Source organism: Agromyces sp. GXQ0307 (assembly GCF_044769845.1).
In the GTDB taxonomy this organism is placed as follows: Bacteria; Actinomycetota; Actinomycetes; order Actinomycetales; family Microbacteriaceae; genus Agromyces.
In genome coordinates, this window is record NZ_JBIZVY010000005.1 from 1 (window position 1) to 57671 (window position 57671).

The 57671-nt window shown below is 70.5% G+C and carries 49 protein-coding genes, 1 tRNA gene and 1 rRNA gene (1 of these 51 running past the window's edge); 36 read left to right on the forward strand and 15 right to left on the reverse strand.

Features of this window, described 5'->3' with window-relative positions:
- Together rrf and pulA are read left to right on the forward strand one after the other, a co-directional pair.
- Positions 1–76, forward strand: a 5S ribosomal RNA gene (gene rrf, locus ACIQH8_RS16860); the annotation flags it as partial.
- A gap of 275 nt (positions 77–351) precedes the next feature.
- Entirely contained in the window at positions 352–6513 is a 6162-nt protein-coding gene (gene pulA / locus ACIQH8_RS16865) for a pullulanase-type alpha-1,6-glucosidase (RefSeq protein WP_401000794.1), read from the forward strand.
- A gap of 147 nt (positions 6514–6660) precedes the next feature.
- Here the strand turns inward: pulA and ACIQH8_RS16870 are convergent, their stop codons facing one another.
- Both ACIQH8_RS16870 and ACIQH8_RS16875 read right to left on the reverse strand, forming a co-directional pair.
- Positions 6661–7062, reverse strand: coding sequence for a hypothetical protein (locus tag ACIQH8_RS16870; protein WP_401000796.1), 402 nt, complete (start codon positions 7060–7062; stop codon positions 6661–6663).
- 188 nt (positions 7063–7250) lie between these two features.
- Positions 7251–8252: an o-succinylbenzoate synthase gene (locus ACIQH8_RS16875; RefSeq protein ID WP_401000799.1), complete on the reverse strand. Its 1002-nt coding sequence runs from the start codon at positions 8250–8252 to the stop codon at positions 7251–7253.
- A gap of 143 nt (positions 8253–8395) precedes the next feature.
- On the opposite strand from ACIQH8_RS16875, the gene ACIQH8_RS16880 reads away from it, so the two are divergent.
- The 3 genes from ACIQH8_RS16880 (at position 8396) to ACIQH8_RS16890 (ending at position 12044) form a co-directional block, all read left to right on the forward strand.
- Positions 8396–9328, forward strand: a complete 933-nt coding sequence (locus ACIQH8_RS16880) for a 1,4-dihydroxy-2-naphthoyl-CoA synthase (protein ID WP_401000802.1) — start codon at positions 8396–8398, stop codon at positions 9326–9328.
- Positions 9329–9386: 58 nt separating this feature from the next.
- On the forward strand, positions 9387–10568 hold the full coding sequence (locus tag ACIQH8_RS16885; RefSeq protein WP_401000805.1) for an AMP-binding protein: 1182 nt from the start codon (positions 9387–9389) through the stop codon (positions 10566–10568).
- A 447-nt stretch (positions 10569–11015) separates the two neighbouring features.
- Positions 11016–12044 carry a 1,4-dihydroxy-2-naphthoate polyprenyltransferase gene (locus ACIQH8_RS16890; protein WP_401000808.1) on the forward strand — a complete coding sequence of 343 codons (1029 nt, stop codon included), beginning with the start codon at positions 11016–11018 and terminating at the stop codon, positions 12042–12044.
- An 88-nt stretch (positions 12045–12132) separates the two neighbouring features.
- On the opposite strand, the gene ACIQH8_RS16895 is transcribed toward ACIQH8_RS16890, so the two are convergent.
- Positions 12133–12414 (reverse strand): DUF4229 domain-containing protein, encoded by a 282-nt coding sequence (locus ACIQH8_RS16895; RefSeq protein WP_401000811.1) that lies wholly within the window; start codon positions 12412–12414, stop codon positions 12133–12135.
- Between the two features lie 74 nt (positions 12415–12488).
- On the opposite strand from ACIQH8_RS16895, the gene ACIQH8_RS16900 reads away from it, so the two are divergent.
- The 3 genes from ACIQH8_RS16900 to ACIQH8_RS16910 all read left to right on the forward strand — a co-directional run bounded on the left by ACIQH8_RS16900 (position 12489) and on the right by ACIQH8_RS16910 (position 15869).
- Entirely contained in the window at positions 12489–12929 is a 441-nt protein-coding gene (locus ACIQH8_RS16900; RefSeq protein WP_401000814.1) for a PLDc N-terminal domain-containing protein, read from the forward strand.
- A complete protein-coding gene (gene menD, locus ACIQH8_RS16905) occupies positions 12922–14826 on the forward strand; it encodes a 2-succinyl-5-enolpyruvyl-6-hydroxy-3-cyclohexene-1-carboxylic-acid synthase (protein WP_401000817.1) in 1905 nt (634 codons plus the stop codon). The genes ACIQH8_RS16900 and menD overlap by 8 nt, the downstream gene beginning before the upstream one ends.
- A gap of 218 nt (positions 14827–15044) precedes the next feature.
- Positions 15045–15869, forward strand: coding sequence for a PPK2 family polyphosphate kinase (locus ACIQH8_RS16910; protein WP_401000972.1), 825 nt, complete (start codon positions 15045–15047; stop codon positions 15867–15869).
- A 61-nt stretch (positions 15870–15930) separates the two neighbouring features.
- On the opposite strand, the gene ACIQH8_RS16915 is transcribed toward ACIQH8_RS16910, so the two are convergent.
- Positions 15931–17235 carry an isochorismate synthase MenF gene (locus tag ACIQH8_RS16915; RefSeq protein ID WP_401000820.1) on the reverse strand — a complete coding sequence of 435 codons (1305 nt, stop codon included), beginning with the start codon at positions 17233–17235 and terminating at the stop codon, positions 15931–15933.
- 60 nt (positions 17236–17295) lie between these two features.
- Positions 17296–17580: a DUF427 domain-containing protein gene (locus tag ACIQH8_RS16920; protein WP_401000823.1), complete on the reverse strand. Its 285-nt coding sequence runs from the start codon at positions 17578–17580 to the stop codon at positions 17296–17298.
- A gap of 229 nt (positions 17581–17809) precedes the next feature.
- Between ACIQH8_RS16920 and ACIQH8_RS16925 the strand changes: the two genes are divergently transcribed.
- The 3 genes from ACIQH8_RS16925 to ACIQH8_RS16935 all read left to right on the forward strand — a co-directional run bounded on the left by ACIQH8_RS16925 (position 17810) and on the right by ACIQH8_RS16935 (position 21126).
- Entirely contained in the window at positions 17810–18529 is a 720-nt protein-coding gene (locus ACIQH8_RS16925) for a demethylmenaquinone methyltransferase (protein WP_401000826.1), read from the forward strand.
- Between the two features lie 61 nt (positions 18530–18590).
- On the forward strand, positions 18591–19709 hold the full coding sequence (locus ACIQH8_RS16930; protein ID WP_401000829.1) for a polyprenyl synthetase family protein: 1119 nt from the start codon (positions 18591–18593) through the stop codon (positions 19707–19709).
- 37 nt (positions 19710–19746) lie between these two features.
- Positions 19747–21126, forward strand: coding sequence for an FAD-dependent oxidoreductase (locus tag ACIQH8_RS16935; RefSeq protein ID WP_401000832.1), 1380 nt, complete (start codon positions 19747–19749; stop codon positions 21124–21126).
- A gap of 25 nt (positions 21127–21151) precedes the next feature.
- Here ACIQH8_RS16935 and ACIQH8_RS16940 read toward each other — a convergent pair whose 3' ends face one another.
- Positions 21152–21778: a hypothetical protein gene (locus tag ACIQH8_RS16940; RefSeq protein WP_401000835.1), complete on the reverse strand. Its 627-nt coding sequence runs from the start codon at positions 21776–21778 to the stop codon at positions 21152–21154.
- Positions 21779–21941: 163 nt separating this feature from the next.
- Here ACIQH8_RS16940 and ACIQH8_RS16945 point away from each other — a divergent pair, with 163 nt between their 5' ends.
- Positions 21942–22886: a DUF1214 domain-containing protein gene (locus ACIQH8_RS16945; protein WP_401000838.1), complete on the forward strand. Its 945-nt coding sequence runs from the start codon at positions 21942–21944 to the stop codon at positions 22884–22886.
- Between the two features lie 46 nt (positions 22887–22932).
- On the opposite strand, the gene ACIQH8_RS16950 is transcribed toward ACIQH8_RS16945, so the two are convergent.
- On the reverse strand, positions 22933–23253 hold the full coding sequence (locus tag ACIQH8_RS16950; RefSeq protein ID WP_401000841.1) for a hypothetical protein: 321 nt from the start codon (positions 23251–23253) through the stop codon (positions 22933–22935).
- 75 nt (positions 23254–23328) lie between these two features.
- Between ACIQH8_RS16950 and ACIQH8_RS16955 the strand changes: the two genes are divergently transcribed.
- From ACIQH8_RS16955 to ACIQH8_RS16995, 9 genes are all read left to right on the forward strand, one after another.
- Positions 23329–23988, forward strand: a complete 660-nt coding sequence (locus tag ACIQH8_RS16955) for a prepilin peptidase (protein ID WP_401000844.1) — start codon at positions 23329–23331, stop codon at positions 23986–23988.
- A gap of 255 nt (positions 23989–24243) precedes the next feature.
- Positions 24244–24444, forward strand: a complete 201-nt coding sequence (locus tag ACIQH8_RS16960) for a Flp family type IVb pilin (protein WP_401000847.1) — start codon at positions 24244–24246, stop codon at positions 24442–24444.
- Positions 24445–24525: 81 nt separating this feature from the next.
- Positions 24526–24921 carry a TadE/TadG family type IV pilus assembly protein gene (locus tag ACIQH8_RS16965; protein WP_401000850.1) on the forward strand — a complete coding sequence of 132 codons (396 nt, stop codon included), beginning with the start codon at positions 24526–24528 and terminating at the stop codon, positions 24919–24921.
- Positions 24918–25973 carry a pilus assembly protein TadG-related protein gene (locus ACIQH8_RS16970; RefSeq protein ID WP_401000853.1) on the forward strand — a complete coding sequence of 352 codons (1056 nt, stop codon included), beginning with the start codon at positions 24918–24920 and terminating at the stop codon, positions 25971–25973. Before ACIQH8_RS16965 ends, ACIQH8_RS16970 begins: the two co-directional genes overlap by 4 nt.
- Before the next feature lie 48 nt (positions 25974–26021).
- Complete coding sequence (locus tag ACIQH8_RS16975; RefSeq protein WP_401000856.1) at positions 26022–26780, forward strand: Flp pilus assembly protein CpaB; 759 nt, start codon at positions 26022–26024, stop codon at positions 26778–26780.
- Positions 26777–28102 (forward strand): CpaE family protein, encoded by a 1326-nt coding sequence (locus tag ACIQH8_RS16980; RefSeq protein ID WP_401000859.1) that lies wholly within the window; start codon positions 26777–26779, stop codon positions 28100–28102. Before ACIQH8_RS16975 ends, ACIQH8_RS16980 begins: the two co-directional genes overlap by 4 nt.
- Complete coding sequence (locus ACIQH8_RS16985) at positions 28089–29588, forward strand: CpaF family protein (RefSeq protein WP_401000862.1); 1500 nt, start codon at positions 28089–28091, stop codon at positions 29586–29588. The genes ACIQH8_RS16980 and ACIQH8_RS16985 overlap by 14 nt, the downstream gene beginning before the upstream one ends.
- 65 nt (positions 29589–29653) lie before the next feature.
- On the forward strand, positions 29654–30541 hold the full coding sequence (locus tag ACIQH8_RS16990; protein WP_401000865.1) for a type II secretion system F family protein: 888 nt from the start codon (positions 29654–29656) through the stop codon (positions 30539–30541).
- Complete coding sequence (locus ACIQH8_RS16995; RefSeq protein ID WP_401000868.1) at positions 30541–31422, forward strand: type II secretion system F family protein; 882 nt, start codon at positions 30541–30543, stop codon at positions 31420–31422. The genes ACIQH8_RS16990 and ACIQH8_RS16995 overlap by 1 nt, the downstream gene beginning before the upstream one ends.
- Before the next feature lie 2 nt (positions 31423–31424).
- On the opposite strand, the gene ACIQH8_RS17000 is transcribed toward ACIQH8_RS16995, so the two are convergent.
- The gene (locus ACIQH8_RS17000) at positions 31425–32246 is read right to left on the reverse strand and encodes an HTTM domain-containing protein (protein ID WP_401000871.1); all 822 of its coding nucleotides are present in this window, start codon (positions 32244–32246) and stop codon (positions 31425–31427) included.
- Complete coding sequence (locus ACIQH8_RS17005; RefSeq protein ID WP_401000874.1) at positions 32237–32518, reverse strand: hypothetical protein; 282 nt, start codon at positions 32516–32518, stop codon at positions 32237–32239. The genes ACIQH8_RS17000 and ACIQH8_RS17005 overlap by 10 nt, the downstream gene beginning before the upstream one ends.
- A gap of 216 nt (positions 32519–32734) precedes the next feature.
- Here ACIQH8_RS17005 and ACIQH8_RS17010 point away from each other — a divergent pair, with 216 nt between their 5' ends.
- Both ACIQH8_RS17010 and ACIQH8_RS17015 read left to right on the forward strand, forming a co-directional pair.
- The gene (locus tag ACIQH8_RS17010) at positions 32735–33820 is read left to right on the forward strand and encodes an alpha/beta hydrolase (protein WP_401000877.1); all 1086 of its coding nucleotides are present in this window, start codon (positions 32735–32737) and stop codon (positions 33818–33820) included.
- A gap of 143 nt (positions 33821–33963) precedes the next feature.
- Entirely contained in the window at positions 33964–34263 is a 300-nt protein-coding gene (locus ACIQH8_RS17015) for a HigA family addiction module antitoxin (protein WP_401000974.1), read from the forward strand.
- A 48-nt stretch (positions 34264–34311) separates the two neighbouring features.
- On the opposite strand, the gene ACIQH8_RS17020 is transcribed toward ACIQH8_RS17015, so the two are convergent.
- Positions 34312–34800, reverse strand: coding sequence for a YajQ family cyclic di-GMP-binding protein (locus ACIQH8_RS17020; RefSeq protein WP_401000880.1), 489 nt, complete (start codon positions 34798–34800; stop codon positions 34312–34314).
- A gap of 207 nt (positions 34801–35007) precedes the next feature.
- On the opposite strand from ACIQH8_RS17020, the gene ACIQH8_RS17025 reads away from it, so the two are divergent.
- Complete coding sequence (locus tag ACIQH8_RS17025; protein WP_401000883.1) at positions 35008–36342, forward strand: FAD-dependent oxidoreductase; 1335 nt, start codon at positions 35008–35010, stop codon at positions 36340–36342.
- A 57-nt stretch (positions 36343–36399) separates the two neighbouring features.
- On the opposite strand, the gene ACIQH8_RS17030 is transcribed toward ACIQH8_RS17025, so the two are convergent.
- Positions 36400–38523, reverse strand: a complete 2124-nt coding sequence (locus ACIQH8_RS17030) for an alpha-galactosidase (protein WP_401000886.1) — start codon at positions 38521–38523, stop codon at positions 36400–36402.
- Between the two features lie 117 nt (positions 38524–38640).
- On the opposite strand from ACIQH8_RS17030, the gene ACIQH8_RS17035 reads away from it, so the two are divergent.
- On the forward strand, positions 38641–39876 hold the full coding sequence (locus ACIQH8_RS17035; RefSeq protein WP_401000889.1) for an ROK family protein: 1236 nt from the start codon (positions 38641–38643) through the stop codon (positions 39874–39876).
- 377 nt (positions 39877–40253) lie between these two features.
- A complete protein-coding gene (locus tag ACIQH8_RS17040) occupies positions 40254–41237 on the forward strand; it encodes a hypothetical protein (RefSeq protein WP_401000892.1) in 984 nt (327 codons plus the stop codon).
- Positions 41238–41354: 117 nt separating this feature from the next.
- Here ACIQH8_RS17040 and ACIQH8_RS17045 read toward each other — a convergent pair whose 3' ends face one another.
- Positions 41355–42374, reverse strand: a complete 1020-nt coding sequence (locus ACIQH8_RS17045; RefSeq protein WP_401000895.1) for a LacI family DNA-binding transcriptional regulator — start codon at positions 42372–42374, stop codon at positions 41355–41357.
- Positions 42375–42548: 174 nt separating this feature from the next.
- On the opposite strand from ACIQH8_RS17045, the gene ACIQH8_RS17050 reads away from it, so the two are divergent.
- The 6 genes from ACIQH8_RS17050 (at position 42549) to ACIQH8_RS17075 (ending at position 48547) form a co-directional block, all read left to right on the forward strand.
- Complete coding sequence (locus ACIQH8_RS17050; protein WP_401000898.1) at positions 42549–42713, forward strand: hypothetical protein; 165 nt, start codon at positions 42549–42551, stop codon at positions 42711–42713.
- Positions 42714–42723: 10 nt separating this feature from the next.
- Positions 42724–43401: a PH domain-containing protein gene (locus tag ACIQH8_RS17055; protein WP_401000901.1), complete on the forward strand. Its 678-nt coding sequence runs from the start codon at positions 42724–42726 to the stop codon at positions 43399–43401.
- 120 nt (positions 43402–43521) lie between these two features.
- Positions 43522–43606: transfer RNA gene (locus tag ACIQH8_RS17060), tRNA-Tyr, on the forward strand.
- A 122-nt stretch (positions 43607–43728) separates the two neighbouring features.
- Positions 43729–44562, forward strand: coding sequence for an inositol monophosphatase family protein (locus ACIQH8_RS17065; RefSeq protein ID WP_401000904.1), 834 nt, complete (start codon positions 43729–43731; stop codon positions 44560–44562).
- Positions 44563–45685: 1123 nt separating this feature from the next.
- Positions 45686–47254, forward strand: a complete 1569-nt coding sequence (locus ACIQH8_RS17070; protein WP_401000907.1) for a peptidoglycan DD-metalloendopeptidase family protein — start codon at positions 45686–45688, stop codon at positions 47252–47254.
- A 339-nt stretch (positions 47255–47593) separates the two neighbouring features.
- A complete protein-coding gene (locus tag ACIQH8_RS17075; RefSeq protein ID WP_401000909.1) occupies positions 47594–48547 on the forward strand; it encodes an endonuclease domain-containing protein in 954 nt (317 codons plus the stop codon).
- A gap of 367 nt (positions 48548–48914) precedes the next feature.
- On the opposite strand, the gene ACIQH8_RS17080 is transcribed toward ACIQH8_RS17075, so the two are convergent.
- A complete protein-coding gene (locus ACIQH8_RS17080) occupies positions 48915–50600 on the reverse strand; it encodes a glycoside hydrolase family 13 protein (RefSeq protein WP_401000912.1) in 1686 nt (561 codons plus the stop codon).
- A gap of 250 nt (positions 50601–50850) precedes the next feature.
- Between ACIQH8_RS17080 and ACIQH8_RS17085 the strand changes: the two genes are divergently transcribed.
- The 3 genes from ACIQH8_RS17085 (at position 50851) to ACIQH8_RS17095 (ending at position 54822) form a co-directional block, all read left to right on the forward strand.
- Positions 50851–52092 (forward strand): extracellular solute-binding protein, encoded by a 1242-nt coding sequence (locus tag ACIQH8_RS17085; protein ID WP_401000915.1) that lies wholly within the window; start codon positions 50851–50853, stop codon positions 52090–52092.
- A 121-nt stretch (positions 52093–52213) separates the two neighbouring features.
- A complete protein-coding gene (locus tag ACIQH8_RS17090; protein ID WP_401000917.1) occupies positions 52214–53836 on the forward strand; it encodes an ABC transporter permease subunit in 1623 nt (540 codons plus the stop codon).
- Positions 53836–54822 carry a sugar ABC transporter permease gene (locus tag ACIQH8_RS17095; protein WP_401000919.1) on the forward strand — a complete coding sequence of 329 codons (987 nt, stop codon included), beginning with the start codon at positions 53836–53838 and terminating at the stop codon, positions 54820–54822. Before ACIQH8_RS17090 ends, ACIQH8_RS17095 begins: the two co-directional genes overlap by 1 nt.
- Before the next feature lie 7 nt (positions 54823–54829).
- Here the strand turns inward: ACIQH8_RS17095 and ACIQH8_RS17100 are convergent, their stop codons facing one another.
- Together ACIQH8_RS17100 and ACIQH8_RS17105 are read right to left on the reverse strand one after the other, a co-directional pair.
- On the reverse strand, positions 54830–56974 hold the full coding sequence (locus ACIQH8_RS17100) for a hypothetical protein (RefSeq protein ID WP_401000921.1): 2145 nt from the start codon (positions 56972–56974) through the stop codon (positions 54830–54832).
- Positions 56975–57053: 79 nt separating this feature from the next.
- Positions 57054–57371, reverse strand: coding sequence for a PAAR domain-containing protein (locus ACIQH8_RS17105; RefSeq protein WP_401000924.1), 318 nt, complete (start codon positions 57369–57371; stop codon positions 57054–57056).
- A gap of 166 nt (positions 57372–57537) precedes the next feature.
- Here ACIQH8_RS17105 and ACIQH8_RS17110 point away from each other — a divergent pair, with 166 nt between their 5' ends.
- Positions 57538–57671: the 5' end (the start) of a LuxR C-terminal-related transcriptional regulator gene (locus ACIQH8_RS17110; RefSeq protein WP_401000926.1), read on the forward strand. It continues 490 nt past the right edge of the window; the window shows 134 of its 624 coding nt (coding positions 1–134); its start codon is at positions 57538–57540; its stop codon lies beyond the right edge, outside the window.

The following is a 57671-nucleotide window of genomic DNA, read 5'->3' on the forward strand; positions in this document are numbered from 1 at the left end:
GAACCCGGAAGCTAAGACTCGCAGCGCCGATGGTACTGCAGGGGCGACCCTGTGGGAGAGTAGGACACCGCCGGACAACCATTCCAGAAGAGCCGCCCAACCGGGCGGCTCTTCTGCATTTAAGGGGACGACGCCGGGCCCGGGATGCAAGCGATTACGCCATTGCTCGAGGCAGCCGGCCCGGATTTGGCGGCCGAACCCCGGTCCCGCGGCCCTCTCTTGGTCACGGTGAGTGCAAGCGCTTGCATTAACCTCCGTCGCGCTGCTACGTTCGCTCCCAATGTCAGTGGCACGTCGTCGTGCCGGAATCGGGAGTCAAGGATGACGCATCGGGCGCGCGCTCGGACATGGGTGACATTCGGGATCACGGGCGCCGTCGCGGCATCCGCCCTCGCAGTTCTGCCGGTCGCACCGGCGGCGTCGGCCGACGGCGATACGTTCGCCCTCGTCGGCTCGCTGCAGTCGGAGCTCGGCTGCTCGGGCGACTGGCAGCCCGAGTGCCCGGCGACCGAGCTGGTCGCGACCGACACCCCCGACCTCTACGCGGCGGAGTTCACGCTCCCCGCCGGCCAGTACGAGTACAAGGTCGCCGCGAACGACACCTGGGACGCCTCCTGGGGGCTGAACGGCGGCGGCGACAACATCCCGCTGACCGTCGGCGGCGAGGTCGACGTGCGCGTCGTGTTCGACGACGCGCAGAAGCGCGTCGGGCTCGAGCTGCTCAGCATCGACGGCGCCTACGACGACGCGGCCGACGCCGACCTCGTCGCGGCTCCCGCGCGCCAGGCCGGTGGTGACGAGAACTTCTACTTCGTCATGACCGACCGCTTCGCCGACGGAGACCCGTCCAACGACACCGCGGGCATCGAGGGCGACCGCCTCGCGCACGGCTACGACCCGACCGACAAGAGCTTCTACCAGGGCGGCGACATCCAGGGCCTCCGCGACCAGCTGGACTACATCGAGGGGCTCGGCACGACCGCCATCTGGCTCACCCCGAGCTTCAAGAACAAGCCGGTGCAGGGCGAGGGCGCGAACGCGAGCGCCGGGTACCACGGCTACTGGATCACCGATTTCACCCAGATCGACCCGCACCTCGGGACGAACGCCGAGCTCGAGGCGCTCATCGCCGAGGCGCACGACCGCGGCATCAAGATCTACTTCGACATCATCACCAACCACACGGCCGACGTCATCGACTACGCCGAGGGGCAGTACTCCTACGTCGACAAGGCGACCAGCCCGTATCGCGACGCCGCGGGTGACGTCTTCGACCCGAGCGCGATCGCGGGCAGCGCGGACTTCCCGGACCTCGACGCCGCGACGAGCTTCCCGTACACGCCGGTCGTCGCGCCGGAGGAAGCGGACGTCAAGGTCCCGGCCTGGCTCAACGACCCGACGATCTACCACAACCGAGGCGACTCCACGTGGGCGGGCGAGTCGGTCACCTTCGGCGACTTCGTCGGCCTCGACGACCTCATGACCGAGGACCCGACCGTCGTGAACGGATTCGTCGACGTGTACCAGGACTGGATCGACCTCGGCATCGACGGCTTCCGCATCGACACCGCCAAGCACGTCAACTTCGAGTTCTGGGAGACGTGGTCGACCGAGGTGCTCGACTACGCGCACGCGTCGGGCAAGCCCGAGTTCTTCATGTTCGGCGAGGTCTACGACGCCGACCCGGTCAAGCTGTCGCCGTACGTGCGCGACACCGACATGAACTCGGTCCTCGACTTCACCTTCCAGTCCCAGGCCGTGAGCTTCGCCGCCGGCAACTCGGCGAAGAACCTGCAGTCGCTCTTCGCGGGCGACGACTGGTACACGACGCCCGACACCTCGGCCGCCGTGCTGCCCACGTTCCTCGGCAACCACGACATGGGACGCGTCGGCTACTTCCTCGCCTCGACCGGTGACGCCCTGGAGCGCGATGAGCTCGCGCACGAGCTCATGTACCTCACGCGCGGTCAGCCCGTGGTCTACTACGGCGACGAGCAGGGTTTCGCGGGCGCCGGCGGCGACAAGGACGCTCGGCAGACGCTCTTCGCGACCGAGGTCGGCGAGTACGCGAACCAGCCGCTCGTCACCGGCGAGCAGGCCGGCAGCGTCGACCGCTACGACACGGATGCGCCGCTCTACGAGCACATCGCGGCGCTCGCAGCGCTCCGCGACGCGCATCCCGCGCTCGACCAGGGTGCGCAGATCGAGCGCTACGTCGCCGACGGGGCCGGCGTGTACGCGTTCAGTCGCGTCGACCGCGACGAGAAGATCGAGTACCTCGTCGCCGTGAACAACGCGAACGAAGCGAAGACGGTCGACGTGCCGACGCTGACCGCCGACGGCGTGTTCACGCCCCTCTACGGCACCGACGCAGGCGTCACGGCGAGCGCCGAGGGCGTCGCCTCCGTCTCGGTGCCGGCGCTCGGTGCCGTCGTGCTGCGCGCCGACCGTGAGGTCACGGCGCCCGACGCGGCATCCGCCATCGCCGTCGACCTGCCCGCAGCGGGCGCCGGCGTGACCGGCACGACTCCCGTCTCGGCCGACGTGGCCGACGTCTGGCAGGAGACGAGCTTCGCGTGGCGTGTCGCCGGCTCCGACGAGTGGCACGGCCTCGGCACCGCCGAGGACACCACGCCGCGCGTCTTCCACGACACGGCGGGGCTCGCGAACGGCACGCTCGTCGAGTACCGCGCGATCTCGACGGATGCCGCGGGGCAGCGTGCCGCGGCATCCAGCTACGCCTCGGTCGGCAACGCGGTGAACCTCGTCGTCGAGGAGGAGCCGGAGACCGAGATCGACCTCGTGACGGTGCCGGGCAACCACAACTCCGAGATGGGTTGCGCGGGCGACTGGCAGCCCGGTTGCGAGGCGGCGAAGCTCACGAAGCGCGCCGACGGCGTGTACGCCGGCACGTTCGACATCCCGGCCGGAACGTGGGAGTACAAGGTCGCGATCAACGGCAGCTGGGACCTCAACTACGGCGCGAACGGCGTCGAGGGCGGCGCGAACGTCGAGTACACGACGGCCGGCGGCCCGGTCACCTTCTACTGGGATCCGCGCACCAAGGTCTTCTCGTCGACCGCCGAGGGGCCGATCGTGACGCTTCCCGGCAGCCTGCAGTCCGAGCTCGGATGCCCCGGTGACTGGGCTCCCGACTGCATGGTCACCTTCGCGCAGGACGGCGACGGCGACGGCGTCTACGAGTTCTCGACCGACCAGCTGCCGACCGGCAACTACGAGGTGAAGGTCGCGCACGGTCTGTCGTGGGATGAGAACTACGGCGCCGACGGCGTGCGCAACGGTGGCAACATCGCCTTCAGTGCGACCGAGGGCAAGACGGTGACCTTCCGGTACACGCTCGCCACGCATGTGCTCGAGGTCGTCGTGGCCGACCCGCCGCTGGCGGGCATCGGCACCCAGCGCGCCTACTGGCTCGACGCCGAGACGCTCGCCTGGCCGGTCTCGCTGCTCGGAGGCGCGAACGCGGCGGACCTGTCGTGGACGATCGAGCACTCGGCCGACGCGGGTCTCGCGGTCGCCGACGGCGCGGTGACGGGCGGCGGCGACCCGGTCGAGCTCGAATTCGACCCGGCGGGCCTCGGCGACGGGCTGATCGCCGCTTACCCGCACCTCGCGAGCTACGCGGCACTGCGCCCGGTCGGCCTCGACCGCGACGCGATCACGGGGCTGCTCACCGAGCAGCTCCAGGTCGCCCAGCGCGACGGCGACCGACTGACCGCCTTCACGGGCGTGCAGCTCCCGGGCGTGCTCGACGACGTGTACGGCGAGGGCGTGGCATCCGTCACGCTCGGAACCTCATGGGACGGCGACGAGCCGACCCAGTCGGTCTGGGCGCCCACCGCGCGGACGGTCTCGCTGCAGCGCTGGGACGCCGGCTCGACCGGCGACGCGGAGGTGCTGCCGGCGAGCTTCGACGCCGACTCCGGCGTGTGGTCGGTGACGGATGCCGCGCTCGGAGCGGGCGACGAGGTCCGCTGGCTCGTCGAGGTGTACGCCCCGTCGACCGGCGCGATCGAGCAGAACTCGGTCACCGACCCGTACTCGCAGGCGCTCACCGTGAACTCGGCGCGAACCGTGCTCGTGAACCTCGACGACGACGCCCTCGCGCCCGAGCTGTGGACCGACACCCCGGCGCCGGTCGTGGAGGAGCAGGTCGACCGAGCCATCACCGAGCTGCACGTGCGCGACTTCTCGATCACCGACGAGACGGTGCCCGAGGAGGAGCGCGGCACGTACCGTGCGTTCACGCGCAACAGCGCCGGCACCGCCCAGCTGCGCGAACTCGCCGCGGCCGGCATCAACACGGTGCACCTGCTGCCCACGTTCGACATCGCGACCATCGAGGAGCGCCGCGACCAGCAGGCGACCCCCGACTGCGACCTCGAGTCGTTCGGTCCGGCGTCGGAGGAGCAGCAGGCGTGCATCGAGGCGATCCGCGACCTCGACGGGTTCAACTGGGGGTACGACCCGTACCACTTCCAGGCGCCCGAGGGCTCGTACGCCGTCGACCCCGACGGCGGCGCCCGCGTCGCCGAGTTCCGCGAGATGGTCGGGGCGCTGCACGCCAGCGGCCTGCAGGTCGTGCTCGACGAGGTGTACAACCACACCGCGGCCTCCGGCCAGGGTGAGAAGTCGGTGCTCGACAAGGTCGTGCCCGGCTACTACCAGCGCCTGAACGCGACCGGCGGCGTCGAGACCTCGACGTGCTGCCAGAACGTCGCGACCGAGCACGCCGTCGCCGAGAAGCTCATGGTCGACTCGGTCGTGCTCTGGGCGAAGGAGTACAAGGTCGACGGGTTCCGCTTCGACCTGATGGGTCACCACTCGAAGGCGAACCTGCTCGCCGTGCGGGCCGCGCTCGACGAGCTCACGCTCGCCGAGGACGGCGTCGACGGTTCGGCGGTGTTCCTCTACGGCGAAGGCTGGAACTTCGGCGAGGTCGCGAACAACGCCAGGTTCGAGCAGGCCTCGCAGGGCCAGCTCGGCGGCACCGGGATCGCGACGTTCAACGACCGGCTGCGCGACGGCGTGCACGGCGGCAGCCCGGTCGCCGGCGACTCGAAGTACGAGCAGGGCTTCGGCACCGGCCTCGCGGGCGAGCCGAACGGCCGGCCCGTGCGCGACGGCATCCGGAACCTGGGCCAGCAGACCGACCTCGTGAAGATCGGCCTCGCCGGCAACCTCCGCGACTTCGAGTTCACCGGATACGACGGGGTCGTGAAGACGGGCGCCGAGGTCGACTACAACGGGTCGCCGGCCGGCTACGCCGACCAGCCCGACGAGGTCATCAACTACGTCGACGCGCACGACAACGAGACGTTGTTCGACCTCGGGGTGCTGAAGCTCCCGCAGGAGACGTCGATGGCCGACCGCATCCGCATGAACACGCTGTCGCTCGCGACCGTGTCGTTCTCGCAGAGCCCGTCGTTCTGGCACGCCGGCACCGAGCTGCTCCGCTCGAAGTCGCTCGATCGCAACAGCTACAACTCGGGCGACTGGTTCAACCGGATCGACTGGACCGGACAGGAGTCGACCTTCGGATCGGGCCTTCCCATGAAGGCCGACAACGAGGACCACTGGCCGATCATGGCGGAACTGCTCGCCGACCCGGCGCTGAAGCCGACCGCCGAGGACATCGCCGCGGCCGAGGCATCCGCCCTCGACCTGCTGCGCGTGCGCTCATCGGTCGACCTGCTCACCCTCGGCTCGGCCGACCTCATCGAGCAGAAGGTGACGTTCCCGAACAGTGGGGCGGATGCCACGGACGGCCTCATCGTGATGCTCATCGACGACCTGGTGGGCGAGGATGTCGACCCGACGCTCGAGGGCGCGCTGGTCGTGTTCAACGCCTCGGGCGAGCCGATCACCGAGGCGATCGACGGGCTCGCGGGCCGCGACTTCAAGCTCGCCAAGCCCCTGCGGACCGGCGTCGACGAGGTCGTCAAGGAGACGAAGTGGAAGGCGAAGACCGGGACGCTGACGATCCCGGCGCGCACGGCCGCGGTGCTCGTCTCCGAGCAGAAGGTCACGGGGCCGGGTGCAGGCAAGGGCAAGCCGGGTTCGGCCGCCGCGGCTGCGCCGACGTCGGGTGCGGCGGTCACGGATGGCACGGCGCCCGTCGTGCGCCTGGACACGGCATCCGTGCGGACCGGGTCGACCCTCGCGGTCGCGGGCTCGGGCTTCCAGTCGGGCGAACTCGTGCAGGTGTGGCTCGAATCGACCCCGCGCCTCCTCGAGGCGCAGTCCGCCGGGGCTGACGGTTCGGTGGCGTTCGAGATCACGATCCCCGAGGGGACCGAGCTCGACGGGCACCACGTGCGGCTGATCGGCGTGGCATCCGGGACCGAAGCGGTTGCGGGGCTCACGGTGGTCGGGCCGCTCGGGCTCACCACGACGCAGGGTGCGCTCGCGGCGCTGCTCGCGGCGGCGCTGCTCGCCGCGGCCACGATCGTGGCCGGGCCGCGCCTGCGGCGGTCGCGCGTCAGGGCCTGAGGTCGCCGGGCGACGCGGGTGTGCGCCGCGTCGCCCGGATAGCGCGCGTCGGCGCCCGGGATCCGTTCCCGGGCGCCGACGCGTGCGCGACACGATGCCCGGCGCACCCCCGGCGCCGGGCATCGTCGTCCGTCGAGGATCGGTTCGTCAGAGCGGGATGTCCACGCCGCAGCTGTCGAATGCGTAGACGAGGTCGGCGCCGTGCGCGGCGAAGATCTCGTCGATGCCCTTGCCGTCGCCGGCCTTCGCGTCGTGCGGGTTGTTGCCGGCGACCACGCCGCCCTGGCCGTTCGCGCCCTTCACGTGGATGGTGAACGACATCGGTGCGCCGGTGGACGCGTAGGCGTCGGTCACGCACTCCGCGTCGGCCTCGTCGAGCCCGACCGTCAGCTCCTCGAAGTACACCGTGAACCAGGCCTGTGAGTTGCCGGCGCCCGCGTTGCCCTTCTCCGAGCGGTTCGCGTTGTAGCACTCGTGCGCGTAGGCGGCCATGCCGCTGCCGAGCGTGATCGCGGCGGCCAGGCCGATGCCCGCGCCGATGTTGGTCATGGTCCTCGAGATCATCCGATGCTCCACTTCTGTCGGGTTGGAACGGTCCGCCGACCGGACCGCCGCAACCGACGATGCCCCCGATCGACGCTGATGGACTCAGGGTCCTCCCCGACATCGCGACCGCGACACCCCCAGAATCGGGGGCATTCCTCAGGTTCTCGGCCGCGGACGAGAACCGGCGTTGATCAGGACGTTCGAGCCCCGAGGGCCGCGTGGCAGCGCTCGAGGCGGGCGAGCCACCAGGCCGTCCGATCGCCGTCGGCGGCGTACCGGTCGAGCAGCGTGGGATCGGGCTCGACCCGGCGGAGCTCGATCGCGCCGCCGCTCGGGAGCAGCGGGTCCCCCGTGACATCCGCCGCCAGGAGCGAGGCCGTGCCGAGCCCGCAGTCGTACTCGAGCGTCGGCACGGCCGCCGCCAGGTGCGCGCCCATCGCGAGCCCGACGCTCGTGTCGAGCGCGCTCGAGACGACGATCGGGAGGCCGGCCCGCTCGACGACGTCGAGTGCGCGACGGATGCCGCCGAGCGGCGCCGCCTTCACGACGAGCAGGTCGGCCGCACCCGCCGCGGCGACCGCGAGCGGGTCGTCGGCGCGGCGGACGCTCTCGTCGGCCGCGATCGGGATGCCCATGTACTTCGTGCGCGAGCGGATCTCCGCGTGCTCGGCGACGCTCGGGCACGGCTGCTCGACGTACTCGAGATCGAACGGCGCGAGCGCGTGGATCGCGTGCTCGGCCTCGTCGATGTTCCACGCGCCGTTCGCATCGACGCGGATGCGCCCCTCCGGGCCCATCGCCTCGCGCACGGCGCGCACGCGCGCGACATCCTGTTCGAGCGTCTGGTCGGATGCCGCGACCTTCACCTTCGCGGTCCGGCAGCCGGGGAACCGCTCGAGCACGGCCGGCACGGCGTCGGCGTCGACGGCCGGCACGGTCGCGTTCACCGGAATGCGGTCGCGGTGCGCGGCCGGCGTGGGGTTCCAGCCGAAGTCGATCGCCGCGGCGAGCCAGGTCGCGGCCTCCTCGTCGTCGTACTCGGCGAACGGCGCGAACTCGGTCCACCCCTCCGGGCCCTCGACCAGCAGCGCCTCGCGAACGTCGATGCCGCGGAACCGCGTGACGAGCGGGAGCGCGACGACCCTGGCGGTCGCGAGCAGGTCGTGCAGGGGCGGCAGGGCGTCGGCGCTCATGCGACGAGTCTGCCACCCGGCCGCACCTGCTCTTCTTAGGACGACACGCCGATGGCGCGTGCCGCGCCCGGCGTGTCGTCCTGAGAAGCGTGCGGATCGGGCCGGAGGCTCCTGAGAAACGCATCCCGCATAGGCTTGAGGGCATGGTCGTCGAGGTGTCCGAGCTGTTCGATCCGAGCGAATGGGTGGATGCCGCGGCATCCGTCACCGGCGGAGCCGGTTTCACCGACATCACCTACCACCACTCGACCGACGGCCGGATCGCGCGCGTCGCGTTCGACCGGCCCGAGGTGCGCAACGCGTTCCGCCCGCACTCGGTCGACGAGCTGTACCGTGCGCTCGAGGACGCCCGCACGAACCCGCGCATCGGCGTCGTGCTGCTCACCGGCAACGGTCCGAGCCCGAAGGACGGCGGGTGGGCGTTCTGTTCGGGCGGCGACCAGCGCATCCGGGGGCGCGACGGGTACCAGTACTCGGCCGCCGAGGGCGAGGTCGTCCGAGACCCCGCCGCCGCCGCGGCGACGGGCCGACTCCACATCCTCGAGGTGCAGCGGCTCATCCGGTTCATGCCGAAGGTCGTCATCGCGGTCGTGCCCGGCTGGGCGGCGGGCGGCGGCCACTCGCTGCACGTCGTGTGCGACCTGACGATCGCGTCACGCGAGCACGGCCGGTTCAAGCAGACGGATGCCGACGTCGGCAGCTTCGACGCCGGATACGGGTCGGCGTACATGGCCAGGCAGGTCGGGCAGAAGTTCGCGCGCGAGGTGTTCTTCCTCGCCGAGGAGTACTCGGCCGACCGTGCGTACGAGATGGGCGGCGTGAACCGGGTGGTGCCGCACGCCGACCTCGAGCGCGAGGCGATCGCGATGGCGCGCACCATCCTCACGAAGTCGCCGACGGCGATCCGCATGCTGAAGTTCGCGTTCAACGCCGTCGACGACGGGCTCGTCGGCCAGCAGGTGTTCGCGGGCGAGGCGACCCGGCTCGCGTACGGCACCGACGAGGCAATGGAGGGGCGCGACTCGTTCCTCGAGAAGCGCGACGCCGACTGGGGCGCGTTCCCGTGGCACTACTGAGCCCGGTATCCGGCCGCTCGGTGCGGCGACACCGTTTCGTCCGGTTGCGCGTGGTGCGATGAAACCGCTCATCCGGGTTCCCGCCGGCGACGTGCCTCGGATGCTGGCGCAGCTCCGCGAGGCGGTGCTCCTCGACGGGCCGGCGGTGCTGCCGGTCCCGGGAGACGAGGACCCCGGCGGCCCCGGCGACCCCATCGAGCAGTTCGTCGACGACGCGGTCGCGGTGGTCGTCGAGACGAGCGGATCGACCGACCGACCCAAGCGCGTCGCACTCTCGGGTGCCGCGCTGCGAGCGAGCGCTGGCGCGACCTCGTCGTGGTTCGGCGGCGTGCACGGGCAGTGGCTGCTCGCGCTGCCCGCCACCTACATCGCGGGCGTCCAGGTGCTCGTCCGCTCGCTCGTCGCGGGCACCGAGCCGTCGGTCGTGCCCGCCGGCGGCTTCACGCCGGACGGGTTCGTCGCCGCGGCGCGCGAACTCGACCCCGATCGGCCCTGGTTCACCTCGCTCGTGCCGGTTCAGCTCTCGCGCCTGGTCGACGCCGCCTCCGACGAGCGTTCAGTGCGGGCCGCACTCGGATCGTTCGAGCGCATCCTGCTCGGCGGCCAGGCGGCGCCGGCCGGGCTGGTCGAGCGCGCCGCCGGCCTCGGTGCGCGAGTGCACCGCACCTACGGGTCGAGCGAGACGGCCGGCGGTTGCGTCTACGACGGCATGGCCCTGCCCGGCGTCGACGTGCGGATCGTCGACGGCGAGGTGCGGCTCGCGGGGCGCATGCTCGCCGAGGGCTACCTCGACGACCCCGACCGGACGGCGCGCGCCTTCGTGGTCGACGCCGACGGCACGCGCTGGTACCGCACCGGCGACCTCGGCTCGATCGGCGACGACGGGCGGCTGCGCATCTCGGGCCGCGCCGACGACGTCATGATCTCGGGCGGGGTCAAGGTCGTGCTCGGAGAAGTCGAACGAGCGGTGCACGGCGTCGCCGGGTTCGGCGCGGCCGTGGTCGTGGCCGTACCCGATGCCGAGTGGGGGGAGCGCGCGGCGGTCGTCGTCGGTGCGTCGGACGCCGCGCGAGAACCGGGCGCGCTCGAGGGTCTGCGTGCGGCGACGGATGCCGCGGGGCTACCGCCGGCCGGCCGGCCCGTGCGCATCGTGGTGGTCGACGAGCTGCCGCGGCTCGCGTCGGGCAAGCCCGACCGCGTCGCGGCATCCGCCCTCGCCCGGAGCGCCGCCGGCGACTGACCTGCGCCGCCGGCTCGCGTCGTCGCGCGCTCGGCGCTGCCCTGCCGGGCGCGATTCGCAGGATGGGAGCAGTCTTGGGGTCGCTGGCGGGGTCGTCGGGCCGCTGGTCCTGCGAATTGCGTGTGTTGGCGGGTGGGCGGATGGCGCGGTGGGCGGGCGGGTCGCGGCATCCGGGTCGAGTTCGCAGGATGGGAGCAGTCTTGGGGTCGCCGGCGGGGCTGTCGGGCGGCTGATCCTGCGAAGTGCGCGTTGGCGGGGTGGGTGGATGGCGCGGTGGGCGGGTGGGTCGCGGCATCCGGGTCGAGTTCGCAGGATGGGAGCAGTCTTGGCGTCGCTGGCGGGGTCGTCGGGCGGCTGATCCTGCGAACTCGGGCGGTGCCGGCGCGGGAGCGCAGTCCGCGCCGCAGGATGGAGCGCGCGCGGAGGCGTGCGGAATAGCATGTCGGGGTGGCACGCCCGAAGACCCCCCGCACCCAGTCAGGTTCGTCGGCCCGACCCCCCGAGCCGGCGAGGTCGTCGAAGCCCCGCACGAACGGGCGCTCCGGCAACCCGGCGAAGGTCGCCGCGGGTGCGCCGCGTGCGCAGCGCGGACCGGCGACATTCCGCGACTGGGTGGGCGGCGCGCGCCTGCGCACCCTGCCGCTCGCGATCGCGCCGGTCGCGTTGGGCACGGGCGCCGCGGTCGTCATGCTCGGCTACCTCGACGAGCCGTTCCATCCGTGGCGCGCCGTGCTCGCGCTCGTCGTCGCCCTCGCGCTGCAGGTCGGCGTGAACTACGCCAACGACTACTCCGACGGCGTGCGCGGAACCGACGAGCACCGCGTCGGCCCAGCCCGGCTCGTGGGCTCGGGCGCCGCGACACCGAAGCAGGTGCTCACGGTCGCGCTGGTGTTCTTCGGCCTGGCCGCCGCCGCAGGGCTCGCACTGGTGGTCATCACGCAGCAGTGGTGGCTGCTCGCGGTCGGCGCTGCTGCGATCGTCGCGGCCTGGTTCTACACGGGCGGGAAGCGCCCGTACGGCTACTACGGACTCGGCGAGCTGTTCGTGTTCGTCTTCTTCGGCCTCGTCGCAACGGCGGGCTCGACCTACGTGCAGGCGCTCGACGTGAACCTCGAGTCGTGGACGGGCGGCGTCGGCGTCGGGCTCATCGCGTGCGCCGTGCTGATGGCGAACAACCTCCGCGACGTCGACCAGGATCGCCTGTCGCGCAAGCGCACCCTCGCGGTGCTCGTCGGCCCGCTCGTCGGACGCATCCTGTTCGCCGTCTTCATGCTCGTGCCGTTCGGCATCACCGTGTTCTGGGCGCTGCTCTACCCGCCGGCGTGGCTCGTACTGTTCGCGCTGCTCGCCGCGATTCCGGCGTGCGTGATCGTCGGCTGGGCGCGCACGCCGCGCGAACTCGTCATCGGCCTGCAGCTGGCGAGCCTCACGGCGCTCGCCTACGGCGTCGGCATGGGGCTCGCCTTCGCGTTCTAGGCGAGGCGGATGCCGCGGGGCGGCGTGTGCGGTCGACGGATGCCTCGGGGCGGCGTGTGCGGTCGACGGCGGATGCCGCGGGCGAGGCCTACTCGGCCCGGCGCTGCTCGGCTTCGTCGACCGCCGAATCCTCGGCCTCGTCGTCGGCGGTGACGACGGGCTGCTCGCGGTGGCGGGCTTCGTAGAGGTCCTGCGCCATCGCCTCGCGCTGCTTGCGGAGGAAGATCAGCGACGCGCTGAATCCGAAGAGCGCGGCCACGAGCACGGAGATCCACGGAGTGACGCCCGCGACGAGCAGGACCACGAGCGGCGCGGCGAACAGGAGCACGCGCAGCAGCGTGTAGCGGAGCCAGACGGGGAGGGCGTTCACCCGATCAGTGTAGGCGGCGCAGTCTGGGTGCTCGCTCCCAGCCGAACGTGATGCGACGCGCCTAGAATCGGTGCATGGTCCGCCTCTGGTTGATCGCCGGTGTCGCCGCCGTGGTCTTCACGATCTACGCGGCGGTGGACTGCGCGCTCTTCGATCGCACCCGCATCCGCGGTCTTCCGCGCGGTTGGTGGATCGTGGTGATCCTGCTCGTCCCCGTCATCGGTGCGGCGCTGTGGTTCATCGTGGGTCGCGGCCGCGCCATCCGTGTCGGCCGTACCAACCCGCACAGCAACGCGCCCGACGACGACCCCGAGTTCCTGCGCCGCCTGCGTGCCGACGCCGAGCACGAGGAGCGCATCCGCCGCCTCGAGCAGGAGCTCGAGCAGCTCGACCAGGAGCTCGGCGACGCCCCGGGCGACCCGCGCCCCGACGATGCGCTCGGCACCGACCGCCGTCGCACGGACGGCCCCGACGGCCCCGGCGATTCCGGACCCTCGGGTCTGCCGAATGGCTGAGGCTCCCCGCACGGTCGCGAGTCCCGCCACCGCAGCCGCGCTCGCGCTGCTCTCCGAGTTCGTGCGTGCCGGCGTGACCGACGTCGTCGTGTCGCCCGGATCGCGCTCGCAGGCGCTCGCGCTCGCCGCCGCGGAACTCGAACGCGTCGGCGGCATCCGCCTGCACGTCCGCATCGATGAGCGGGGCGCGGGCTTCCTGGCCCTCGGCCTCGCCGTCGAGACGGGCCGGCCCGCCGTGGTCGTCACGACCTCCGGCACCGCGGTCGCGAACCTCCACCCGGCTGTGCTCGAGGCGCATCACGCGGGCGTGCCGATGATCGTGGCGACCGCCGACCGGCCGGCGGAGCTCCGCGGCATCCGCTCGAACCAGACCACCGTGCAGCCCGGCATCTTCGCGGGGGCGGTGCGTCTCGAGCACGACGTCGCGCCGCCCGAGGGTCGTGCCGGCGAGGCGGATGCCGCGGCGCGCCTCGCGCGCGAGAGCGTGCGGGCCGCATTCGGTGTCGACGCCGACGGCGTGCTCGTGCCGCACCCCGGGCCCGGCCCGGTGCACCTGAACCTGCAGTACCGCGAGCCGCTCTCGTCGGCCGAGTCGCTCGACGCGGCACCGGTCGTGCGAGCGGATGCCGCGGCATCCGTCGCGACGATCACCGGCGCTGCGCGAGACGACGGCGGGCCGGTCGGACGCGGTGTGCGGCTCCCGCACGGCCCGCGAACGGTCGTGATCGCGGGCGCGGGCGCGGGCACCGAGGCGGAGGAGCTCGCCCGGGCGGGTGGCTGGCCGCTCCTCGCGGAGGTCACGAGCGGCGCCCGGTTCGGCCCGAACCTCGTCGTCGCCTACCGCGAACTGCTGCGCGAGCCCGGATTCGGCGACGAGGTCGAGCGGGCCATCGTGTTCGGTCATCCGACCCTGTCGCGCGAGGTGCCCGCGCTCGTGCAGCGCGACGGCGTCGAGGTGATCGCCGTCGCGCCGTGGGGGATCGAGTGGTTCGACCCGGGGCATGCGGTCGACCGGTTCGAGCGGGCCGTTGCGGTCGAGCCGCACGAGCCGACGGCCGACGAGCGTGCGTGGACGGGGCGGTGGGTGCGGGCGAGCCGCATGCTGCTCGATCGGCGCGACGTCGTCGCGGCGGGAGCGGATGGCGCGGGCGACCCGGCGCCCGGCGGAGGCGGACTCCGCAGCGGCGTCGATGAGACCGGGCACGTGAGCGACTACGCCGCGCAGCGCGCATACCTCAAGGACCAGCTGGCGCGGATCCGGCAGCCGATCGATCGGCGAATGCTCGTCGAGGCGCTGTGGGCGGCGACCTGGCCGCACGACCGGCTCGTGTTCGGCGCGTCGCGCCTCATCCGGGACGCCGACCGAAACGTGCCGGGACGACGCATTCCCGTGCACGCGAACCGCGGGCTCGCGGGCATCGACGGCACTGTCGCGACGGCGATCGGCATCGCGATCGCGAGCCAGACGGCGGCGCGGCCGGGTGCGGGGGGTGGTGCGGGCGCCGGCGCGTCCGCCGGTGGCGATGCCGACGGCGGCGCGGCTCCCGAGGTCGACCGGTCCGCGACCGGCGTCACGCGCGTGCTCATCGGCGACCTGACCCTGCTGCACGACGTCGGCTCCCTCCTGCTCGGCGCCGGCGAGGCGCGCCCCCGCGTGCTCGTGATCGTCGGCAACGACGCCGGCGGCACGATCTTCGACGCGCTCGAGGTCGCGGCATCCGCCCCTGCCGACGCGTTCGACCGGGTGCAGTACACGCCGCAATCGGTCGACCTCGCGGCGCTCGCGAGCGCCTACGGCTGGGAGTTCCGTCGCGCCGCGACGCGCGGCGAGCTCGACGAGGCGCTCGGGACCGCCGTGACCGGTCCGACGCTCCTCGAGGTCCCGCTGCCGCGCTGACCGTCGTCCAGCTCGGCGGATATACGATCCGACTGCCCGAGCACGCGTCTGCGACACCGGCGCGCCCGATCGTATATCCGCCAGCAGGGACGGCGGGACGGGAAGGCCGACCCCTTGCCGTGGCATCCGTCGGCCCCCGATGATGGGGGAGCGCCGCGGCCGTCGCGGCCGTGAGGGGAGCGAACGTGGGGCTGGAGAAGTACTGGGCGAGCGATCCGATGGACGTGCTGCGCGTGCGGCAGGACTTCGTGCTCGCCGATGTCGACACGAGCTCGGCGCCGGGGTTCGAGGGGAAGAAGAAGCAGGCGAAGAAGTCGCTGAAGGTCGGCGCGGAGATCTTCGCCGACCTGCAGGAGCAGCTGTTCGCCGGCCATCAGATGGGTGACGACCCGCGTCGGATCCTGCTCGTGCTGCAGGCCATGGACACGGCCGGCAAGGGCGGCATCGTCAAGCACGTCATGAGCGCGGTCGACCCGCAGGGCGTGCAGCTCGCCACGTTCAAGAAGCCCACCGAGGAGGAGCTGGCGCACGACTTCCTCTGGCGCATCCGCAAGGAGGTGCCCGAGGCGGGCATGATCGGCGTGTTCGACCGGTCGCACTACGAGGACGTGCTCATCGCGCGCGTGCGCGAACTGGCGCCGCCCGAGGAGATCGAGCGCAGGTACGACGCGATCAACGAGTTCGAGGCCGAGCTCGCGGCATCCGGCACCGTCATCATCAAGGTCATGCTCCACATCTCCATGGACGAGCAGCGGGACCGCCTCCTCAAGCGGCTCGAGCGACGCGACAAGCACTGGAAGTTCAACCCCGGCGACATCGACGAACGGATGCTCGCGCCGAAGTACCGCGAGGCGTACCAGGTCGTGTTCGATCGCACGACGACGCCGCACGCGCCCTGGTACGTGGTCCCCGCCGACCACAAGTGGTACGCCCGTCTCGCCGTGCAGCACCTGCTGATCGACGCACTCGAGGGGATGAAGCTCGACTGGCCGCTCGCGGACTACGACATCGAGCAGCAGAAGGCGCGGCTCGCGGAGGGCTGAGCGAACGGCTCACGCGCGGCGCGGCGGGCTGGGCGCCCGGCCGCGCGCGCCGGCTGCCGCCCTACGGCACGGGAGGCGAGGGCGGCGGCGCCCCGAACGCCTCGACGATCGGCCGGAACTTCATGTCGGTCTCGGCGAGTTCGTCGGCGGGCACCGAGTCGTGGACGATGCCGCAACCGGCATACGCGCGCACCGTGCCATCCGGTGACACCTGCGCGCAGCGCAGCGCGATCGCCCATTCGCCGTCGCCCTCGGCGTCGACCCAGCCCACCGGGCCGGCGTAGCGACCGCGGTCGAAGCCCTCGAGCTCGGCGATCGCGTCGAGCGCGACGCGCCGCGGGGTGCCTGCGACCGCCGCCGTCGGGTGCACCGCGCGGACCAGGTCGAGCGAGCTCGAGCCGTCGCCGAGCGTGCCCTTGAGGTCGGTCGCGAGGTGCCAGAGGTTCGGCAGTTGCAGCGTGAACGGTTCGGGGCTCGCGTCGAGCCGCGCGGTGTGCGGGGCGAGCGTCGCCACCGCGCTCTCGACGGCGAGGGCGTGCTCGGCGAGATCCTTGTGCGACGCGGCGAGGCGCGCCGCCTGGCCGCGATCGGATGCCGCGTCGCGCCCGCGCGACGCGGTGCCGGCGAGTACGCGAGCCGAGACCGTGCCGTGGTCGACGCGCACGAGCGTCTCGGGGCTCGCGCCGATCAGGCCGTCGACGGCGAACACCCACGTGTCGGGGTAGTCGTCGGCGAGCTTCGCGAGCGCTGCACGTAGCCCCGCGCCCTCGTGCAGGGTGCCGACGATCTCGCGGGCGAGCACGACCTTCTCGAAGCGGCCGTCGTCGATGCGGCGCACGGCCTCGGCCACGGCGCCGGTGTATGCCTCCGGCGGCATGGCGCCGGGTTCGAAGCGCACGCGCGGGACGTCGCGCTTGGGTGCGGGCGCGGGCAGCTCGACCGGCTCGGGCGGGGCGGCGGATGCCTCATCGACGAGCTCGATGCGGGTGACCCATGCGCGCCCGTCGCGGCGGCCGAGCACGATCTCGGGGACGACGAGCACGCTCGTGGCCGCGGACTCGTCGGCGAACGCGATGGCGCCGAACGCGACGAGCCCGCTGCCGGGCAGCCCGACGCGGTCGTCGACGTCGGCGCTGCCGGCGACGCGCCGCCACTCGCGGGCGGCGTCGGCCACGCGATCGGCCCCGCGCGACTCGATGCGGAGCACCTCGCCGAGGCCGATCATGCCCTCGCCGCGGCGCATCCAGAGCAGCGGATGGCGGGGGTCGAGGCGCGGCACGAGCGGTGCGGTCTCGTCGACCGCGACGGTGCGGACGCGCAACCTCGTGTCGGCGGCGGGAGGGGCCGCGGCATCCGTTCGCGTCACCGGACCAGCCTACGCCGGAAGGTACGAGGCGGACTCACGGGGCGCAGTGTCGGCGCCGCCTCAGGCGGGGACGACCTCGACGCCGTGCCAGAACGCGACGTGCTCGCGGATCTCGGCGGCCGCGTCGGAGGGGGTGTTGTAGGTCCAGGCGGCGTTGGGGTTGCGCTGGCCGTCGACCTCGACGTGGAAGTAGTTCGCGGTGCCCTTCCAGTGGCACACGGTGCGGTTGTCGCTGGCGACGAAGAACTCGGGGCGGATCGCCTCACGCGGGAAGTAGTGGTTGCCCTCCACCACGACGGTGTCGTCGGACTCCGCGATGACCGTGCCGTTCCAGATCGCCTTCATGCCGTGCCGTTCCTTTCATCGAGCGGATGGCGCATCCGCGCCGTCCACCATGATCGAACGCCGTCGAGCTGAAGATCCATCCCGATGCATGGAAACTCTCAGGTTCGGCCGCGTCATCCGAGCGAATTCGCAGGATGAGCGGGCCGACGGGTGCCGTACAACGGGGATGACGCGTGTGGTCCTGCGAACTCTGCCGCCGGGTGCAGGAGGCGACCGTAGACTCGCAGGCATGACGCGCGCAGACCTCGGCAAGGACCCCCGTGACGTCTCGGCGATGTTCGACCGGGTCGCGGCGCGCTACGACCGCACCAACGCGGTGCTCTCCGTCGGCAACGCCGCACTGTGGCGGGTCGCCACGACGAAGGCCGTCGCGCCGAAGCCGGGCGAGCGCATCCTGGATGTCGCGGCGGGCACGGGCACCTCGAGCGCGAGCCTCGCGAAGTCGGGTGCGAGCGTCGTCGCCGCCGACTTCTCGCCGGGCATGATCGAGGTCGGCCGCCGCCGCCAGGCGCACGTGCCGAACCTCGTGTTCGTCGAGGCCGACGCGATGAAGCTGCCGTTCGGCGATGCCGAGTTCGACGCGGTCACGATCTCCTTCGGCCTGCGCAACGTGAAGGAGCCGAAGGTCGCGCTCGCCGAGTTCCTGCGGGTGACGAAGCCGGGCGGACGCCTCGTGGTGTGCGAGTTCTCGCACCCGCCGGTGGGCGTGGTGCGCGCGGGGTACGACTTCTACCAGAAGGTCGTCATGCCCCCGCTCGTCAAGCTGTCGAGCTCGAACGACGATGCCTACGAGTACCTGAACGAGTCGATCAACGCCTGGCCCGACCAGCCGACGCTCGCCGGGTGGATCCGCGAGGCCGGGTGGGCGGATGTCGCGTGGCGCAACCTGACGGCCGGCATCGTCGCGTTGCACCGCGCGCGGAAGCCGCTCGACGTGGTGGACACCTGAGCCCGACGCGTTCGACAAGCTCGCAGCATCCGCTCGGCTCGCTCTCGGTAGGCTGGCTCTCGTGAATCCGAGCCACACGGTCCGTCGCGCCTCCTCGCTCGCGGCCAATCTCGGCCTCAGCGAGCGGGTGTTCGCCTCCGCGGCCGATCGAGCCATGGCCCGGGCCATCGACGACGGGCTCGAGCGCGTCGAGGTGGGGCTCGCCGAGCAGGTCCGCTTCGCGGACACGGTGGCGGATGTCACGAGCCGCTACCTGCTCGAGGCGGGCGGCAAGCGCGTGCGCCCCATGCTGACGCTCCTCACCGCGCAGCTCGGCGACGGCGCCGTCGACGATGTCGTGACGGCGGCGATGGCGATCGAGATCACGCACCTCGGTTCGCTGTACCACGACGACGTCATGGACGAGTCCGAGCGTCGACGCGGCGTGCCGAGCGCGCAGACGGTGTGGGGCAATTCGGTCGCGATCCTCACCGGCGACCTGCTGTTCGCGCGGGCGAGCCAGCTCATGGCGAAGCTCGGGGAGCGCGCCATCCGCATGCAGGCCGACACGTTCGAGCGCCTCGTGCTGGGGCAGCTCAACGAGACCGTCGGGCCCGACCCCGACGAGGACCCGATCGAGCACTACATCCAGGTGCTCGCCGACAAGACGGGCTCCCTCATCGCGGCGGCCGCGCAGTCGGGCATCATCTTCGGCAACGCCGACCCGGCGCTCGAGGCGCCCATCATCGAGTTCGGCGAGAAGATCGGCGTCGCGTTCCAGCTCATCGACGACGTCATCGACCTGTCGCCGCAGCCCGAGGAGACGGGCAAGGTCCCCGGCACCGACCTGCGCGCGGGCGTCGTGACGCTGCCGTTGCTGCGGCTCGAAGACCTGGCGAAGACGGATGCCGCGTCGGCCGACCTGCTCGACCGGATCCGTCGCGACGTGCTTCCGACACCCGCCGAGGAGGCGGGCGATCCGTTCGACACGAACACGCTCGCGGCTCGCATCGTGCCGTCTCGGGCGACGGTCGACGCGCTCGTCGACGAACTGCGCGAGCACGAGGCGACGCAGTCGACGCTCGCCGAGGCGCACCGCTGGGCGCGCGAGGCCGTCGCCGCGCTCGGGCCGGTGCCCGAGGGCAGCGTGAAGAAGGCGCTGACGCGCTTCGCCGACACCATCGTGGAGCGTTCGAGTTGAGCTCGGCTCCTTCATCGACGACAGGAGGTCACCGCCGGTGACGAGGAACAAGTTGCGACTGGCCATCGTCGGCGCCGGCCCCGCCGGCATCTACGCCGCCGACATCCTGCTGAAGTCGGAGCGGAACTTCGACGTCTCGATCGACCTGTTCGATCACCTGCCCGCGCCGTACGGGCTCGTGCGCTACGGCGTCGCGCCCGACCACCCGCGCATCAAGGGCATCATCACGGCGCTCCGCGAGGTGCTCGACCGCGGCGACATCCGGATCTTCGGCAACGTGCGGTTCGGTGAGGACATCACGCTCGCCGACCTGAAGAAGCACTACAACGCGGTGATCTTCGCGACGGGTGCGGTGAAGGACGCCGACCTCAACATTCCCGGCATCGACCTCGAGGGGTCGTACGGCGCGGCCGACTTCGTGAGCTGGTACGACGGGCACCCCGACTACCCGCGCGAGTGGCCGCTCGAGGCGAAGTCGGTGGGCGTCATCGGCAACGGCAACGTGGCGCTCGACGCCGCGCGCATGCTCGCGAAGCACGCGGAGGACCTGCTGCCGACGGAGATCCCGGCGAACGTGTACGAGGGGTTGAAGTCGTCGCCCGTCACCGACGTGCACGTGTTCGGCCGCCGCGGCCCGACGTCGGTGAAGTTCACGCCGCTCGAGCTGCGCGAGCTCGGCGAGCTGCGCGACGTCGACATGATCGTCTACGACGAGGACTTCGACTACGACGACGCCGCGCGCGCGGCCGTCGCCGGCAACAAGCAGGTGTTCGTGATCGACAAGGTGCTGCAGCAGTGGCGGCAGCGCGAAACCGGACAGGCGTCACGCCGCCTGCACCTGCACTTCTTCGCCAAGCCGCTCGAGGTCGTCTCCGACGATGCGGGGCGGGTGGCCGCGCTGCGGTACGAGCGCACCGCGCCCGACGGCGAGGGCGGGGTCGTCGGCACCGGTGAGATCCGCGAGATCCCGATCCAGGCCCTCTACCGCGCGGTCGGCTACTTCGGTTCGCCGCTGCCCGGCATCCCGTTCGACAAGAAGTTCGGTGTCATCCCGAACCACGAGGGCCAGGTGCTGATCCGCGACAAGGAGACCGGACAGTCGCGCCAGATGTACGGCGTCTACGCGACCGGTTGGATCAAGCGCGGGCCGGTCGGCCTCATCGGCCACACGAAGTCCGACGCCATGGAGACGATCAAGCACCTCATCAACGACCTCGGCAACTGGTGGCGGCCCGAGTCGCCCTCCGAGGAGTCGGTGATCGAGCTGCTCGAGTCCCGCGGCATCGAGTGGACCGATCTCGACGGATGGCACCGCCTCGACGAGCACGAGCAGGCGCTCGGCGCCGCCGAGGAGCGCCGCCGCATCAAGGTCGTGCCGCGCGACGAGATGGTCGGGATCTCGCGCGGGGAGGTCTAGCCGCCCGTTCCCTGCCCGCGATGCGTCAGACCATGCGGCAGTACCAGCCGGCGCTGCTCACCGGGGAACCTGAGGCGTACGAGAGATCGAAGTTGTTGCTCGGGCAGTAGGGCCGCAGTGCGTTGAGGCCGAAGAGGAGCAGTTCGGAGGTGTCGGTGATCGTCCCCGTGTACGGCTCCGCGATGCAGGTCCAATACGAGCCCTCATCGAAGGCGGGCTCCGTGAGGGTCCCGGTGAAGGACGCGCACACCTCCTCGAGCGTCGGCGCTGCGTCGATCGTGAATCCCGCCGCAGCGGTCGCACTGCTGCCGTCGGTGAGCGTGAACGTCACGGTGAACCTGTGGTCGCCGTCGGTGAGGTCGCCGAGGTCGACCGAGTAGGTCGACGCCTTCTTGGTCGTCGTGTCCGCTGCGGCGTCGCACGCGACGGGCGTGCCGTCGACATCGCACGCCTGGTCCGCGACGGCCTGGGCGCCCCGGTTGATCGCGTAGTCGATGGTGACGGCGTCGTCGTCGGGGGTTCCGGCGGTGGCGGATGCCACGGGAGCGTTGCTCTTCGCGGGAGGGGCGGCGTGTGCCGGAGCGGCGAGCCCGAGGCCGGCGATGACCGCGACCGCGGCGACGAGGACGGTGGTGCGGGTCAGGTTGCGCATCGTTGCTCTCCTTCCCGGCGCGAGGTACGTCGGTGAGTCGCACGATAGGGACGGCGGTCGGCGCCCGTCAGCCCCATACGGGTGATGCTCTCCCCTTCGGGCCTCGATTCGTAGACACCTCTCCGTTCTACGATGAGAGCATCGCCGACGAGGGGGAGAACCGATGGCAGTGACCGTGACGCCCGAGACCTACATCCGCGCGGAGGTGGACGGCCGCTTCGCGGTCTTCCAGCAGCGCGCCGGCGGGAAGGTGAACGAGTTCTACCTCATCTCGCGTCCGGTGCCGACCGACGAGCAGCCCGTGGTGCGGATGAACCGCGACACGCTCTATGGCGGCGGAGTGATCGACACTGCGAAGGGCGCCCGGGTCTACGTGCCCGAGGTCGCCGACGGGCGGTACGTCTCGCTGATGGTCATCGACAACGACCACTACACGGTCGACGTGTTCCACGAGCCGGGGTGGCACGAGATCGACTCGCCGACCCGCTACTGCGTCGCCGTGCCGCGCGTCGAACTGCACGACATGCGCGATGAGGACGAGATCGCGAAGGTCGTCGAGGTGCTGCACCGGTTCGAGATCGAGGCCGACAGCGCTGAGGACTTCGCGCCCGCCGATTGGGACTACGACTCGATGTTCGCGCTCCGCGCGCAGTACGAGCAGGAGTTCCGCACGTATACCCAGTACCCGGCCGAATGGATGGGCCGTCGCGGCGAGGTCGACGAGGAGACCCGTCACCTCGCGGTCGCGGGTGCGTGGGGCCTGTTCCCCGAGAAGGAGGCGGTGTACATCAACTACACCGGCCCGGCGGGTGCCTCGAAGGCCTACACCGCCACGTACACGGTGCCGCCGTGCGACGCGTTCTGGTCGATCGCCGTGTACGGCGACGACGCGTTCTTCCACTCCGACAACGCCACGCTCAGCCCGGCGACGACGCACTACAACGACGACGGCACGTTCACCGTGTACTTCGGCTCGGAGGAGATCGTCGGCGACAAGCCGAACCGTCTCGACATCAGCGAGGGCTGGAACTTCCTCTTCCGCGTCTACAAGCCCGGCGACATCGTGCTCGCGCGCGAGTACACGCTGCCCGACGTGCTCGAGGTCTAGCCGCCTCGGAGGCCAGCGCGACCGCTGACGCAGCCGACGGCGGTCCCTACGACTGACGCCCGACCGGTGGCTCGCCGACGAACTCGTGCGCCTCGCGGGCGAGCTCCGACCAGAGTTGGAGGTCGGCGACGCGCACCCAGGTGCGGCTGTCGCCGCCACGCGTCGAGTGGAACGGCACGACGATGCCACGCTCCTGCAGGTCGGTCGACCGCGCCTCGGGCAGGTCGACCACGAGCTCGCCGCCGTCGAGGAACGCGAACAGCCTGCCCTTCACGAGCAACCCGTCGGGCGTGGCATCCACGTCGTGGTCGGCATCTCGGAGCAGTTCGTCGGCCACGGCGTCGTAGGTCGCCTGCGCGTCATCCATGTCTTCCCCCTGTCGGTGCCTTCGCGGTGGAGCCTACGCCGCGCGGGCGTCGCGCGCCGCGCTACGCTGCACACCATGCCCCTCGCCCCCGTCGCCCTCGCCGTCGGGGCCGCGATCGTCGGTGCCGTGCTCGGCTGGTGGCCGCTCGCCGCCTGGACCGACCGCAACATCCGTCGCGATCGAACCGAGCGGATGCCGCTGCGCGCCCTCCGCGCCTGGTCGGCGGGCACGACCGCCCTCCTGTTCGGACTCGTCGCCTGGCGCTACGGCCTCGACCCCGTGCTGCCGGCCCTGCTCGCGCTCGCCGCCGCCGGCGTCGCTCTCTCGATCGTCGACCTCACCGAGAAGCGCCTCCCGAACGCCATGGTCTTCCCGACCCTGCTCGCGGTGGCGGTGCTCCTCATGCTCGCCTCCGCCCTCACGGGCGAGTGGCTCGCGCTCGCGTGGGCGGCCGCCGGCTCCGCCGGCATGTTCCTCTTCTACTTCGTGCTCGCGCTGATCTCGCCGAAGGCGATGGGCATGGGCGACGTGAAGTTCGCGCTGCCGCTGGGGTTGGCGCTCGGATGGTTCGGATGGGTGATGTGGGTCGCGGGGCTGTTCGGGGCGTTCCTCGTCGGAGGAATCGTGGCGATCGTGGCGCTCGCGCTGCGGCGCGTGACGCTGAAGGGATCGGTGCCGTTCGGGCCGTCGATGCTGGCGGGGGCGGTGCTGGCGTTGGTGCTTCTGGGGGCCTGACTGGTCGATCGCGACTGGCGTACTCTTGGCTGTCCCCTGACCTCGAGCCTCGTGTCCCCCGAAAAGCGGACCATAGCACTCGGATGACAATCGCTCGGTTACGGGCAGGTCACGTTTGTACCCCTGCCTGTACCCAGTCAGGGGGTGCCCCGAAGTGGGGCATAGCGTCTGATTCGTTCGCATCGATACGGTTCACTGGCCGCTTGCACGTGTGGGCGGCACCCCAGATTCTGTTCGACCCGAAGGGTGTCACTCATGTCCAAGCTTGTTGCCAAGGCCCAGGCCCGTCTCGCCACGCTCCGCAGCCAGGAGGAAGGCGCGACTGCCACCGAGTACGCGCTCGTCCTCGGTCTCGTCGCCATCGCGCTGGTCGTTGCCGCGACCGCGCTCACCGGAATCCTCGACACCTTCGTCGCCGAGATCGGCACGTGGATGTCCGGCCAGGGCGTCAGCTGACCTGACTGCGCAAAGCCTGTCAGCGGGGTTCGGGGGGCGATCGTGCTCCCCGGACCCCCTTCGCAGTAGGGTTGGGTTCCGATGAGGAAACGTCAGGATGAGCGCGGAGCCGCTGCGGTCGAATTCGCTCTCGTCTTCCCGCTGGTGATCATGCTGCTCATCACGGTGCTCGAATTCTCCCGGCTCTGGAACATTCAGGCGACGATCGCGGACGGTGCCAGGATTTCCGCCCGCTACGCTGCGATCCATCCCGAGGATGCCGACGTCGTTCAGGAGGCAACCGACCGGGCAACGGCGATCCCGGGCTTCGTCGACTGGTCCTCCGCCACGATCGACATCGACATCGATTGCGAGGGCGCGGAGATCGCGTCATCGGTGATCGAGGTTTCACCCGGTTCGATCACCACCTGGTTTGCCGACGCACTCGGCAGTCCGATCACACTCAGCGCGACAGGAACGATGCCATGCGGTGGTTGACGCAGCACAGCCAGACGGTGTTCCGAGAGGAGCGCGGCGCCAACGCGGTGCTCATCGCATTGCTGATGATCCCGCTCATGGGTATCGGAGCGCTCGCGCTCGATGTATCAGCGCAACACGCCGAACGCACGCAACTTCAGCACGGAGCGGACGCCGCCGCGCTGGCTGTCGCGAAGATGTGCGCGAAGGACGAAGCACTTTGTAGCACCTCGACAGCTGCGTCCACGGGCAATACGTTCATCGGGGACAACAGCGGAACCCCTGTCGATGGAGCGGCGGAGATCGAACTCCTCGACCTCGCGAACAACACCGTCCGTCTGGCAGCTGCGGCAGAGTTCCCGCACTTCTTCGCATCCTTGGTCGACGGCGATTCCGACCCGAACAATACGACCGTCCGAGCGCGTGCCACCGCCGAGTGGGGCTCACCCGAGAAGGGGTCGACGATCCCCTTGGCGATCGCCGAGTGCGAGCTCTCCAAACACTTCGACCCCGGCACGGAGACGACCGGCGACCCGTTTATCCTTCTGCTCATCGGCCCGGGCAAAGGCTCGAAGAACCCGGCCGACTGCGCGCCCGGATACCCAGGCGGCTTCGGCTGGCTCGAGGGCGATGACATCGACGGAGACGGCAGCCCTGACTGCGAGGTCATCGTGGAGGTAGGTGTTCCGGAGGATGGGGTCCCAGGTAGCTCCGACACCAAGGCAGGCGGTTGCCCCGACGACTACATCGCAGGGCTGCTCGGCAAGACCGTCCTGATCCCGCTCTACGATTCCTACACGGCAGGAAGCGGTGGAAGCGGTGGGAGCTACAACATCAGTCGCTTCGCAGCCTTCAAGGTGACGGGCTTCCATGTCGCAAGCGGGAAGTGCGACGCACCCGGCGTCAAGGTCGGAGGAAACTGCTACCTCCCCGGCGAACAGAACTCACCCGGATTCAAGGGCGGAGAGTTCGGGCTGCAGGGATACTTCGAACGCTACGTCGCGATCGGTGAGGACTTCGAGCTCGGCGACTCTCCCGACGGTGGACTCTCGATCGCGCGCCTCATCGGGTGAACCCGACCGCCCCAAGCCCTATACGCCCCCAAACTCGCAAGGACCCGAATGAAGACCCGCATCATCGGCGCGATCGTCGCCCTCATCCTGGCCGTGGTCGGCGCCTTCGTGCTGGTCAGCTATGTTCGGGGGGCCGACCTCCGGGCGGCTGAGGGCGCGGAACTGGTGGACGCATACGTTGTCCAGCAGTCGATCCCCGAAGGTACCGCGGGTGAGAACGTCGCGGAGTTCGTGAGAGTCGACACCGTCCTCCAGCGCAACCTGGCTGAGGGCGCGGTCACCGACCTCGACGATTTGGCTGGGCTGGTCGCCGATGCCGACCTCCTCCCCGGGGAACAGCTGCTTGTCACGCGGTTCGTTGACCCGGACGAGCTCGCGGCGCGAGGAGATGTGCCGGTCCCGGAGGGAATGCAGCTGCTCTCGTTCACGCTCCCGGCTGACCGAGTCGTCGGTGGGCAGGTCCGCGCCGGTGACCGGATCGGGCTCGTGGGGACGGTCGATCCCGATGAAGTAGGCGACGCCGAAGACGTCGTCAATCCGATCTCGCAGTTCGCCTTCCACGGGGTTCTGGTCACGAAGGTGCAAGGCGTTGTGGCCGTCGACCCGGAGACCGGCGAGGCACAGGACCAGGGATCCGGCGACAACATCATGTTGACGATCGCGCTTTCTGCCCCCGATGTCGTGCGTTGGGTCTGGTTCACGGAGGGGGAGGCCGCTCAATATGCGCAGATGTGGCTCACGCTCGAGAACGAGTTGACCGACAACAGCGGTGCCGGCGCCGTCGACGGAAGCAATGCCTGGCAGTGAAGCCCTTCTTGCTGATCAGTCGCTCTGCCGAGTACGAGACCCGCCTGAGGTCGCTACTCGGCAGTCGGCTTGCCGTCGTACCCGGTGAATTCCTCATGCTCGGCCCTCAAACCGTTGTCGAACGTGTGCATCACCAACCTCGAATTGCGCTCCTCGGGCCTGTCCTCAACTTCGAAGAGACTCGCGGACTGGTCGGTGAACTCACCCAGCGGTACCCGGAAATTGGGTTGATCGTCGTGCGAGAGCAGCGCACGGACCTCGAGGACTGGGTGGATGACCTGCCCCTGCACGCTGTGCTGAGTCCGCACGCCGCAGACTCCACGACGACCGAGCTTCTCGACCGTCTCTCCGGTTGGCTTGTCTCGAACGGCCGCGCCGTGCCTGAGGACTTCGAAGAGCCGCCGGCGAGCGAAGTGGGCGAGGTGATCGCTGCTCTCGTGCATGGTAGCCCGGACGCTGAGCCGCTCAACGAAGCCGACCAGGTTGAAGCAGGTTCGGAGTCGCAGCCTTTCGAGTGGGAATTTCCGCCGCTTGAGAGCGGCGTACCATCCGAGGCGATCGGAGTCGTCGCGCCCAAGGGCGGTCAGGGGAAGACGACGATCGCCGTGAATCTGGCAACGGGACTTGCGGAGGTCGCGCCGAACTCCGTGGTGCTCGTCGATGCCGACCTCCAGTTCGGGGACATCACGGCGGCGCTGAACCTCACACCCGAGCGAACTATCGTGGATGCCGTCGCCGACAGCGCTCAGGACGAACTCGTCCTGAAGACAGCACTCACTCACCATTCTGATGGCTTCTTCGTCGTCGCCAGCGCACCTTCTCCTGAACTGGGCGATGCTGTGGCGAGCGATGCTCTCGGGCATCTGATCGAGCGGCTGCGCGAAACCTTCCGGTATGTCGTGGTGGACACGACACCGGGCCTCGGCGACCACACGCTCGCGGTAGTCGAGCACGTGACCGATGCCGTGTTCGTCAGCAACATGAGCGTTGCCAGCCTCCGGGCGATGCGCACCGAATTCCAGCTACTCACGACGTTGGGGCTCATGCCGAGCAATCGGCACTTCGTGTTGAATCAAGTCGACAAGATGAGCGGACTGACCGTCAAGGATTCGGAGGCGCTGGTCGGCGCACCGGTCGATGTCGCCGTCCCCAAGTCGTCAGCCGTGCTCCTGGCGAGCAACCGCGGAATCCCCCTCATCCATGACGATGTACGTGACCCCGCGGCGCGGGCCGTTCGCTCGGTCGTCATGAGAATCGCTCCCGAGGCGTACCCGAAGCGCACCAAGATCCAGAGAAGGTGGCGATCAAATGGGACTGAATGATCGGCTGAATGCCCTCCGCAACACGCAGATGCCGTCGGCGTCGGCGCCCGCTCAGACGAACGTCGTTGTCGATCCGGAGCCCGTCCACGTCGACTCGACGTCAGAGCAGCAGGACACCCCGAGCATCGAGCCTCGGGTTTCCATTCCTCCACTTGCCGCAACGACGAGCCAGCTCCGGCCGCCGCCCACCGTGGATCCGTTGGCCTCCGTCAAGGAGAAGGCTGCTCAGGAGCTCTTCGTCCGGATCGGATCGCGGTTGAACGACGCGAGCCTGACAGAAGAACAGCTCCATGCCCTCGCTCGCGCGGAACTCGCCGAGATCGTCGCGGGCGAGCAGCTTGCGCTGACGACTGCGGAGCGCAACCGACTGATCGACGACATCGGCGCCGACGTTCTCGGCTATGGCCCTCTCGAGCCACTTCTCGAGGATCCGACCGTGACTGAGATCATGGTAAATCGGCACGACCAGCTGTACGTGGAACGAAACGGTCGTTTGATGGAGACAGCGCACCGGTTTACTGGCGAGCCCCAGTTGCGTCGGGTAATCGAACGCATCGTCTCCCGAGTCGGTCGCCGAATCGATGAGTCGTCCCCCCTTGTCGACGCGCGGCTCGAAGATGGATCCCGAGTGAACGCCATCATCCCCCCGTTGGCGGTGAACGGCTCCTCACTCACAATCCGCAAGTTCGCCGGCACACCGTACACGGTTGAAGATCTCGTTCGGTTCGGCACCCTCACGCGCGAAGTCGCCACGGTGCTGGACGCCGCAGTCCGCGCCAAGCTGAACATTCTTGTCTCCGGAGGTACTGGTACCGGAAAGACGACAATGCTCAACGTGCTCTCAGCCTTCATCCCGGTAGACGAGCGCATCATCACTATCGAGGACGCAGTCGAACTCCAGCTCCAGCAGGATCACGTCGTACGCCTCGAGTCGAGGCCGCCGAACATCGAAGGTCGTGGAGAGATCACGATCCGCGACCTGGTCCGGAACTCCCTCCGCATGCGCCCTGACCGGATCGTCGTCGGCGAGGTCCGCGGTGCGGAGAGCTTGGACATGCTCCAGGCGATGAACACCGGTCATGAGGGCTCCATCTCGACACTGCACGCGAACTCTCCTCGCGACGCGATAAGCCGAATGGAAACGCTCGTCCTCATGGCAGGAATGGATCTGCCACTGCGTGCGATCCGCGAGCAGATATCATCCGCGATCGACCTCATCGTCCAGATCACGCGCCACAAGGATGGCGTTCGTCGCGTGACGCACGTGACTGAAGTCCATGGGATGGAGGGGGACATCATCACCCTCCAGGACGCCTTCACCTTCGACTACTCGGCGGGATTCGACGAGGATGGGGGGCTCCGCGGACGGATCGAACCTACGGGAGTACGGCCCCGGTTCGCGGAACGCATTGCGGATCACGGTATTCCGCTCCCGATCTCCGTCTTCCAGCCAGATCTGCGTGGCATGCTCGGGGAGATCCGGTGAACCCGGGAGCCTTGGTCGCAGGAATCAGCGTATGCCTCCTTGCGGCACTCGCTCTCGTTCTCTTCGTGATCGCACCGCCGGCACCGCGAGTTGCGGCCGAGCGACGTCGCGCCCCTGGAGTGGAGTACGTTTCTGCGCTATCCCGCATCACGCAACGCACCACCGAGGTGATCGATAGCGCCACATCCCGGCGCACGCGCCGATTTTTCGGCCCTGAAGAGCTCGAACTGGCAGGAGTCAAGTCGGAGCCGAGTGCGTTCCTCATCATGGTTGCGTCGTCGGCGAGCGTGCTCGCATTGGTCGGAGTGCTCCTCGGCTTCGCCAGCGGGACTTCTCTGCTCTGGGGGCTCGTGTTCGCGCTCTTCGCGCCCATCGGAGCGAAGCTCGTGCTTATCAACCGGACGGCTCGCCGGCGCGCGCGGTTCTCCGATCAGGTCGACGACACCGTGCAGCTGATGGCTGGTGGCTTGCGCGCGGGTCATGGGTTATCGCGCACGGTGGCGGCGGTTGCGAACGATGCCGAGGCACCGACCAGCGAGGAACTCGCTCGCGTCGTGAATGAGACTCGTCTTGGTCGGAACCTTGCGGAGTCCATGGCCGTGACAGCACAGCGAATGCAAAGCCCCGACTTCGAATGGGTGGCGCAAGCGATCGCGATCAACCAAGAGACCGGTGGCAACCTCGCCGAAGTACTCGACCAAGTTGGCAAGACGATTCGACAGCGCAACGAGATCCGTCGCCAAGTTCGAGCGCTGAGCGCTGAGGGTCGACTGTCCGCTGTCGTGCTCGTGACCCTGCCGATCGCCGTATTCCTGTTTCTCGCCTTGGTGCAGCCGAATTACGTCACAGTCTTCTTCACCAATCCGATCGGCATCATCGCGCTCATCGTCGCGATCTTGCTCCTGATACTTGGCGCGATCTGGGTTTCGTTCGCCGTGAAGGTGAAGTTCTGATGGCGCCCGCGGCAGTTGCCTATATCGCGATCGCGGTCACCGCTGTATCGCTCGGTCTCCTTGTGTTCTTCCTCTTCCCGTCGCGCAAGTCGGCCGCCGAGCCGTCGTCGGAGTCGACTTCGGCGATCGGGCCGGTTCAACAGTCGAGCTTCAGCGCCACGATCATCGCCGCAGCTCCACGTGGCTATGTGGGCTGGATCGAGAAGCAGGTCGTGTTCGCCGGGCGGCCGATCGGATGGACAGTACAGAGAATCGTCACGTGGAAGATCATTCTGGCGCTGTTCGGCGTGGTCTTCGGGACAATGTTCATCTTCAGTGGCGGGCCGAACGCGCTCAAGGTCCTGCTCGTCATCGCAGGAACCGTTCTTCTGTTCTTCCTCCCCGATGTGATGATCAACAGCCGTGCTCACGATCGTCAGCAGGCGATCAAGTACTCGCTGCCCGACACCTTGGACCAGATGACCATCGCCGTGGAGGCCGGCCTCGGATTCGATGCGGCGATGGCGAAGGCAGCGCGAAACAGCAAGGGTCCGCTGGCCGAGGAACTGATCCGTGTACTTCAGGACATGAGTATCGGTCGCAGCAGACGGGACGCGTTCACCGAACTCGAGGGCAGAACGAGCCAAGAGGATTTGCGGCGATTCATCCGAGCAGTGATCCAGGCGGACGCCTACGGGGTTGCGATCGGAGATGTCCTTCGTGTGCAGGCCGGCGAAATGCGATTGAAGCGTCGTCAGCGGGCGGAGGAACAGGCGATGAAGGTGACTGTGAAGATCATCTTCCCTTTGGTCTTCTGCCTGCTGCCCGTTCTCTTCATCGTGCTGCTGACACCCGCCGCGCTTGGCATGATCGAGACGTTCACCGGCATCGATACGCTCTGAAACTACGCGCGGTGACGCTCCTCGTTCGAGCCAGTCCTCCGGGAAACTCCGGCTCGCCGGTGCCGTGCGGTGAGCGTCGGTCGCGTAAGGTATAGCGGATAGAGCGACAGACACGCGACGGCGAAAGCAACGAGTGCGAGCGTCTCGTGGTCCATGAGAATCACGATCGACAGGTGAAGCCCGACACCCAGCAGCGCGGCCACACGACGGGTGGCCGAGAACCAGAGCCCGATTGCGATGACGATCTCGACGAGGATCGTCATGATCGCCGCGATCGTGTAGGCCTGCCACGGTAGTGTGATCCACACCCAGGTGGCGAGCGGTCTTCCCGAGGCGAAGGTCGGGTTTATCTTGCTGATCGCCGAGAAGAGATAGACGGCGGACAGCTGCGTCATCATCAGTAGCTGGGGCCAGAACGGCACGAATCGCGCCTCCGGTGCTGGACGTATTGACCAGGCGATGCCTGCCTTGGCGAAGAGGAGATACGTGAGCAGCAGCGTCACGAGCAGCCGGTGATTGCTGTAAGTCTGCTGGTCGGCCAGGAACGTGACGAAGCTCAGCAGCACGGACAAACCGGCGGCCATCTCAGTCCTCCAGCCAAGCGCCACGGCGCTACCGGCTGAGATCTGAAGGACCGTGAGGATGATGAGAGGCGCTAGTCCGATCGCCGGTGCCTCAGAGAACACTGGGGCCGCAAGCCGCCCGGAGGAGATGCGTTCGAGGATCTCGAATGCCTCAAGGGACATGAGCACGGTGGCGACGCCGATTCCCATCCGCGCGATCGCGACTGGGCGAGGATCGACTTGGAGCTCGATCAAGCGCATTCGACGATCCTTACCATCTCGAACTGCGTGATCTTGACGGCGGCGAGTCCCTCTTCGCTGGCGCAGACTTGCTCGGGAAGTGTCCGGCTCCAATCGATCTCGGGTCGAAGCTGGCCCACGAGAGGTTCCGCATCGAACGGACGCTCCCCCCCTTGATCGTCGATCACGGTTACCTCGATGCCACCTCGAGCCGAGTACATCTGGAAGCTGAACCGCTGGGGAGGCGCCGGAATGAATGCGATCGTTGGAACGATGATCTGCAGCGCGATCACGACGGCTATCGCGACAACCAGCCTTCGGGGATGTCGTACCGTCTGGCGCGCTGTCGCGGCTAGGGGGCGAGCGTGCACATGCCCACCTTAGGTGGCGTGCTCCTGGACGCAAACGCACCGGGCCCGATCCTGGCCGGCATCGGGAGTCCGGAGCGAACGTATGGGCGACGAATCCGTCGAATGCGGCCGATCATCCGACGTGCCTAGGCTGTCGACATGGCGGGCGACGGGGGCGTGGAGCGATCGCTGTTTGGAACACAAACATGGCGGCCCGACGTGCTCGGGCCCGGGTTCGAGCAGCTGACGCTTGCGCTCGAGGCTGACGACGAGGGCGAGGTCGTCGCGACGCTCGTTCGACATGTCACCGACGACGAGGGCGAGCCCGCGACATCCGCTCGCCGCCGGTGGCGCTGGCCGTGGGAACGCGAGCCGGAACCGCAGCCGACCCCCGCGGCATCCGGATGCGACGTGCTGTACGTGCACGGGTGGAGCGACTACTTCTTCAACCCCGAACTCGCGCGGTTCTGGAGCAACGCCGGCGCACGGTTCTACGCGCTCGACCTGCGGAAGTACGGGCGGAGCCTGCGGGAGTGGCAGACTCCCGGATACGTCACCGATCTCGCCACCTACGACGATGACCTCGAGGCCGCGCTCGAGGTCATCGCGCGCGAGGGTGGGTCGGAGGCATCCGCTCGGCCGTTGATTCTGGTCGGGCACTCGACCGGTGGGCTCACGCTCAGCCTCTGGGCGGCGCGCAACCCGGGGCGCGCGAGCGCGATCGTGCTGAACAGTCCGTGGCTGGAGTTCCAGCTGAGCGGGATCGGGCGGCAGGCGATCCAGCCGATGATCGGGTTCCGGGCGCGGCTCGCGCCCATGGGGCCGCTGCCGAACGTCGACCTCGGGTACTACGCGCGGTCGGTCGCGAAGGAGCTCGACGGCGAGTGGGAGTACGACCACGCGTGGCGGCCCGACCGCGGGTTCCGCACGCATCCGGCCTGGCTGACCGCGATCCTCGCGGGGCACGCGACCGTCGCCGCCGGCATCGACGTGGGGGCGCCCGTGCTGACGCTCGTCTCCGGGCGGTCGGTGCTGCAGGCGACGTGGGATGACGCGATGCTCACGTCGGACATCGTGCTCGTCGTCGACGAGATCGCGCGCCAGTCGCTGAAGCTCGGGCCGAACGTCACGGTTGCGCGCATCGACGGGGCGCTGCACGACGTGTTCCTGTCGCGGGAGCCGGCGCGGGCGGCGGCGTATGCGGCGGTCACGCGGTGGTTGCAGGGGTACAGGCCGCGCGGGTGAGACCCTCAGTGGTCAACTTGAAGACGCGGCAGTCGTCAAATTGGTGACATTCCGGTCGTCAGATTCGACGACGTGACGTCCGTATCGGTGAGGTCCTTGTCTCGCTGGAATCGAGATCCTCGACGCGGGAGGAGGTACACGTGATGACGACCGCACACGACCCCATCCACCCAGGAGAGATCCTGCTCGAGGAGTTCCTCGGGCCCCTCGGGATCAGCCAATACCGTCTCGCGCTCACCGTCGGAGTTCCGCCCCGGCGGATCAACGAGATCGTCCACGGCAAGCGGGCCATCACGCCCGATACAGCGCTGAGGCTCTCTCGCGCGCTCGGGACGAGCGAACGGTTCTGGCTCAACCTCCAGAATCGGTACGACCTCGACGTCGAGCGAACTGCGCATCAAAGCGAACTGGACGCGATCACGCCACTCGTCGCCAGCGCGTGAAGACGCCGCGGCGCGGCATCCGCTCGCCCTGGAACCGGGAGGCGGGCGTCAGCGGAAGTTGACGAACTGGAGGTCGACGTCGAGGTCGGCGGCCTTCAGCAGGCGGATGGTCTCCTGCAGGTCGTCGCGGCTCTTCGACGAGACGCGCAGCTCGTCGCCCTGGATCTGCGACTTCACCGACTTCGGCGCCTCGTCGCGGATGAGCTTGCCGATCTTCTTCGCGTGCTCCTGGTCGATGCCGTTCTTCAGGGCGATCTCGATGCGGAACTCCTTGCCCGACGGGTAGGGCTCGCCCGAATCGAGCGACTTCAGCGAGATGCCGCGCTTGATGAACTTCGACTGCACGACATCGAGCACCGCCTTCACGCGCTCGTCGGTCGAGGCCTTCAGCAGGATCTTCTCGCCCGACCACTCGACCGACGCGCCCACGCCCTTGAAGTCGTAGCGCTGCTCGACCTCCTTGCGGGCCTGGTTGACGGCGTTCTCCGCCTCCATCTTGTCGACCTTGCTCACGATGTCGAACGTCGAATCAGCCATGCGCGCCAGTCTAGCGAGGGGCCGAGCGGATGCCACGGGGTGGCGGTCCGCGCGAACCGAGTGCGGTTTCTGCGGTGGAGTCCCCGTTCACCGCGCACTCGATCGCAGAAACGGCACTCGTGCGGCGGGCATGGAGCGCGGCGGGCACGGAGCGGGCGTGCGGCGGGCACGCGAGGCATCATGGAACCGACCCGCGAGGAGGCCCCGATGCCACGTGATCCCGACGCCGACGTGATCGTCGTGGGTGCGGGGCTCGCCGGGCTCCGCTGCGCGACGCGGCTCGCCGGGTCGGGCCATCACGTCGTGGTGCTCGAGGCCGACGACCGGGTCGGCGGGCGCCAGCGCACCGACGAGGTGGACGGCTTCCTGCTCGATCGCGGCTTCCAGGTGCTGAATCCCGCATACCCGGCGGTGAAGCGGTGGGCGGATGTCGCGGCGCTCGGGTTGCAGCGATTCCCGGCGGGCGTGCGGGTGCGTCGCGAGGAGCGCACGGTCGAACTCGCCGATCCGCGACGGCATCCGACCCGGATCCCCGCGACGCTCGCGAGCGGACTCGTTCGGCCGGGCGATCTGCTCGGGCTGGCCCGGTGGGCGCTCCCCGCCCTGCTGCGACCGCGGCGGATCATCGGCGGACCCGACCGTGCGCTGCGCGACGGCTGGGATCGCGCCGGACTGCGCGGACCGCTCCGCACCGAGGTGCTCGAGCCGTTCCTCGCCGGTGTGCTCGCGTGCGACGACGGCAGCACCTCCGACAGCTTCGTGCGACTGCTCGTGCGGATGTTCGCGCTCGGCTCGCCCGGCGTACCCGAACGCGGTATCGCGGCGCTCCCGGCGCAGCTCGCCGACGCGGCGCGTGCGGCGGGCGCCGAAATCCGGCTCGAGGCGAGGGTGCAGCGGCTGCGCGCGGGCGCCGGCCCGTCGGGTGCCGCCGCCCCGGCGGCCGCCGGCCCGTCGACGACGGGTGCGAGGCGCGTCGAGGTCGACGTCGTCGGCGCCGGCTCGCTTCGCGCCGCAGCGGTCGTGGTCGCGGTGGGGCCGGATGCCGTCGCCGACCTCGCCGGCGTGCCGCGTCCCGTCACGAGGGGCCTGCAGACCTGGTGGTTCGCACCGGATGTCGCGCCGACGACCTCCGCGACGATCGCCGTCGACGGGCGTCGCCGCGGGCCCGTCGTGAACACCGTCGTGATCTCGAACGCGGCGCCCTCGTACGCGCCATCCGGTCGGCATCTCGTCGAGGCGACCTGCCTGCTGCCGGCAGCCGCTCGGAGCGACGCGGCCGCCGCTCCGACGGAGCAGGACGTGCGCCGGCATCTCTCCGAGATCTGGGGCACCGAGGCATCCGCCTGGCCGTTGCTGCGACGCGACGACCTGCCCGACGCACTGCCGGCGCAGCCGCCGCCGTTGCGGACGACCACGCCGGCGCGCCTCCGCGACGGCGTCTACGTGGCGGGAGACCACCGCAACACGGCGTCGATCCAGGGCGCGCTCGTGTCGGGCGACCGCGTCGCCCGGGCGGTGCTCGCCGACCTCCGCGGCGCCTGAGCACGCATCCCGCGCCGGCTCCGCTCAGCGTGCGATCTCGGGATGGACGTGCGGCGGTCAGGCGGAGGTGAGTTCGAGCAGCACGAGCTGCGCGGGGAAGAGCACCGGGGCCTGGAGGCCCACGGTGCCGAGTTGGCGGCCGGTCATGGTGACGGCCTGCTCGGCCCAGGGCAGCGGCGACTGCCCGGGCCCGTCGGCCGGGCTGCCGGCCGCGATGCGCACGGTGTACCGGCGGTCGGGGTCGAGACCGGGAAGCGTGAACCGGCCGGGCGGAAGCGTCACGCCGGTGGTCACCTGCGCGAACGTGAAGAGAGCGGATGTCGCGTCGCGGGCGACCACGCCGCGGACGTCGGTCGCGGCATCCGTCGTGTCGGCATGGACGAGGACGCCCGAGTGGATCAGGTCGCGGTGGCGCTTGTGGCGCGCGACCCAGTGGGCGACGGACGCGAGGCCCGCGTCGTCGAGGTCGGTGAGGTTCCACTCGATGCCGAAGTGGCCGAGCATCGCGACGCCGGCGCTGAGGTCGAGGCTCACCGAGCGACCGGTGGAGTGGACCTCCGGGCTCGTGAGGTGCGCGCCCATGAGCTCGGTCGGCACGAGGAGCCCGGTGTACTTCTGGATCTGGAGGCGCTCGATCGGGTCGAGGGTGTCGGAGGTCCAGATGCGGTCGGTGTGCTCGAGGATGCCGAGGTCGACGCGCGAGCCGCCCGACGCGCACGACTCGATCTCGAGGCCCGGGTGGCGGCGCTTCAGGGCAGCGAGAAGTCGGTAGAGGGCGAGCACGTTCTCGTGCCCGCGGGGCCGGCCGGTGTCGGCGGCGCCGGCCTCGAGCAGGTCGCGGTTGTGGTCCCACTTCAGGTACGCGATGTCGTACTCGGCGAGCAGCGCGTCGAGTCGGTCGAGCAGGTACTGCCAGGCATCCTCGTTGGCGAGGTCGAGCACGTGCTGCTGCCGGGCCGGCACGGGCAGGTCGTCGCGGCCGCGGAGGATCCAGTCGGGGTGCTCGCGCGAGAGGTCGCTGTCGAGGTTGACCATCTCGGGCTCGACCCAGAGGCCGAACTCCATGCCGAGCCCGCGGACGCGGTCGATCAGCGGGCCGAGCCCGTGGGGCCAGACGCCCTCGTCGACGAACCAGTCGCCGAGCCCGGCGGTGTCGTCGCGGCGGCCGCGGAACCAGCCGTCGTCGAGCACGAACCGCTCGACGCCGACGCGCGCGGCGCGCTCGGCCAGCTCGCTCAGCGTGTCGAGGTCGTGCTCGAAGTACACCGCCTCCCAGGTGTTGAGGGTGACCGGGCGGGGGCGGCGCGGATGCTGCGGCCGGGCGCGGAGCTCGTCGTGGAACCGCCTCGACAGCTCGTTGAGGCCGTCGCCCCACGAGCCGATCGCCCAGGGCGTCGTGTACGACTCGCCCTCGGCGAGTTCGATCTCGCCGGGTGCGAGCAGCTCGCCCGCGGTGAGGAACGCCTCGCCGGTCGGGGTGCGCTCGGCGAGCAGGCGGTGATTGCCGCTCCACGCGGTGTGCACGGCATGCACGAGACCGCGTTCGAAGCCGAAGCCCGTGCGGCCGGCGGCGAGGAGGAGGCTGGCGTCGGAACCCGGCCGGCCGCGCCGGCTCTCGCGGAGGTGCGTGCCGATCGTGAACGAATGGCGCTGCGGGCTGCGCTCGCGGAGATGGCGACCCGTCGTGTCGAGCAGTTCGTCGGCGGTCTGCGGGACCGGGAAGGTCGGCGCGAGCGCCACGACGGCGTACGGCTCTGGTGCGAGGTTCTCGAGCGTGATGCGCTGGCGGAAGAGGCCGGAGTCGGTCACGCGCAACTCGATCGTCGCGGCGAGGCCGGCCGCGGCATCCGTCGCCCTGATCACGGCCGATGCGCCGTCGACGTCGACGGTCTCGGTCGCGAGCCTCGTCGAGAAGGCGCGGCCGCCGCGGTGCCCCGCGAGACCGGGGGTGCCAAGCCAGCCCTCCGACTCCTGGGGGATGAGCGTGAGGGCTGCCGGACGGTCGAGGTTGCCGGAGACGCGCTGGGGGAGCGCGGCGACCGCCATCGCCTCGAGGTCGTCGGGGGTGAGCGCGCCGAGGTCGGGGCCCCAATGGACGATCGTCGGGAGGGCGGCGCGGGCGGCGTCGATCACGACGCCGGTGCCGCCGTTGCGGAGATGGATCGGCGCTGATCGGGGCATGACTAATTTCTAGGCTGGAAATAAGCCGATGTCAAACACTGCGGAGGCTTGCGATCCAGGGGGCAGAGGCGTTGCGGTTCGTGTCATGATGGAAGGAATCGTGATGAGGGGGCGCCGATGACGCAGGTCGGACTCGGCGACTCCGCACGCGACGTCGCCCGCGAGGTGCTCATCCACGGCCCCATCTCACGTGCCGAGCTCGGGCGGCGCCTCGGCCTCTCGCCGGCGAGCCTCACGCGGCTGTCGAAGCCGTTCCTCGACCGCGGACTCTTCGTCGAGACCGCCGAGGCCGTGCAGGGCGCCACCGGCCGGCCGGCGCGACCGCTCGACGTGCGCGTCGACGCGCAGCGGTTCGTCGGCATCAAGCTCACCGGCGACGCGGCGTACGGCGCGCTCACCGACCTGCGGGCGACCGCGCTCGCGCACGCGACGCGGCGGTTCGACGGGCACGACGTGCACGGAGTCGTCGACGTGATCGTCGCCGTGGTGGAGGAACTCGTGGCCGCCGTCGGCGCCGGCCTCGCCGACGCTGCTGCCGTGGCGGACGGGCGCGCCGCGCCATCCGATCTCGCCGATCTCGCGGGTGCCGCCGGTGTCGCCGGTCTCGCCGGTCTCGCCGGCATCGGGCTCAGCATCGGCGGCAACGTCAGCGACCAGCGGGTCGTCGCCCGCGCCCCGTTCCTCGGCTGGCGCGACGTGCCGCTCGCGGACCTGGTCGAGGCGCGGCTCGGCGTGCCGGTCGACCTCGAGAACGACGTGACCGCCCTCACGACCGCCGAGCAGTGGTTCGGCCCGGCTCGCGCGCACGACGCGTTCGCCGTCGTGACGGTCGGCGCCGGCGTCGGCTACGGGCTCGTCATGCACGACCGCGTCGTCACGACCCCCGACACGGGCCTCGGCCTCGGCGGCCACCTGCCGCTCGACCCCAGCGGCCCGCCCTGCCTCGACGGCCACCGCGGATGCTCGACCGCGATGCTCGCGATCCCGAGCATCTGCGCGCAGGTCGGCATCGCGCTCGGACACGAGGTCGGCTACGACGAGGTGCTCGCGCTCGCGGCGGCGGGCCATCCGGCCGCCCGATCGGTGACGGATGCCGCGGGCCGCGCGCTCGGCCGCATGATGGGGTACATCGCGAACCTCACGATGGTCGAGGCGATCGTGCTCTCGGGCGACGGCATCGGGCTGTGGGAGGTCGCCGGTGACACGGCACGCGCCGCGCTCGCCGCGGACCGCGACCCCGAGGCCACCCCGGTCGAGGTGCACGTCGACGCGGCGGGCTTCGGCTCGTGGGCTCGCGGCGCGGCCGCCGTCGCGATCCAGGCGTCGCTCGCGCGCCTCCGCCTGCCCGCCTGACGCGCGCGCTCCGCGCTCGCGCCCTCGCGCTCGCGCCCGCGTGCTCGCGCCCACGCGCTCGCGCACCTCGCATTCGAGTGCGACCTCTGCGATGGAGTGCGGCCTGCACGCGATCTCCACCGCAGAAACGGCACTCGGTCGGACGCGGGGCGGTCGGACGCGGGCTCCTGACCCGCCACGCACCCGCATTCGAGTGCGATTTCTGCGGTGGAGACCCATTCGAAGGCGCACTCCACCGCAGAAACGGCACTCGGTCGGACGGGGGGCGGTCGGTCGGGGGCTCCTGACCCGCCCTGCACAGGACGCTCGGCGGTGGGCGTCGCCTCGACGTGGACGCCGGCACGAGACATCCGTGACCGCGACGGCACGATCGACGCGTGACCGAATCATTTCCCATTGCTGCACACGGGTTCGTGCTGGCACGCGACATGCGCGCGGCGGGGCGTGAGAGCGAGTTGTACGCCGCTGCACGTGCGGGCCGCCTCGAGCGGATCCGGACCGGGGCGTATCGCAGGCCCTCAGGCGCTGAGGCCGAGGCGTCCGGGCCCGAACGCGACGCCGCACGATACCGCGACCTCGTTCGGGCGGTCTCGATCTCGCTGCGCACGCCCGTCTTCACCTCGTACGCGGCGATCGCGCTCGCGCGGCTTCCGATCGTCGGGGCCTGGCCGAAGCATGTCCACGTCATGTCCCGTGACCCGTACGGGAGCCGTCGCGGCGATGTCGTACGGGTCGCACGTGTCACTGACGACCTCCCCGTCATCACCACCGGGGGGCTCGCGACGACGTCGATGGAGTTCAGCCTCATCCAGCTCTGCCGCCATGCACCGCTCGCGGCCGCACTCGTCGCGCTGGATGCCGCGTTCCATGTCTCGCGCGCGCGGAACGCACCTGATCCGTACAGCACGATCGAGGCCGTTCGGGCGGAACACGACCGCCTCCTGCCGTACCACGGAAGTCGCCGCGTCGAGGCCGCCCTGTCGCGGGCGACGACCGATTCGGACAGTCCGCTCGAGACGATGAGCCGGCTCGTCATCGAGGAGTTCGGCTTCCCGGAGCCCGTGCTCCAGCATCGGATGCGGCTGCCGGAGCTTCACCGCGATGCACTGCTGGACTTCTGGTGGCCCGAACACCGCATCGTCGGCGAGGCGGACGGGAGGGGGAAGTACATGAGCGGTGGGAGCGCCGCCGATGCGGTCCTCGACGAGAAGGCCCGCGAGGACGCCATCCGATCGCAGGTCGCCGGCTTCGTTCGGTGGGACTGGAGCGACCTGTGGCGCCGAGAGCCGATCCGGGATCGGCTGCTCGCCGTCGGCCTTCCCGTGGTACGGAGGCCGCTGCACCTGATCGTTCACCGTTGATCTTCGATCCATCGGAGTGCGGTTTCTGCGGTGGAGATCGCGTGCAGGCCGCACTCCATCGCAGAAGTCGCACTCGAATGAAGGGTGCGGGGTGTGGGGTGAGGGGTGCGGGGCGCGTCAGCGCTCCGGGGGCACCGCAGTGGAGGACCGCACGCGCAGCTCGAACGGCAGCGGAGTCGCGGCGGGAGGCGCGGCATCCGGACCGGGCTCGAGCTGCTCCATGAGGATCTCGACCGCCTTCTCGCCCTGGCCGCGCGGGAACTGCGCCACCGTCGAGAGCCCGAAGAACTCGGAGAGGTCGTAGTCGTCGATGCCGATGATCGAGACGTCGCGCGGCACGACCATGCCCAGGTCGCGCGCGGCGAGGATCGACCCGATCGCCATCTCGTCGGACGCGGCGAAGATCGCGGTCGGCCGGTCGTGCGGCACGCCGAGCAGCTGCTTGGCCGCGTGGTACCCGCCCTGGACCGTGAAGTCGGCCGGCGCGAAGATGCTCGGGTCGGGCTCGACGCCGGCATCGCGCAGCGCGGCCTCGTACCCGAGCCGACGGTTCGTCGGCAGGTGGAAGTCGAGGTCGAACTCGAGGTCGCCGCCGATGTGGGCGATGCGGCGATGCCCGAGGGCGATGAGGTGCTCCGTCGCGAGTCTCGCGACCGCCGCATCGTCGATCGTGAGCGTGCGGACGCCCAGGATCGGCCCGCCGACGCCGACGAGCGGCTTGCGCAGCTCGTGCAGGCGCTGCACCTCGTGCTCGGTGAGCTCGAGCGAGACCGCGACGACCGCGTCGACCCGCTGCCGCAGCAGGAAGTGCTCGAACACGCTCGACCGCTCGCGCCCGTCGCCCGACAGGTTGTACAACGTCACGTCGTAGCCGTGCCGGAGCAGCGCCTGCTGCGCGCCCTCGAGCACCGACGAGAAGAACCACCGGTTGAGGAACGGGATCACCACGCCGACATTGCGCGTGCGACCCGATGCGAGGCTCGACGCGTTCGACGACACGACGTAGCCGAGCTGCGCCGCGGCATCCACCACCTTCGCCTTCGACGCCGGGGAGACGTGGCCGCGGCCGCTCAGGGCGCGCGAGACCGTCGCGGTGGAGACCCCCGCGAGCTTGGCCACCTCTTCGATGCCGACCATGGATCCCTCGCTGACGCCCGCCGCCTGGGCGCGGAACGGGACAGCCGATCCTACCGTCGCGCGGAGTGGCGCGTGCGCGGACCGCCGGGCGTGCGGTAGAAAAGAGCGGGTCCGGGGCGGGCCTTCGGGGGGCCTGGCTTGCCCAACCCACCTCTACTCGAAGGGAACACCGCCGTGAAGTGGGTCAAGCGCATCGCCATCGGACTCGTCGTCGGGTTCGCCCTGTTCTACACGATCACCCGGCCCGAAGACGCCGCGAACGCCGTCCAGGGTGCGTTCGCCGCCGTCTGGGGCGCCGCCGAATCCGTCGGCCGGTTCTTCACGTCGCTCGCCTCCTGACGGAGACCCCGTGAGCTCCGACGCCCGCAGCATCTTCGACCCGCACGTCGAGCGGTTCCTCATCGCCGACGAGGGCGAGGTCGTCGTCGACGAGGTCGCGAAGCACTGGGCGGCGATCGTGACGCCGGTGCTCGGGCTCGTGGCATCCGTACCGCTGCTGCTGCTCGCATTCGTCGTGCCGCCGCAGGCGTGGTGGCTGCCCGCGGTGCTCGCGATCGGGCTCGCGTGCTACTGCCTGTGGCGCATCCTGCAGGCCCAGATGGACCGATTCGTCATCACGAACATGCGCGTGTTCCGCGTGCACGGCATCCTCAGCCAGAACATCGCGACCATGCCGCTCTCGCGGATCCTCGACATCTCGGTGCACCGGCCGGTCGTCGGCCGCATCTTCGGCTTCGGCCACATCATCTTCGAGTCGGCGGCGCAGCGGCAGGGGCTCAACGAGATCCGGTTCGTGGGATCGCCGAACGAGCGCGACCTCACGATCCAGCGGGTCATCGCGCGGGCCGGCCTCCGCGGGCCGGTGAACCGTGCGACCGGTGCGCCGCTGGGGCCGGGCGGTGCCGCCGCGGCGGCCGGTGCGCAGTCCGCGTCGGCGACGGGCGCGGTCCCGCGCGACGGCTCCGCGACCGCGGAGCGGCCCGACGGTCTCGGGCCGAACGACACGGTCCCGATCCAGAGGCTCTGAGGTCCCGCAGCCGCGCCGCCGGCGCCGCTCAGGCCGCCGCTCGCCTCGATTTCACGCATCGGCCCACCGCGGGTATCCTTGTGTGGCCCCCGGTCATGTGAAGAACGTGGTCGGGCGTTCGGCGAGTTACCCAAGCGGCCAAAGGGATCTGACTGTAAATCAGCTGTCTACGACTTCGGGGGTTCGAATCCCTCACTCGCCACCATGTGGAAGCCCCGGTTCGCCGGGGCTTCTTCCGTAGAGGCGAGCGGATGCGGCGGGGCGGATGCCGCGACCTCGCGCGTCACCTCCGCACGGCGGGCGCAGGGGCGGGCGTAGCGTGGTGGCATGACCCAGAACGCCGCGGACGCGGCATCCGTCGACCTGCTCGCCATCGCCCGCCGGATCTCGACGACCGTCGCCCAGACCGCGCTCGAGGAACGCCGCCGCGGCATCTCGGTGGCCGCGACGAAGTCGACGCCGACCGACGTCGTCACGGCCGTCGACCGCGACACCGAGGAGCGCATCCGCGCGATGATCCTCGACGCGCGCCCCGACGACGGCATCTTCGGCGAGGAGGACGACACGCACGTCGGCTCGAGCGGTCTCAACTGGGTCGTCGACCCGATCGACGGCACGGTGAACCTGCTGTACGACATCCCGTCGTGGTCGGTGAGCATCGCGGTCGTCGACGGCCCGCCCGACCCGGGCCACTGGCACGCGCTCGCCGGGGTGGTCGTGAACCCGGTCACGGGGGAGGTCTTCGAGGCGAGCGTCGGAGGCGGGGCTCGGCTCGTCGACGGCCTGGGCGAGCGCGAGCTGCGCGTGAACGAGGACGTGCACCTCTCGCGCGCGCTCGTCGCGACCGGGTTCGGGTACGCCGCCGATCGCCGTGCCGAGCAGGCGAAGGTACTCGTCGACGTGCTGCCGCGCATCCGCGACATCCGTCGCATCGGGTCGGCTGCGCTAGACCTCGGGGCCGTCGCCGCGGGCCGGCTCGACGCGTTCTACGAGTTCGGGCTGAATCCGTGGGACCACGCCGCCGGTGCGCTCATCGTGCGCGAGGCGGGCGGGCGGGTCGGGGGCCTCGGCGGAGCGGCCGAGAGCGACCGGATGCTCGTCGCCGCGCCGTCGCCGCTCTTCGACGAGCTCGCCGCCCTGCTGCAGGAGGCGGGCGCCTGAGGCCGGTTCGAGCCGCGTCGGCGAGTTCGCGCGGCGCCCCCGGGCGAGGTGCGTGCGAGGCTCGGGCGCGCCATCCGGATGACCTCCTCCGTATACCGCGTCGGCATGGCGATCCTCCCCTCGACCGGTTACGCTTTACCGATCCGTGATCTCGGCCCTTCTCGAGAACGCGAGCCCCCGTCAGCCCCCCGAACGAGCGAAAGTCCCCCACGTGCCCGAGAACCCCCTCGTGCCCGACCATTCAGCGCCAGGCACCAGAGACCGCGTGCGGTCCGAACGCACGCCGTCGCGCCGCGAACTGCGGGACCGCTCCCACACCTCCTCACCGGCCGAGCCGGCCGACCGACGGGTCGGCGACTCGGCCGTCGGTGTGTCCGGGGGCGTCTCGTTCGAGTCGTACCTGCCGTCGCGGCCGGGTTCGGCGGGCGCCGCCGGCGCGGCGGGCCCAACGGCCGACGAGCCGAGACGCCGAGCGGATGCCACGGGGCCGCTGCGTCCTCGCGATCGCCGCGAGGCGGCGGTCGATGCCGGTCGGGCCCAGGTCCCGGCGTCCGGTGCGGTCCGCCCGGCGACCCCGCCCGTTCCGCCGACGGAGTCGCGCCGCCTGCGGCGCGACCCGCTCCCCGCACCGGAGCCGGCTTCCACGCGCCGATCCGCACCCGGCTCGACCGACGGCACCGGTCTGCCCGTCGACGCGGGCTCGGCCGGCATCGCCCCGACGCCGCCGAATCCCGCTCCCCGGACGGGCCGCCGCGCGGCCGCCGGACCGGTCGATGTCCCGGGCGCAGGGCTTCGCCCCGACCGGCTGGAAATGGCGCCTCGATCCGCGACCTCTCCGAGTTCCGCGGTTCGCCCGGACGCCGCGAGCCACCCGGCGGCGCCGGGCCCGCAGTCGGTGCCCGGCCAGCCGTCGGCGCCCGGGCGAGCCGCGGCCGAGGGGCGACCGGCGCCCGCGAGCCACTCGTCGGCCCCCGCCAGCCACTCGTCGGCTCCCGCCAGCCACTCGTCGGCTCCCGCCGCCGCTGCATGGCCGAGCCGGCCGGCGCCGGGAGCGCCGTCGCCCGAGTGGACGCCGCAGCGCAGGCCGGCATCGCAGCCCGCGCCCGCCACGCGTGTTGACGGCGTGCACGAACGACCGCAGCCCGGAGCAGCGCCCGCCGGAGCCCGCTCCGCCGAGCCGAGCGTCGCACCCGGCGTGCAGCACGACCCGCGCCGAGGCCGACCCATCCAGAGCGACGCATCGCACTCCGGTCGCGGATCGGCCGGGACGCCCGGCGCCGCCCAGCGGGAGGGCGGGCCGCAGGCCGGCGGAACCGGCGCCGCCCAGCGGCAGGGCGGGCCGCAGGCCGGCGGAACCGGCGCCGCCCAGCGGCAGGGCGCACCGCAGGCCGGCGGGCCCGGCGCCGCCCAGCGAGGTCCGGTCCCGGCGAATGAGCCGGGATCGCAGCGGCAGGGCCGGCCGCAACCCGGCGCGCAGCGCCATCCGCAGCCCACCGCTCCGAGCGACGCCCGCGCGCCGCGGACGCAGCCCACGCCCGCACGTCCCGGCGCGCCGACGGACCACGCAGGCGCCCCGACCGGTGCTCGCGACCCGCGTCGCCCCGCCCCGACGACCACGGAACCCACCCGTGAGCTGCGGCCCACGCGTCCCGCCGGCGAGCCCGAGAGCCGTCGCCGCACCGAGCGCGCACCTCAGCGGCTCGACGGACTGCCGGCGGAATCCCGTCGAGCCGCGGCATCCGACCCCGCGGTCATCACCGCGAACGACGTGAGCGACCTGTTCGGGCAGGGCCGACGCGAGGACCGCGACCTCGACGGGAGCCTCGACGCCGCCCGCGCCGACGGGCACGGCGAGGCCGCGGCATCCGCTCACCGCACCCCGGTCGGTCGCCGCACCGCGGCCGACCGTCAGGCACCGCAACGACCCGAGGGGCGCGCCGACAGCGGCTCCCCCTCCCCGAAGCCGGCGCCGCGATCGCGGAAGCGCACACTGACCACGCGCTTCGCGAGCGTCGTCGCCATGGGATTCGTCGCGATGCTCGCCGTCGCGACATCCGTGCCGTCGCTCTCCCTCCTCACCCCCGAGGAGGTGCAGGCGATGGCGATGTCGCAGACCACGGGGACGACCCTCGACGGGCAGCGCGTCGACATCTCCGGCGGCACGCTCGCCGCCGGGATCGGACGCGAGGACTACCAGGCGCAGACCATCGAGGAGTACGCGCAGGCCGCCGGCATCCGTGCCGAGGCGACCTTCACGAACAACCCGCTCGGCACGGTGCAGTGGCCCTTCGCCGTCGGCGTGCACATCGGCGACCGCTTCGGGTACCGCAACTGCTACGGGTGCTCGTCCGACCACCACGGGCAGGACTTCAACCCCGGCCTCGGCGCGCAGATCCAGGCGATCGCCGACGGCGTGGTGTCCGAGTCGACCGACTCCGGCGGCTCGCTCGGCGTCGTGATGATGATCGACCACGTCATCGACGGACAGGTCGTCACGAGCGTCTACGCGCACATGGAATACGGCTCGCGCCGCTTCGAGGTCGGCGACACCGTCGAGGTCGGCGACGTCGTCGGGACCACCGGCAACACGGGCATGTCGACCGGTCCGCACCTGCACTTCGAGATCCGCATCGGCGGCATCGACGGGTACTGGGTCGACCCGCTCGAGTGGCTCTACGCGAACACGAACTGACGCGGCATCCGCTGTGGCGGCACGGCCGGGGCCGGCTGCGCGCAGGGACCCACATCGTCGGCGTGCCCGGCGGCGGCGTATGCAGGATGAGCTGCAGCTCGGGCGTCTGACGGCCGGTCTCGCCGCGCTCATCCTGCGAACTCGAGCGGTCATCGCCCGGCCGGCGCCGGGCGGCCTCATCCCGCGATCGGGATATGCAGGATGACGCGGCCGAAGTTCCTCGTGGAGGATGCCTGAGCCGGCTGGTCCTGCGAACTCGACGCCAGGGACTCGCGCCCGCCACGGGATCCTGTGCACAGGCGCGACGCACTCGCCTGACGGTCCGCCAGACTGCGGGGCATGCCCGACTCCGCCGCCGCCGCTCCCGCCGATATCGTCCGAGCGAACGGCGGAGCGCTGCCCTACCGTGCACTCGACGAACTCGGCGTGTCGCGTCGGGCTGTCGCGGCGGCGGTGCGCGGCGGGAGGCTCGTCCAGGTGCGGGAGCGGTGGTTCGCGGTCCCCGATGCGCCGCACGACGTCGTCCGCGCCGTCCGCGTCGGCGGCACGCTCACCGCGGCATCCGTCGCTCGGCTCGAAGGTCTCTGGATTCGCGACGACCGGATGCTGCATGTCCGAGTCCCGAGCACCGCCGGCCGGTTGTGGTCGCCCGATTCCTCGGCCGCCGGTCGGGCGCCGCTCGATCGTGCGAGGCACGGCGTCTGCGTCCACTACCGCACGGTGCCCGGTCTGCCGACCGCGCGCGACGGCATCGTGCTCGCCCTCGCGGAGATGTCGGCGTGCGCACCGCTGCTCGATGCGCAGATCGCGACCGACTCCGCCCTCGCGTCGGGCGCGCTCACGACCGCCGATCTCGGCGTGCTCCGGGAACTGCTCGGACCGAGTCGCCGCCGAATCGTCGAGCAGGCCGATGCCGGGTGCCAGTCCGGTACCGAGACGATCGTGCGTCTCCTGTTGCGCGGCCGGCGGGTGGCGCATCGCACCCAGGTGCACATCGCCGGGGTGGGACGCGTCGACGTGCTCGTGGGCGATCGGCTCGTGATCGAGATCGACGGCGAAGGATTCCACACCGGCCCCGAATTCGAGCGCGATCGGCGACGCGACTTCGAGCTGACGATGCGCGGGTACCTCGTGCTCCGGCTGAGTTACTCGATGGTGATGCACGAGTGGGACACCGTGCGCGAGGGCGTGCTGGCGCTGATCGCGCGCGGCGAGCATCGTTGGGGGGCGCGAGCGGGCCGGCACGAGCGCGATGCGCGTGTCTCGCTCGCGCGGCGGCATCTGGAGGTCTGACCGGGTCGGTGAGTTCGCAGGATGATGCGGGGGATGGGTGCCTGGGGGCGGTCGTCGGGCCTGTCATCCTGCGAATGTGTGCCGAGCCGTGGGGCGGGGCAGGTGCCGGATGGGCGGGGTGGGGTGAGTTCGCAGGATGATGCGGGGGATGGGTGCCTGGGGGTGGTCGTCGGGCGTGTCATCCTGCGAACTCGGGTGCGGATGTCGCGTGCGCAGCGCAGCCCGCAATGGTGGGCGGATGCCGCGTGGCATCCGCCCGTCCGGAGGGGTGCAGGCGCGCGCTGGGCACGCGGCGCGGGAGGCGCGCTGGGCGCGCGGCGCGCGGCGCGGGGCGCGCGGCAGGCGCGCGCTGGGCGCGCGGCGCGCGCTACGCGGCGAGCCAGGCGGTGGTGTCGCCCGGGAGCGTGCGACCGCCGTCGAGGTCGGCGCTCGCGAGGATCACGTCGCCCTCGGGGAGCTCGACCGGCGTGGAGCCCGTGTTGGCCACGACGACCACGCTGCCGTTGCGGACCGCGAGCACGTCGTCGCCGTACCCGTCGAGCCACTCGAGTTCGCCCGTCGCGAGCGAGCGCGCACGACGCTCGGCGAGGAGTGAGCGGTAGAGCTCGAGCGTCGAACCGGCGACGCCGCGCTGACGGTCGCGCGCGTACGACGCCCACTCGGCGGGCTGGGGGAGCCACGTCGCGTCGGTCGGGCCGAATCCGTACGCCGGCGCGTCGGCCTCCCAGGGCAGCGGCACGCGGCATCCGTCTCGGCCGTAGCGCTCGCCGTTCGTGCGGAACCAGGTCGGGTCCTGGCGGGCGTCGTCGGGCAGGTCGATGGCCTCGGGCAGGCCGAGCTCCTCGCCCTGGTAGAGGTACGCCGAGCCGGGGAGGGCGAGCATCAGCGCGGTCGCCGCACGTGCGCGCCGCAGACCCACGACCGGGTCGGGCAGCCCCGGGCTCTTCGGCCCGATGCCGTGGCCCTGCAGGCTGTCTGCCTTCAGGGCGAGACGCGAGGCGTGGCGGATGACGTCGTGGTTGGAGAGCACCCACGTCGACGGGGCGCCGACGGCGCCGAACGTCGCGATCGAGTGGTCGATCACGGCGCGAAGCGGCGCGGCCGCCCACGGCGTCTCGAGGTAGGCGAAGTTGAACGCCTGGTGCATCTCGTCGGGGCGGACCCACTTGGCGACGCGCGAGAGCGGGTCGACCCAGGCCTCGGCGGCGAGGATGCGCTCGCCGTCGTACTCCTCGAGCACGCGGCGCCAGTCGCGGTAGACGTCGTGCACGCCCTCCTGGCCCCAGTAGGGCGCGCCGACGTTCTCGTCGTGGATCTCGGGCTCGAGCGGCACGCCGCCCTCGAGGCCGTGCTGGTTGCCGCCCATCGAGCCGGCGTCGGCCGGCGGGGTGTAGTCGGGCAGGCCGTCGGCCTTGATGAGGCCGTGCGCCACGTCGACGCGGAAGCCGTCGACGCCGCGGTCGAGCCAGAAGCGCAGGATACGGCGGAACTCCTCGCGGACCTCCTCGCGGTTCCAGTCGAAGTCGGGCTGCGAGCTGTCGAAGATGTGGAGGTACCACTGGCCGGGGGTGCCGTCGGGGTTCGTGGTGCGGGTCCACATGGAGCCGCCGAAGACCGACTCCCAGTTGTTCGGCGGGAGTTCGCCGTCGGCGCCGCGGCCGTCGCGGAAGATGTAGCGGGCGCGTTCCGGGCTGCCGGGCGCGGCTGCGAGCGCCTGCTGGAACCAGACGTGCTGGTCGCTCGAGTGGTTCGGGACGAGGTCGACGATGACCTTCAGTCCGAGCCGGTGCGCCTCGGCGAGCATGTCGTCGAAGTCGGCGAGCGTGCCGAACCGCGGGTCGACGTCGCAGTAGTCGGCGACGTCGTAGCCGGCGTCCTTCTGGGGCGATGTGTAGAACGGCGACAGCCAGATCGCGTCGACGCCGAGGTCGGCGAGTTCCGGAAGGCGTGAGCGGATGCCGGCCAGGTCGCCCATCCCGTCGCCGTTCGCGTCGGCGAAGGACCGGGGGTAGATCTGGTAGATCGCGGCGGTGCGCCACCATTCGGAAGTCATGGAGAAACCTTAAGCCAATCTCAGAAATCTGGAAGCGCTTGCACGTTCAAGCGCTCCGGGGGAGTGTAGCAAGCCCGTATCGATCCGGTAACGCGAAGTTGTCAATATGACCTCGAGCAGGTATACCTGTAATCGCTTGCAATCACATCGCGGGCAATCACACACGGAAGAACGGCCTTTCGAGCACGGTGCGCGGAACTCCCCACCAGGCGAAGGCGCCGATCTCACGCACACTGAGAAGGGCACACCAATGCGGGTGAACAAGAAGAGCCTCCTCGCGGCCGGCGCTGTCGCCGTCGTCGCGACGCTGGGTCTCGCTGGCTGCGCCGGCGGGAACGGCGACAACGCGGACAACGGCGCATCGGCCGAGGGCGGCACGCTGACGGTCTGGGTCGACGCCGAGCGCGTCGACGCGCTGAAGGGCGCGGCCGAGGCCTACACCGAGGAGACCGGCGTCGAGGTCGACATCGTCGGCAAGGACAACGCCACCATCAAGGACGACTTCATCCAGCAGGTGCCGACGGGCGAGGGCCCCGACATCACCATGGGTGCGCACGACTGGCTCGGCGAGCTCTCGACCAACGGCGTCGTCGCGCCGCTCGAGCTCGGCGACTCCGCCGCCGACTACCTCCCCGTCGCGATCGACGCCGCGACCTACGAGGGCACCGTCTACATGCTCCCCTACGCGGTCGAGAACATCGCCGTGATCCGCAACACCGACCTCGTCGCCGAGCCGGCGACGAACTTCGACGACATGATCGCGAAGGGCAAGGCCGCCGGCCTCGACCAGCCGTTCGTCGTCGAGCAGGGCGCCGAGGGCAACCCGTACCACCTCTACCCGTTCCAGACGGCGTTCGGCGCCCCCGTGTTCGGCACCAACGACGAGGGCTACGACCCCACCGACCTGCAGCTCGGCAGCGCCGGCGGCACCGAGTTCGCCACCTGGCTCGGCAGCCAGGGCAAGACCGGCACCGGCGTCTTCAACACCGACATCGACGGTGACATCGCCAAGCAGTCCTTCCTCGACGGCAAGTCGGCCTTCTGGCTGACCGGCCCGTGGAACGTCGGTTCGGCGCTCGACGCCGGCATGAACATCGCCATCGACACCGTCCCCAGCCCGACCGGTGAGGCCGCCTCGCCGTTCGCCGGCGTCAAGGGCTTCTTCGTCTCCTCCGAGTCGGAGAACAAGGTCGCCGCGAACGACTTCCTGGTGAACTACATCGGCACCGAGGACGTGCAGCTCGACCTCTTCGAGGCGGGCAACATCCTCCCGGCGCTCAGCGCCGCCGCCGAGACCGCCTCGAGCGACCCGATCATCGAGGGCTTCGCGGCCGTCGGTGCCGAGGCCGTCCCGATGCCCGCCATCCCCGCCATGGGCTCGGTGTGGCAGTACTGGGGCATCGCCGAGGCCTCGATCATCAACGGCGAGGACCCGACGGCGACGTGGGAGAAGCTCACCGCCGACGTCCAGGCTGCGATCGACGCCAAGTAAGGCCCGAGGCTCCGGGCCGGATGCCGCGCTCACGCGACATCCGGCCCGGAGCCGCTCGCATCCCCGAGGGCGCGACGCGCGCCCCGACGAGCGAGACGGACGAGAGAGCAAGAGGCAGCAGATGAGCACCACGATCGACGAGGGCGTCGCCACCGGGTCGACGACTCCGCCCACGAAGCGGCAGAAGCGCGCCGCACGCATCGCGGACGCCGCGTCAGGCGGCATCCGCTCCATCCTGATCAAGCTCCTGCTGCTCGGCATCGTCGATGCGATCGCGGTCTACGCGATCCTCGTCCTCACGCTCTCGCAGGAGTGGCTGGTGCTCGCGGTCGTCGTCGGCGTGACCGCGCTCGTCAACTGGATCTACTTCTCGCGCAAGACCCTCCCGGCGAAGTACCTCACGCCGGGCGTCATCTTCCTCGTGCTGTTCCAGGTGTTCGTGCTCGTCTACACGGGCTATATCGCCTTCACCAACTACGGCACCGGGCACAACGGCTCGAAGGAGCAGGCGGTCAGCTCGCTCATGGCGGCCTCGCTCGAGCGCGTGCCCGAGTCACCCACCTACAAGGTGACGGTCGTCGACCAGCTCGGCACCCTCGGCCTGCTCGTCACCGACCCCGACGGCGAGGCGAGCCTCGGCACGACCGAGCAGCCGCTGCAGCCGGTCGACCCGACCGAGGTCGACAACGGCAAGGCCGTCGCGGTCGACGGCTGGACCACCCTGCAGTTCGCCGACGTCATCGCCCGCACGAACGAGATCACCGAACTCGCGGTGCCGTTCTCGGACGACCCGAACGACGGCGCCATCCGCACGCCCGACGGCTCGAACGGCTACCTCTACATCTCGAACCTCGAGTACGACGAGGCCGCGGGCACAATGACCGACCTGTCGACGGGCACGGTCTACTCCGACATCGGCACGGGCGCGTTCACCGCCGAAGACGGCACCGAGCTCCTGCCCGGCTGGCAGATCACGGTCGGCTTCGACAACTTCGTGCGCGCCGTGACCGACACCCGCCTCGCCGGCCCGCTCGTCTACGTCACGCTCTGGACCTTCGCGTTCGCGCTCATCTCGGTCGCGACGACCTTCTTCCTCGGGCTCTTCCTCGCGATGGTCTTCAACGACATGCGCATGAAGGGCCGACGGTACTACCGGGTCGCGATGATCATCCCCTACGCGATCCCGTCGTTCCTGTCGGCGCTCGTCTGGGCGGGCATGATGAACGAGAGCTTCGGCTTCATCAACCAGGTGATCTTCGGCGGCGCCTCGATCCCATGGCTGACGGATCCGTGGATGGCGAAGCTCTCGGTGCTCATCGTCAACCTGTGGCTCGGCTTCCCGTACATGTTCCTCATCTGCACGGGCGCCCTGCAGTCGATCCCGGACGACGTGAACGAGGCGTCCAGCATCGACGGCGCCTCGCCGTGGCAGACGTTCCGGCACATCAAGCTGCCGCTGCTGCTCGTCTCGGTCGCACCGCTGCTCATCGCGTCGTTCGCGTTCAACTTCAACAACTTCAACGTGATCTACATGTTGACGAACGGCGGTCCGCGCGACACGGGCGCGCCGATCCCGGTCGGGTTCACCGACATCCTGATCTCGATGGTCTACAAGGTCGCGTTCACGGGCCAGAACCGCGACTACGGACTCGCGGCCGCCTACTCGATCATCATCTTCATCGTCGTCGCGGTGATCTCGATCATCGCGTTCCGCCGCACCAAGTCGCTCGAGGAGATCAACTGATGTCGAACCAGCAGCCGATCCCCGGCTCCGACTCCGGCCTCCTCGAGGGCGAGCTGCGCGAGCAGCGCGACGCGGCGCGCGCCGGCGGCGACCCGTCGCTCGAACGCACCGCCTCGCTGTCCAAGCGCCCCTTCCGCTTCGGCAAGTGGTTCAAGGCCACCGGATGGCGCCACCTCGTCGGCATCGTCGTCGTCGCGTTCGCCCTCTTCCCGGTCGTCTTCGTGATCTCGTCGTCGCTGAACCCCAACGGCACCCTGACGGGATCGAACGCGCTGTTCTCGCAGATCGGGCTCGATGCCTACGCGCGGATCCTCACGAACCCGCAGGTGCCCTTCACGACCTGGTTCGCGAACACGCTGATCATCGCGGGCGTCACCGCGCTCCTCACGGTGTTCCTCGGCGCGCTCGCCGCGTACGCGTTCTCGCGCATGCGGTTCACGGGCCGGCGATTCGGCCTCATCACGATCGTCGTCGTGCAGATGTTCCCGCAGATGCTCGCGGTCGTCGCGATCTTCCTCGTGATGAGCGCGATCAGCGACTGGTTCCCGGCGATCGGCCTGAACACGCACATCGGCCTGATCATGGTCTACCTCGGCGGCGCGCTCGGCGTGAACACGTACCTCATGTACGGGTACTTCAACACGATCCCCGCGTCGATCGACGAGGCGGCGAAGATCGACGGCGCGGGCCACGCGCGCATCTTCTTCACGATCATCCTGCGGCTCGTCGCCCCGATCCTGGCGGTCGTCGCGCTGCTGTCGTTCATCTTCTCGGTGAACGAGTACGTGGTGGCGTCCGTGATCCTCATCGACACCGAGAACCAGACGCTCGCGGTCGGCCTGACGAAGCTCGTCTCGAATCCGCGCTACGCGGACTGGGCGGCGTTCTCGGCGGGCGCGGTCATCGCGGCGCTGCCGGTCGTGCTCCTCTTCCTCTACCTGCAGAAGTACATCGTCGGCGGGCTCTCGGCCGGCGCCGTGAAGTAGGCGGCGCTCACCCGAACTCGAACTCGAGGCGCTGGATCTGCGTCGCGTCCCAGCGGAGGGGCCACCCGCCGGGGACCTCGGCGCCGCCGGTGAGATCCTCCTCGTCCTCGGGCGGGTAGGTGAGCACGGTCACCTTGGCGAGCAGTTCGGCGTGGTCGCTCCGCGACCTGGCATCGTCGTCGACGGTGAACGTCAACACGACGTCAGCGAGCTCGTCGCCCTCCGCCGGCTCGTCGAGTGTGCAGATCCGGCTCCTCGGGTCGTACTCTGCGCACCCGACCGGGTCGTCGACCAGGTCGATCTGGTCCCACCACGCGAACTCCAACTCCACGATGCGCGAGCCGTCCTCGGCGGCCGCGCGGTCATCGAAGATCGCCGCGGTGAGACGAACGGTCGCCTGCACCTCATCGCCACCGGCCGCGGAGGAGGGGTCGAACTCGACATCGACGGGGAAGAGGTCGGAGCCCAGCACGAGGGGGGCGGACGCCGGCCGGACGACCGCGGCCGTCTCCGTCGCGTCGAGTTCCTCGCCGCCCTCGGTGAGGCCCACCGCTTCGATCGAGACGAGCCCCGCGGCCGACTCGTCGGCGGGGACCTGGATCGGCACGAAGACCCATTGCGTCTCGAGCGCGCCGTCCTCCCACCTGCCGCCGCCCTGATCGAACGTCTCGACATCGACCGGGAAGTCGACCACGCAGATGTCGTCCTCGGGGATGAAGACGCAGGCACCCGATCCGCCCACGAGGTATGCGCCGAAGAGGTTGGGGGGATCGGCGAAATCCGGAGCCGAGATCCGGAAGGCCAGCTGCGCGTCCTCGGAGTCCGCGTCGAGGGTGCGATGCACGGCCATCACGAACAGTCTGGTGCTCGACTCGGGATCGGGCCGGTACTGCTCGACCTGCAACCAGAACGGGGGCGGGTCGACGGTGATCGCGAGTTCCTCGTCGAAGCTGCGGCGGACGCCGGGTTCGACGTCGGCGACACCGCCGTCCTCGACGCTCACGAGTCGGCTCGCCTTCGCACTCACGGTCTCCGTGAAGCCCGCTCGCGGTCCCGTGAACTCGAGGTCGGCCTCTGCGCGCACCGCGGTCGGGTCGATCAGGCACTGGTCGCCCGGGCGAACCAGTCCGGGCGTTCCCGGCTCGATGAGATCGTCGGTCGCGGGGTCGATCCATCCGAGGCACGAGTCGCTCGCGAGCGCGAGCCGGTCGGGCCACGTCACGGCGACGGCGACCAGCGCGTCCTGCGGAGCGTCCGCCGCGTCGATCGCAACGGTGACGACACTGCCGCCGGCCGGGTCAGGGTCGGCCGGTGCGGTGAGCTCCGTGACGACGGCGACGGGTTCCGCTGCCGGCGTGGGCGTCGAGGTCTCGGTCGCGGCCTCCGTCGTGGCGACCGGGCGTGCGATGCCGGTGATGCCGTTCCACAGGAGCACGGCCACGCCGATGAACACGCCCAGGGCGATCACGGCCGCTCCGACGATCGCGGCGACGAACGTCCAACCGGGCAGGAGCGGGACCTGGCGGAACGTCCCCTCGAGCGTCGTCGACGGCTGCCCCTCGGGTGCGATCGTGACCGTGAAGTCGTGCTGCTCGGGATCGCCCCGCCACAGCACACTCCGGGCGTGGACCCGAAGGCCGACCTCCTGGGTGGATCCGGCCGGGAGCGCCACCCGTGGGCGGTCGATCGTCAATTCGAGGTTGCCCGCCGACACGGCGAGGTCGGCCTCGGCGTGCGCGTTCCCCGTGTTCGCCACCGAGATGCGGGTCGAGGCGCCGCGTCGTCCCTCGAGCGCCGGCGGGGTCAGCATGGCGGTGACCTCGCTGAACGACTGGATCGTCGCGATCGCCTCCAGCACGAGGAAGTCGTCGGGGTTGCCGGCCGGGACGACCCGGAATCGCACGACCATCTCGCCCACGGCCCAGTCGCCGGTGTGCGCCAGCTGCATGGTGGCGACCGCGGTGCCCGTCTCGCCGGGGTGCACGAGCACGGTGTCGGGCTCGATGACGACGAACCCGGCGGCGTCGTCGATCGCGGTGAGCCGATACGCCTCGACGTCGTCGCCCTCGTTGCGGAGCGTCAGCGTGAACTGCTCGGACGTCCCGGGTGTGATCGTGAGCGAGGCAGGCTCGATGTCGGCGACCGTGGCCATGCACTCGACGCTACGAACGGTCGTGCCAGGCGTGGCGGCCCTCCGACCCGCCTTCCGGGCACGAGCCGTGCCCTTTCGGTCACCCGCCGATGATCACCGTCGGGGCGCCGGGGCCCGGCACGATGGGGGCGCCGTGCATCGAGAGGTCGGTGAGCCTCGCGGCCGGGAACCCGCCGATCAGCACGGTCGTGCTTCCCATGGCGATGCCGTTCGGCGCGGGCGAGGCGCACACGATGCCGCCCGGGATGCCGTTGGCGACGGCGGCGGGCATGCCCGCGATGAGGACGGTCGGCACCGACGCCACGGGCGTGATCGGGCCGCCGACGTGCGGGGTGACACCGTCGACGAGCGGGCACACGGCCATGTCGCCGACGCGGAGCGCGGGACCGACGGGCATGCCCCGACGCTACCCGCCGCGCTGCATCGGAGGGCTGGCGCGTGGGCGGGCGACCGGGCAGCGCCGCCGCCCGTTGAGGACATGTTGAGTGCGCGGAGAGCGCCCGTTGCGATCATGCTCGCGACGGCACCGGCCGGGCGCCGTCCACAGTGCCGAGGAGGATGCCATGTCACGCATCGCCGTTCGCGTGTACGCGCGGGACCCGATCTCCGAAGCCGGGGTGACGAGTGCGCTCCGACCGCGTCCGGAGGTGCGGATCGTCTCAGCAGCGGGGGATGACCCGCCCGACGTGGTCCTCGT

Bases quoted from the DNA above. Each gene is read 5' to 3' on its own strand.
- ACIQH8_RS16870 (WP_401000796.1), bottom strand. From the start codon at position 7,062: ATGACCAACATCGGCGCGGGCATCGGCCTGGCCGCCGCGATCACGCTC.
- ACIQH8_RS16875 (WP_401000799.1), bottom strand. From the start codon at position 8,252: ATGAGCGCCGACGCCCTGCCGCCCCTGCACGACCTGCTCGCGACCGCC.
- ACIQH8_RS16880 (WP_401000802.1), top strand. From the start codon at position 8,396: ATGGTCGTCGAGGTGTCCGAGCTGTTCGATCCGAGCGAATGGGTGGAT.
- ACIQH8_RS16885 (WP_401000805.1), top strand. From the start codon at position 9,387: ATGAAACCGCTCATCCGGGTTCCCGCCGGCGACGTGCCTCGGATGCTG.
- ACIQH8_RS16900 (WP_401000814.1), top strand. From the start codon at position 12,489: ATGGTCCGCCTCTGGTTGATCGCCGGTGTCGCCGCCGTGGTCTTCACG.
- menD (WP_401000817.1), top strand. From the start codon at position 12,922: ATGGCTGAGGCTCCCCGCACGGTCGCGAGTCCCGCCACCGCAGCCGCG.
- ACIQH8_RS16910 (WP_401000972.1), top strand. From the start codon at position 15,045: ATGGACGTGCTGCGCGTGCGGCAGGACTTCGTGCTCGCCGATGTCGAC.
- ACIQH8_RS16920 (WP_401000823.1), bottom strand. From the start codon at position 17,580: ATGAAGGCGATCTGGAACGGCACGGTCATCGCGGAGTCCGACGACACC.
- ACIQH8_RS16925 (WP_401000826.1), top strand. From the start codon at position 17,810: ATGACGCGCGCAGACCTCGGCAAGGACCCCCGTGACGTCTCGGCGATG.
- ACIQH8_RS16940 (WP_401000835.1), bottom strand. From the start codon at position 21,778: ATGCGCAACCTGACCCGCACCACCGTCCTCGTCGCCGCGGTCGCGGTC.
- ACIQH8_RS16945 (WP_401000838.1), top strand. From the start codon at position 21,942: ATGGCAGTGACCGTGACGCCCGAGACCTACATCCGCGCGGAGGTGGAC.
- ACIQH8_RS16950 (WP_401000841.1), bottom strand. From the start codon at position 23,253: ATGGATGACGCGCAGGCGACCTACGACGCCGTGGCCGACGAACTGCTC.
- ACIQH8_RS16955 (WP_401000844.1), top strand. From the start codon at position 23,329: ATGCCCCTCGCCCCCGTCGCCCTCGCCGTCGGGGCCGCGATCGTCGGT.
- ACIQH8_RS16960 (WP_401000847.1), top strand. From the start codon at position 24,244: ATGTCCAAGCTTGTTGCCAAGGCCCAGGCCCGTCTCGCCACGCTCCGC.
- ACIQH8_RS16965 (WP_401000850.1), top strand. From the start codon at position 24,526: ATGAGGAAACGTCAGGATGAGCGCGGAGCCGCTGCGGTCGAATTCGCT.
- ACIQH8_RS16975 (WP_401000856.1), top strand. From the start codon at position 26,022: ATGAAGACCCGCATCATCGGCGCGATCGTCGCCCTCATCCTGGCCGTG.
- ACIQH8_RS16985 (WP_401000862.1), top strand. From the start codon at position 28,089: ATGGGACTGAATGATCGGCTGAATGCCCTCCGCAACACGCAGATGCCG.
- ACIQH8_RS16995 (WP_401000868.1), top strand. From the start codon at position 30,541: ATGGCGCCCGCGGCAGTTGCCTATATCGCGATCGCGGTCACCGCTGTA.
- ACIQH8_RS17000 (WP_401000871.1), bottom strand. From the start codon at position 32,246: ATGCGCTTGATCGAGCTCCAAGTCGATCCTCGCCCAGTCGCGATCGCG.
- ACIQH8_RS17010 (WP_401000877.1), top strand. From the start codon at position 32,735: ATGGCGGGCGACGGGGGCGTGGAGCGATCGCTGTTTGGAACACAAACA.
- ACIQH8_RS17015 (WP_401000974.1), top strand. From the start codon at position 33,964: ATGACGACCGCACACGACCCCATCCACCCAGGAGAGATCCTGCTCGAG.
- ACIQH8_RS17020 (WP_401000880.1), bottom strand. From the start codon at position 34,800: ATGGCTGATTCGACGTTCGACATCGTGAGCAAGGTCGACAAGATGGAG.
- ACIQH8_RS17025 (WP_401000883.1), top strand. From the start codon at position 35,008: ATGCCACGTGATCCCGACGCCGACGTGATCGTCGTGGGTGCGGGGCTC.
- ACIQH8_RS17030 (WP_401000886.1), bottom strand. From the start codon at position 38,523: ATGCCCCGATCAGCGCCGATCCATCTCCGCAACGGCGGCACCGGCGTC.
- ACIQH8_RS17035 (WP_401000889.1), top strand. From the start codon at position 38,641: ATGACGCAGGTCGGACTCGGCGACTCCGCACGCGACGTCGCCCGCGAG.
- ACIQH8_RS17045 (WP_401000895.1), bottom strand. From the start codon at position 42,374: ATGGTCGGCATCGAAGAGGTGGCCAAGCTCGCGGGGGTCTCCACCGCG.
- ACIQH8_RS17065 (WP_401000904.1), top strand. From the start codon at position 43,729: ATGACCCAGAACGCCGCGGACGCGGCATCCGTCGACCTGCTCGCCATC.
- ACIQH8_RS17075 (WP_401000909.1), top strand. From the start codon at position 47,594: ATGCCCGACTCCGCCGCCGCCGCTCCCGCCGATATCGTCCGAGCGAAC.
- ACIQH8_RS17080 (WP_401000912.1), bottom strand. From the start codon at position 50,600: ATGACTTCCGAATGGTGGCGCACCGCCGCGATCTACCAGATCTACCCC.
- ACIQH8_RS17085 (WP_401000915.1), top strand. From the start codon at position 50,851: ATGCGGGTGAACAAGAAGAGCCTCCTCGCGGCCGGCGCTGTCGCCGTC.
- ACIQH8_RS17090 (WP_401000917.1), top strand. From the start codon at position 52,214: ATGAGCACCACGATCGACGAGGGCGTCGCCACCGGGTCGACGACTCCG.
- ACIQH8_RS17095 (WP_401000919.1), top strand. From the start codon at position 53,836: ATGTCGAACCAGCAGCCGATCCCCGGCTCCGACTCCGGCCTCCTCGAG.
- ACIQH8_RS17100 (WP_401000921.1), bottom strand. From the start codon at position 56,974: ATGGCCACGGTCGCCGACATCGAGCCTGCCTCGCTCACGATCACACCC.
- ACIQH8_RS17105 (WP_401000924.1), bottom strand. From the start codon at position 57,371: ATGCCCGTCGGTCCCGCGCTCCGCGTCGGCGACATGGCCGTGTGCCCG.